Raw genomic sequence first — 57,671 nt, 5'->3', positions numbered from 1 at the left:
GCCGTTCCAGCCGGTGAGCGTCTCGCGCACACGCGCCACCAGCAGCTCGGGCGTGACCAGGTCCTTGCCGGGCGGGAGCAGCCAGTCCAGGCGCCAGACGCCGTCCGGGAGGGGGCGGGCGGTGACCTCCCCGGCCGACGGTCCGGACGTCCGCCACGGCGGCATCCGATGGAGCAACGACTGGCCCTCCCACGGAAGTTCCGCCCGCAGCGCGGCCACGGCGTGTCGCTCGACCGCCGTGCGGCCGGGGAAGCGGATGTCCTGGAGTTTGCGGACCGTGGAGCGGGGGCCGTCGCAGCCGACCAGGTAACTGCCCCGCCACCACGTGCCCTTCGGCCCGCGCGTGTGCGCGGTGACGCCGGAGGGTTCCTGTTCGACCGTGTCCAGTCTGCTGTCCACCGACAGTTTCACCAGGCGCTCGCGCGCGAGGGCGGCGCGCAGCGCGCGCGTGAGGACGTGCTGCGCGATGTGCAGGGGGGCCGGTTCCGTGTCGTCGAACGTGACCTCGCGCATCACCTGCTTGCGCCGCAGCGACCGCCAGCCCGTCCAGCGCAGCCCGTCGAGCGGGGCGCCGGTCAGCCGCTCCATCAACGCGGCCGTGTCCTCGCGCAGGACGACCGTGCGCGCGAGCCTCGGCTCGTCCTTGCCCGGGCCCTCGTCCAGCACGACCGACGGCACCTCCTGACGCGCCAGCGCCAGGGCGAGCGTGAGCCCCACGGGCCCCGCTCCGACGATGATCACCGGGTCCACTGAAGGCCGCCCCCTGCCCGCGACGGTGCCCTCAGGGACGTAAGTGAATTCGAGGTGGGAGCAGGGTGCGCGATCACAGAACGTATGCAACCCATTGCCGCTGCTTGCGTCAAGTGACGGAGGCAGCGGCGCGCACGCCACTGCCTCCGTACAGGTCAAGCGATGTGAGGGGGTGTCAGACCCCTGTGCCGCCGGCCATGACGCTGCCGCCCGCGCCCGTGCCGAACGTGCCGTCGATGGCGGCCGAGTCGGGATCCAGCACCGCGCCCGTGCTGCGCTTGCTGCGCCGCAGGCGCTTCTCCAGCCAGCTCGCGAAGCTGGTCAGGATGAAGTTCAGGACGATGTACATGGCCGCGACCACGATGAAGCTCGGGATCGGGTTGGCGTAGTTGGCCGCCAGCGTGCTGCGTGAGTTGAGCAGCTCGGTGAAGCCGATCATCACACCGCCCAGCGCCGTGTCCTTCACGATGACGACGAGCTGACTGACGATCGCCGGCAGCATCGCCGTCACGGCCTGCGGGAGCAGGATGCTGCTCATCGTCTGGCCCTTGCGCAGCCCGATGGCGTAGGCGGCCTCCGTCTGGCCCTTGGGAAGGGCCAGGATGCCCGCACGGACGATCTCGGCGAGCACGGCCGCGTTGTAGAGCACCAGGCCCGTCACGACGGCGTACAGCGGCCGGTCCTCGCTCGTGATGTCCGTCGAGTTGGCGAAGAACTGGTTGGCGAACAGGATCAGCAGCAGTACCGGGATGGCCCGGAAGAACTCGACGATCGTCCCGGACACCGCGCGCACCGTGAGGTGGTCGGAGAGGCGGGCGATGCCGAGGACGGCGCCCAGCGGGAGGGCGATCAGCATGGCGAGCGCGGCGGCCTTCAGTGTGTCTCCGAGGCCGGGCAAGAGGTACGTCGTCCAGGCGTCCGACTCGGTGAAAGGACTCCACTGGGCGGACGTCAGCAGCTCCTTGGCGTCCAACTTCTGCCACACCCACCACACGAGCAGGGCGAGCAGGGCGGCGAAGACCACCGAGAGGACGATGTTGCGCACCCGCGCGCGGGGGCCGGGTGTGTCGTACAGGACCGAGCTCATCGCTTCACCGCCAGTCGCTTGCTGAGCCAGCCGAGGAAGAGGCCGGTCGGCAGGGTCAGTACCACGAAGCCGAACGCGAAGACCGCGCCGATGAGCAGCGTCTGCGCCTCGTTCTCGATCATCGTCTTCATCAGGTAGGCCGCCTCGGCGACGCCGATCGCCGCCGCCACGGTGGTGTTCTTGGTTAGTGCGATCAGGACATTGGCCAGTGGGCCGATGACCGCGCGGAACGCCTGCGGCAGGATGACCAGTGACAGGGTCTGCGTGAAGCTCAGGCCGATGGCGCGGGCAGCCTCCGCTTGGCCCATCGGGACCGTGTTGATGCCTGAGCGCAGGGCCTCGCAGACGAACGCCGCTGTGTAGGCGACGAGACCGAGGACGGCGAGCCGGAATCCCTGGATCTTGAAGTTCTCGGCGCCCAGGGTCACACCGAAGACGTCGGCGAGACCCGCCGAGCAGAACAGGATGATGACCGTCAGGGGGATGTTCCGGACGAGGTTCACGTACGCGGTGCCGAACCCGCGCATCAACGGAACCGGGCTGACCCGCATCGCGGCCAGCAGGGTGCCCCAGACCAGGGAGCCCACAGCGGAGAGCGCGGTGAGCTTCACCGTCATCCAGAACGCCCCTAGGACGTCGTAACCTTCAAGAAAGTCGAACACGATCTCCCGCGCTTCCGGGTGGATGGCCTATGTGCAGGGCGCGGCGCGCCGCCGCCGTGATCGCGACGGACGACGGCACGCCTCGGGAACCTTTCGGGGACTGGCCCGCGGCTACTTGACGATGTTGCCGATCTTCGGGGCCGGCTCGTTCTTGTAGCCCGCCGGGCCGAAGTTGGCGTCGACAGCCTTCTGCCAGGAGCCGTCGGAGACCATCTTCTCCAGCGCCTTGTTGATCTTGTCGACGGTCGCGGTGTCGCCCTTCTTGACGCCGATGCCGTAGTTCTCGTTGCTGAGCTTGAGGCCCGCGAGCTTGAACTTGCCCTTGTACTGGGCCTGGGAGGCGTAACCGGCGAGGATCGAGTCGTCGGTGGTCAGCGCGTCCACGGCGCCGCCCTGGAGGCCGGACAGGCACTCCGAGTAGGAGCTGTACTCTCGGAGGTTCGCCTTCGGCGCGATCGACTCCTGGACGTTCTGCGCCGAGGTCGAGCCGGCCACGGAACACAGCTTCTTGCCGTTGAGGTCCGTGCCCTTGGAGATGTTCGAGTCGGCCTTGACCAGTAGGTCCTGGTGGGCCAGCAGGTACGGCCCCGCGAAGTCGACCTTCGCCTTGCGCTTGTCGTTGATCGAGTACGTCGCCGCGATGAACTTGACGTCCCCGCGCTCAAGGGCGCTCTCGCGGTCGGCGCTCTTCGTCTCGACGAACTGGATCTGGTTCGGCTGGTACCCCAGCTCCTTCGCCACGTACGTGGCGACGTCCACGTCGAAGCCCGCGAAGGAGCCGTCGGGCTTCTTCAGGCCGAGGCCGGGCTGGTCGTACTTGATGCCGATCTTGATCTTGTTGCCGCCCCCGCCGGCGGAGGAGCTGGAATCGTCGTCCTTCTTGTCGCTGCCGCAGGCGGTCGCGGCGAGGGAGAGGGCGAGAACGGCGGCCGAGGCGGCGGTGACCTTGCGAAGCTTCATGGTGCGTCCTTTTGGAGTACGAAGGGGTGCTGGTCCGGCGGTGCGGGTGCGGCCGTCAGTGGTGCAGGATCTTGGACAGGAAGTCCTTCGCGCGGTCGCTGCGCGGGTTGCTGAAGAACTGGTCGGGCGCAGCCTGCTCGACGATGCGGCCGTCCGCCATGAACACCACGCGGTTGGCGGCCGAGCGGGCGAAGCCCATCTCGTGGGTGACGACGATCATCGTCATGCCGTCCCGCGCGAGCTGCTGCATGACCTCCAGGACCTCGTTGATCATCTCGGGGTCCAGCGCGGAGGTCGGCTCGTCGAAGAGCATCACCTTCGGGTCCATCGCGAGCGCCCGTGCGATGGCCACACGCTGCTGCTGGCCGCCCGAGAGCTGCGCGGGGTACTTGTCCGCCTGGGTACCCACTCCGACGCGGTCCAGGAGCGCCCTGGCCTTCTCCTCGGCCGCCTTCTTGTCGGCCTTGCGGACCTTGACCTGTCCCAGCGTCACGTTCTCGAGCACGGTCTTGTGCGCGAACAGGTTGAACGACTGGAAGACCATGCCGACGTCGGCACGCAGCCGGGCCAGCTCCTTGCCCTCCTGGGGCAGCGCCTTCCCGTCGATCGTGATCGTGCCCTCGTCGATCGTCTCCAGACGGTTGATCGTGCGGCACAGGGTGGACTTACCGGACCCTGAGGGTCCGATGACGACGACGACCTCACCGCGCGCGATGGTCAGATCGATGTCCTGGAGCACGTGCAACGCACCGAAGTGCTTGTTCACGCTCTTCAGGACGACCAGCTCGTCGGTCGAGGCCGCGTCCTGCTTGGCCACCGATACTTCGGTCATCGCTCTCTGACTCCGTCCTCCTCGGGTTTCGAGGACAGTAGTAACCAGTCACGACCAGCGTCATTACATCTGAGGTGAATCTGAGCATCACGATCCGATAGCAATCGGACACGTGTAGTGGCCCGGTAGTGGGAGCGCGTATCGGCCGGATAACGGAAGGGGTGCGCAACCGGAACCTGCTTGACGGCGTCGTCGTCCATCAGCGTGACTTCGGTGGTGCACGCGCGCGTGGTGGCGCGTTTTCGCACCCGGGGCTCCGGTTCGTTCCCAGGGGCCCGGCGCAACGACCGAATGAACTGGGGGAGGCCGGAATGAGACTGCTGCTCGTCGAGGACGACAATCACGTCGCCGCGGCCCTGTCCGCGGTCCTCAGGAGGCACGGTTTCGACGTCACGCACGCGCGCAGCGGCGAGGAGGCCCTCCAGGCGCTCGTCCCCGAGGGGCCAGGGTTCGGCGTCGTCCTGCTCGACCTGGGACTGCCCGACCAGGACGGCTACGAGGTGTGCGGCAAGATCCGCAAGCGCACCGCCACCCCGGTCATCATGGTCACCGCCCGCTCCGACGTGCGCTCCCGCATCCACGGCCTCAACCTGGGCGCCGACGACTACGTCGTGAAGCCGTACGACACCGGCGAGCTGCTCGCGCGCATCCACGCCGTCAGCCGGCGCACCGTCCACGACGAGGGCGCCCCGGCCGCCGACACCGCCCTGGTGCTCGGCCCCGTCCACATCGAGCTGCCGACCCGCCGCGTCACCGTGGACGGGACGGTCGTCCAGCTCACCCGAAAGGAGTTCGATCTGCTAGCCCTTCTGGCCCAGCGGCCGGGTGTGGTGTTCCGCCGCGAGCAGATCATCAGCGAGGTGTGGCGCACGAGCTGGGAGGGCACCGGGCGCACTCTGGAGGTCCACGTCGCCTCGCTGCGGGCCAAGCTGCGCATGCCGGCGCTGATCGAGACCGTACGCGGCGTGGGCTACCGGCTCGTCGCGCCGGCCGTCTAGCGGGCGCGCGTGCGTACTCGGCTGCTGCCGCTGCTCATCGTCCTCATGGCGGCCGTCCTGCTCGCCTTCGGCGTCCCGCTGGCCGTCAGCCTCGCGGGCGCGCAGCAGCAGAAGGTGGTCGTCGACCGGATCGACGACACCGCGCGGTTCGCGGCGCTCGCGCAGTTCGTGACGGTGACGGAGGACGTGTCGACCACCGAGAGCGAGCGGGAGAAGACGCTGGAGCGGGAGCTCCAGAGCTACTACGGCGTCTACGGCATTTATGCCGGTGTCTTCGTCCGCGGAGGTGCGGCCATGGCCGTCGCCTCGCCCGGCTGGAATCTGGGGGCGAGGGACTCCGAGGTACGCAAGGCGTTCGACGAGGCATTGCTCAGTCGGCGTAGTCACGACCCCGAGCAGGTGTGGCCCTGGGACCGTGGCCGGCTGGTCGTGGCGTCGCCGGTCATCCGGGACGGCGACGTGGTCGCGGTCGTCGTCACCGACTCGCCCACCGGGGCGCTGCGGTCACGCATCCTGCGCGGCTGGCTGATCATCGGCGCGGGTGAGGTCGCCGCGCTGCTGCTCGCGATCGGGGCGGCCCTGCGGCTGACGGGGTGGGTGCTCAAGCCGGTCGCGATCCTCGACACGACCACCCACGCGATCGCCAGCGGTCGGCTCAAGTCCCGCGTGGCGGCCTCTGGAGGCCCTCCAGAGCTCCGCAGACTGGCCCGGTCGTTCAACGAGATGGCCGACACCGTCGAGGACGTCCTGGAGCAGCAGAGGGCTTTTGTCGCCGACGCCTCGCACCAGCTCCGCAACCCGCTCGCCGCGCTGCTTCTGCGGATCGAACTGCTGTCGTACGAACTTCCCGAGGGCAACCAGGAGATCGCCTCCGTCCAGAGCGAGGGCAAGCGCCTCGCGCAGGTCCTCGACGACCTCCTCGACCTCGCCCTCGCCGAGCACTCCGAGGCCGACCTGAGGATCACGGACGTCGGCACGCTCGCCGCCGAACGCGTCGCCGCGTGGGCGCCCACCGCCGAGGCCAAAGGGGTGATCCTGCGCGGGGACTGTCCGGCCACCACCGCGTGGGCCGACCCCGTCGCCCTGTCCAGCGCGCTGGACGCCGTCATCGACAACGCCGTCAAGTTCACCCCTGAGGGTGAGAAGGTCGAGGTGACGGTCGCCGTCGACGGGACCGCCGCGACCGTCGTCGTCACCGACAACGGGCCCGGCCTCACGGACGACGAACTCGCGCGCGTGGGTGACCGTTTCTGGCGCAGCGGGCGGCATCAGAACATCAAGGGCTCGGGGCTCGGGCTGTCGATCTCCCGCGCGTTGCTCGCGGCGGGCGGGGCGACGATCTCGTACGGATCGCACGAGCCGCACGGGCTGACGGTGACGGTGCGGGTGCCCCGGACGTCGGCGTCCTGACCTACGGCTTCACCGAGCGGTAGTAGCGGCGGGCGCCGTCGTGCAGGTCGAGGGGGTCGGTGTAGATGGCCGTCCTCAGGTCCACGAGCTGCGCGGAGTGGACGTTGTGGCCGATCGTGTCGCGACTCTTGATGACGGTCTTCGTGAACCACTCGACCAGGCGGTCATCGGTGTCCGTGCGCGTGATCAGGAGGTTGGCGACGGCGACCGTCGGCACGGGCTGGCTGTGCTGGAGCTTCGGGTACGCGTCCCCGGGCATGTTGGTGGACCGGTAGTAGACGGCCGGGCCACCCTTTTTGTGCATTTCGGAGACGAGGGACGGCGGTATGGGTACGAAACGAAACTTCGAGGGTTCGTTCTCTAGCGTCTTGAGACCGTTCGTCGGCACTCCACCGGACCAGAAGAACGCGTCGATCCTGCCGTCCTTGAGGTCCTGCGGCCCGGTGTCGATGCCTTCGGGCATGGCCGTGAAGTCCTTCGAGGTGACGCCGGCCGCCGCCAGGACCGCGTCCGCCATGAGCCGTACGCCGGAGTTGGGGAGTCCCGTGCCGACGCGCTTGCCCTTCAGGTCGGCGACCGTCCTGACGTCCGAACCGGACGGCACGATCAGCTGGAGGTAGTCGTCGTACAGGCGCGCCACCGCGCGCAGTTCGCCCGAGCCGCCCTCGTACCTGCCGTCGTACTGCGCGACGGCGTCGGCGGCGGCGATCGCGAACTGTGCGCCGTCGTCGGCCACGAGTTGGACGTTCTCCTGCGAACCGTTGCTCTGGAGCAGGTCCACCTTCAGGCCCGGCATGTCCTTGGACAGCTCGCCCTTCAGGAGATCGGCGTACTGGTAGTAGACGCCGACCTGGTTGCCGGTGGTGAACCTGACCGACCCGGACGGCGGGCCGTCCCCCAGCGGCAGCAGCCACCACAGCAGCAGCCCGAGTACGACGACGCCGGCCGCCGCGCCTTCGAGCGCGTGACGCTTGCCGATACGGGCGAACAGCTTGGGCATGGCGCGATCCTGCCAGGCGGGACGGGCGCTGACCAGGGTGGGGACCGTGGGAGGGGGGCGCTGTCAGTGGGTGCCGTTACAGTCGGTGCATGAGTTCGTCGCCCGCTGAACTGGTCCGTGAGTTCCACCGAGCCTTCGGGCTCGACGCCCGCAGTACGCCCGTCGAGGTCTCTCCCGCGCTGGCCGCGCACCGCGGGGAACTGCTCGCCGAGGAGGCCGCGGAAGTCGCCGAGGTGTCCGTCGGCGGGCCGCTCGACAAGCTGGCGCACGAACTGGCGGACGTCGTGTACGTCGCCTACGGGACGGCGCTCGTGCACGGCATCGACCTGGACGCCGTGCTCGCCGAGATCCACCGGTCCAACATGACCAAGGTCGGGCCCGGCGGGGAGATCGCCCGGAGGGCGGACGGGAAGGTGCTCAAGGGGGAGCACTACGAAGCGCCGGACGTGGCGGGGGTGTTGCGGCGCCAGGGGTGGGAGCCGCGGTAGGGCGGCCCCCGCCCCCGGGAGTCACGCCGGTGAGCCCGCCAGCTTCCACTCCCGGTGCAGCGCCCCGAGCGGGATGTCCCGCTTGAACAGCGGGGTGCCGAAGACGGACAGCTGGAGCCGCAGGGTGCCGGTCAGGTCGATGCCGCCGTACAGCGCCCAGGCGCCCTTCGCCTCGAAGTCGCCGTCCGTGCCGGTGATGGAGCCCTGGGCCTCGCCGCGGACGAACGGCGCGAGGTCGGCGACGACGCCCACGGCCCCGTAGAGGCCGACGCTCGCCTCCGCGCCCAGGGCGGCCTTGACGGAGCCCGCGGCCGTCACGGACGTACGCACCGGAGTACTCGTCACCGTCGACGAGTTGACCGGCGTCCAGCCCTGGGCCGGGCCGAAGGTCCCGCCCGCCTTGAAGTCGCCCTCGACGCTCTGCTCGACGTCGACCGTGACCTTGCCGTCGCTGGTGATCTGGACGTAGCAGGTCAAGTCAAGGTTGACGACGACGGGGACCGGGCCGACCTGGAGCACCGGATCGGCGTGCAGCTTGGCGAAGGGGATGCGCTGCGCGGTCGCGGCGGCTGCGCGGCCCCTCAGGGCCCAGCCCGAGGACCAGTCGCCGGAGACGCCGAGGTACGCCGAGAGCGGGGAGGCGGCGGCGCCCTCGCCGCCGTACGTGAAGTCGACCTGCGGGGCGACCTGGACGAAGCCCGAGACGGACGCGGAGGCCGACGCGGAGTCGTCGCCGATCGTCGGCAGCGCGGCGCTCACGTCGAGCCGCAGGCTGCCGAGCGGGACGGTCGCGCCCTTCGGGCCGATGTGCACGTCCTTGGTCTTCGACCAGGAGATGTCGACGTCGGGGAGCAGCTTGTCGATCTGGAACGCGGACGGGGCGACGGGCACGCTGCCCTTCGCGGTCTCGTCGGCCAGCAGGGCGTTCAGCTGGGCCGGTTCGGTCTCGACCTCCGTGCCCTTCGCCGTCTCGCCGATCACCTTCGTGACCTTGGCGAGCAGGCCGTTCGGCGCGCCGGGCGCGGGGGCGCTGGCGATGACGTCACCGACGGCGGTGGTCCGGGACGGGGCGGACTCGGCGGGGGCCGACTGCGAAGGCTCCGGGGAGGCGGTCGACGGGGTCGACGCGGAGGGGGATGCCGGGTCGGCCGGGGGTTGCGGAGACTCCGTGTTTTCGGCCGGTTTCGAAGTGCTCGGGGAATTTGTGGGCGATGGGGAACTTTCGGTCGCCTTGCCCCCGTTGGAGGAAATGACGGCTCGTCCGGTCCTGCTGTCGTACGACGCGACGCTCAGCGTGCTGGCCTTCGCCTTCCCGTCGGACCCGCCGCCGGGGCGGGCGGTGGCCGTGGGGGCGTCGTCGGGTGCGGCGGCTACGGCGAGCGGGGCGTCGTCCGGGGCGGCCGTCGACAGGTCCGCGACGATCTGCTCGTCGGCAGCGGCGGAGCGGTCGTTCTGCGGGGCGGAGGAGCAGCCCGCCGCGAGGAGCAGGGCGCTCGCGGCTAAAGCGGGCATGAAGGCGCGGTAGGGCCTCGTGCGTCGGCGCAACGTCAGTCCTGGAGGTGAAAGGGGTGGGAGAGACCGACCGGCGGGGCGCGGGTGCCTACTCGCCGGTAACGGGCCACGAGCATGCCACGACAACCACACGGAGGTTCCACGGTTTGATCACATCAGGGTGTGACCTGTGTCATGCCGGAGGCGTTCTCGGGGGCTTCCTGGCGGTGTGGGGGAAGTTGTCGGGGTGGGCGTCAACTCGGCTTCGGGGGAGGGGAGTTCGGAGCCGGGGCGAGTGTGGGAGGCGAGGCGGCGTACCGGAGCGCGGTGTCCCTCACGCGGTTGGCCTCGGGCGCGCGGCCGGTTCTCTCCGAGCGGCCAGTCGGCCCCTTCAAACAGTCGGCCGACTCCTTCGCGTGGCCGGCCGGCCCCTTCAAGCAGTCGGCCCCCGGCGCGGCGCCCGCAGCGCGCCACACCGAGGGCCGTCCGGCCGGGGCAGGACCTCAGGTCTGCTCCTGCTTCTCCGCCTTCTCCGTCAGGGGCACCTGTTCCGCCGCCTTGGCGTTCGCCCGGCGCAGGGCCCAGCGGGTGGCCAGGGGTTCGGTGTAACGGGCGGTCAGCGGGCCGAGGATGACCAGCAGGAGGACGTAGGCGGTGGCCAGCGGGCCGAGGTCGGGCTCGATGCCGGCCGTCACCGCGAGGCCCGCGATGACGATGGAGAACTCACCGCGCGCCACCAGCGTGCCGCCGGTGCGCCAGCGGCCCCGGACGGAGATGCCCGCGCGCCGGGCGGCCCAGTAGCCGGTGGCGACCTTCGTGCAGGCCGTGACGACGGCCAGCGCGAGCGCGGGCAGCAGCACGGGCGGGATGCTCGCCGGGTCCGTGTGCAGCCCGAAGAAGACGAAGAACACGGCGGCGAACAGATCCCGCAGCGGGCTCAGCAGCGTGTGGGCGCCCTCGGCGACCTCACCGGAGAGCGCGATGCCCACCAGGAACGCGCCGACCGCCGCCGACACCTGGAGCTCCTGCGCCACACCGGCCACCAGGATCGTCAGCCCCAGCACCACGAGCAGCAGCTTCTCCGGGTCGTCGCTGGAGACGAACCGCGAGATCAGCCGCCCGTACCGCAGCGCGACGAACAGCACGAGCCCCGCGACACCGAGCGCGATCGCCAGCGTCAGCGAGCCCGACAGCAGCCCGGCGCCCGCGACCAGCGCGGTGACGATCGGCAGGTAGACCGCCATCGCCAGATCCTCCAGCACGAGGATGCTGAGGATCACCGGCGTCTCGCGGTTGCCGACCCGCCCCAGATCGCCGAGCACCTTCGCGATCACCCCGGACGACGAGATCCAGGTGACGCCCGCGAGGACCACGGCCGCGACCGGCCCCCAGCCCAGCAGCAGTGCGGCAGCCGCGCCCGGGAGCGCGTTGAGGCAGAAGTCCACCAGCCCGGCGGGATAGTGCGACTTGAGGTTGGAGACGAGATCGCTGGCCGTGTACTCCAGGCCGAGCATCAGCAGCAGGAGGATGACCCCGATCTCGGCGCCGGTCGCGACGAACTCCTCGCTCGCGCCGAGCGGCAGCAGCCCGCCCTCACCGAAGGCGAGACCGGCCAGCAGGTACAGCGGGATCGGCGAGAACTGGAACCGGGCGGCGACCCGCCCGAGCAGTCCGAGGCCGAGGATGATCGAGCCGAACTCGATGAGCAGAACCGCGGAGTGCACTCGTCACTCCTGACCGAGTATCGCGGCTGCCGCGTCGACGCCCTCCCGGGTGCCGATCACGATCACCGTGTCACCGCCGGCCAGCCGGAAGTCCGGCGCGGGCGACGGGATCGCCTCCGCGCGCCGCAGCACGGCCACGATGGACGCCCCCGTCTCGGTGCGCATCCGGGTGTCGCCCAGCAGCCGCCCGTTCCACCGGGAGGTGGCCCCGACCTCGATCCGCTCCGCGACGAGCCCCAGGTCGGTGGTGTAGAGCAGGCTCGGGCTGTGGTGCGACGGCATCAGCGCGTCGATCAGCGAACCGGCCTCGGCGGTGGTCAGCCGCAGCGACTGGGCGCAGGAGTCGGGGTCGTCGGACCGGTACACGTTCACCGTGCGCGTGCCGTCGCGGTGCGCCACGACCGAGAGGTGGCGGTGGTCGCGCGTCACGAGGTCGTACTGGACCCCGATGCCCGGCAACGGCGTCGACCGGAGGCGTGGAACAGACACGTTTCTCTTCCCCTTGATGCTGATGTCGTGCCGAGACGCCCGAGGCGTACGGACGTTCTGCCGATGGGTTCCGGCGTTCTGCCGAATGGTTCCGGACACAGGCCCGGAGCCGACCATGCTGCCATCCGGCCGTACCGTGGCGATATGGGTGCCATGACGGATGGACGGGGCCGGCGGCGGGCGGAGAGGCTGGTCGCGGGTGTGCCGTGGGCGCGGGGCCCGCGAGGGTCGAGGAGAGGGAGAGGAGGGGCCGGGAGCGTGTCGCTGTTCTGGCGGATGTTCTGTCTCAACGCGGTCGGGCTCGTCGTGGCCGCCGCCCTGCTCCTCGGGCCGGTCACCGTCTCCACGCCGGTCCTGCCCGCCGAGGCGCTCGTCGTGGCCGCCGGGCTCGGGGTGCTGCTCGTCGCCAACGCCGTCGTACTGCGCATCGGCCTCGCGCCGCTGGGGCGGCTCGGCCGGGCCATGGCCTCCGCCGACCTGCTCCAGCCGGGCGGGCGCGCGGTCGTCTCGGGGCCCGTGGAGACCGCCGAGCTGATCATGACGTACAACGCGATGCTCGACCGGCTCGAAGCCGAGCGGGCCGCCAGCGCCGGGCGGGCGCTGTCCGCGCAGGAGAGCGAGCGGCACCGGATCGCGCGCGAGCTGCACGACGAGGTCGGGCAGACCCTCACCGCCGTCCTCCTCCAGCTCAAGCGGGTCGCCGACCGGGGGCCCGACGAACTGCGCGAGGAGATCGGGCAGGCGCAGGAGGCGACCCGGGCGGGGCTCGACGAGATCCGCCGTATCGCGCGCCGGCTGCGGCCCGGTGTGCTCGACGAACTCGGGCTGGTCAGCGCGTTGCGCGCGCTCGCCGCCGAGTTCACCACCCACGGCCTGACCGTCCGCCGCGACCTCGCCGCCGGCCTGCCCCCGCTCCCCGAGGAGTCCGAACTCGTGATCTACCGCGTCGCCCAGGAAGCCCTCACCAACACCGCGCGCCACGCCGCCGCCGACCGCGCGGACCTGAGCCTGCGGGCCGTACCGGGCGGCGCCGAACTCGTCGTCCGCGACAACGGCAAGGGGTTTCGCGGCGCGACCGAGGGGGCGGGGATACCGGGGATGCGGGAGCGTGCCCTGCTCGTGGGCGCGCGCCTGACCCTCGGGGACGCTCCGGGGGGTGGTGCGGAGGTTCGGTTGCGGATTCCGGTCGTGCTTCCGGTGGGGGGCCGGGTGGAGGACGGGGGTGCGGTTGGGGGTGGCGCCGGGGGCACGGGATTTGGGGCTGCGGCGGCGGGGTTTTCATCTGCGGGTGCGGGTGCGGGTGCGGGTGCGGGTGCGGGTGCGGGTGCGCGGGCCGAGGCCGGGGTAGGTGCTGGGGCCGGGGCGGTCGAGGTGGGGTTCGTGACGGGGCGTTCGGGGTACGAGGGTGGGTTCGCGTCCGGCGGTGCGGCGGCCGGGGGCGGCCTGGAGGCTGGGGCGGGAACCGGGCGGCGGGGGAGCGGCTCGCCGCGAGGCGGGACCGGGCCGGGGGAGGACTCCGGGGCGCCGGACGAGGGTTTCGCGAACGTGCGTCAGGGGGACGGCGGCGCTGGGAGAGGGGGCGCGCGCTGTCCCGGGGTGCTGGACGAGGCTCAGGCGACCGCCGATGGGCTGCGCGGGTCCGGAGCCGGGGCCGGTCTGTCCGAAGCAAGGGCCCGCGCGTCCGGAGCCGGGTCCGGTGTGTCCGGAGCCGGATCCGGTGCGTACGGTCCTGAAGCTGGCGGTTCCTCGTCCGGAACCGGTCCGGACGTCGGGCCCCGGCCTCCCGTAGGTCCGCCTGCGCCGGACCAGGATGTTCCCGACGATGCTTCCGAACCCGGTTCCCGGTCTCCCGTCGATCTGCCCGCGCCCGGTGCCTCCCGTACCGGCCTCCCGCCCGCGTCCGGGGGAGAGAAATGACCGTGCCGTCCGTCGGGGGTTCCCGGTCCCCGATCCGTGTGCTGCTGGCCGATGATCACACCCTGGTGCGCCGGGGCGTGCGGCTGATCCTCGACAGCGAGGCGGATCTGACCGTCGTCGCCGAGGCGGGCGACGGCGCCGAGGCGGTCGAGCGCGCCCGGAGTGAGGACGTCGATCTCGCCGTGCTGGATGTGGCGATGCCGCGCATGACCGGGCTACAGGCGGCGCGTGAGCTGTCGCGGCGCCTGCCCGACCTGCGGATCCTCATCCTGACGATGTACGACAACGAGCAGTACTTCTTCGAGGCGCTGAAGGCCGGCGCGGGCGGGTACGTGCTGAAGTCGGCTGCCGACCGGGACCTCGTCGAGGCGTGCCGCGCGGCGATGCGGGACGAGCCGTTCATCTACCCGGGGGCGGAACGGGCACTGGTGCGGTCGTACCTGGACCGGCTGCACCGGGGGGACGGCCTCCCGGAGCGGCCGATCACGGAGCGCGAGGAGGAGATCCTCAAGCTCGTCGCCGAGGGGCACACCTCGAAGGAGATCGGGAACCTCCTGTTCATCAGCGCCAAGACGGTCGAGCGTCACCGGGCCAACCTGCTCCAGAAGCTCGGGATGCGGGATCGCCTGGAGCTGACGCGGTACGCGATCCGGGCGGGGCTGATCGATCCCTGAGGCCCGCCCGGGACTCGGGGTGCCCGTTCAACCTCTGCGGCTCACCCGGCACTTGAGGCTCGCTCAGTCCCGGTCGCCCGGCGCTTGAGGCCCGCCCGGCCCGAGGGGCTCACCCAACCCCCGGGATTCACCCAGCACTTGAGGCTCGGCCGGGCCCCGCGCCCCGGCGGAACTCACCCCGCCAGGTCGAACTCCGGGATCAGCCCGCCGACCAGCTCGATGCTGCGCATCACGCTCTCGTGCGACAGCCCGCCGACCTGCTGGAAGCACATCAGCCGGTCGATCCCGAGGTCGGCGTACGCCCGGATCTTCTTGCGGACGGTCTCGGGGGAGCCGACGATCAGGGAGCCCTGCTCGCTGAGCGCCTCGAACAGCTCCTCCTCGGGGACGGTCTCGCCCTGGAGGATGCGGCCGATCGCGAGCTGCGCGGCGTTCGGCCCGGCCGCGGCGCCCGCCTCCGCGCGCAGGAACGCGCCCGCGCGCCCGCCGCCGTCGGGGGCGGCCATCAGCTCCTTCTCGCGGTTCATGTTCTCCAGGAACGCGTCGGCCGCCTCGAAGAAGGTCAGCGCGCGGGCGGTGTACCAGGCCGCCGCTGCCGCGCCGTCCCGCATCGCCTGCTCGTCGGTCTCCGCGCAGTGCACGAATGTGAAGAACGCGATCTGGTCGTTGACGAACGCCCCAGCGGGCGTACGGCACTCGGCCGCCGCCGCGCGGTACAGCTCGACCAGTCGGCCGACCCGCTCCAACGGCTCCCACAGCGTCGTACCGAGCACTCCGACACCCCGGCGCCCGGCCTCCTCGAACGACCCGGGGGTGGATGCCGCCTGCCACAGGGGCGGGTGCGGGTCCTGGAGGGGGGAGGGGACGACGGGGACGCCGCCGGTGACCGTGAGGTCGCCGCCCCAGATGCGCGGGACGGTCTCGAAGACCTCCGCGACCTGCTCGCGCACGGTCGCCGGGTCCACCCCGAACAGCCGCCACTCCGGGGCCGTCGACCGCGTCAGCCCCAACTCGACGCGGCCACCGCTGAGATGGTCCAGTACGGCGGCCCGCTCGGCGACCCGGATCGGGTGGTTGATCTGCGGCGGGGCCAGTACGGCGGCGTGTCCCAGCCGTATCCGCGCGGTGCGCTGCGAGAGCGCGGCGAGGAACAGCTCCGGCGCGGACGACAGGCTGAACTCCTGCGCGCCGTGGTGCTCGACCTGCCACCAGCAGCCGTATCCCAGCGCGTCGGCCAGCTCCGCCTGCTCCAGGGCCTGGGTCATCCGCAGGTGCTGATGATCGGGGGTCCAGGGCTTCGGATCCTGGATTTCGCTGAAGATGTCGAGCTTCATCGGAGTGGTCCCTTCAACGGTGCTCCGACCGGATTTGGTCCGATCGTCGCCATCGTACGGAAGCCCACTGACAATCGGACGCGCGGCCTCCGCCGGGCCGACCGGGCGTCAGATCCGGGTAAGTGTGCGCGGCTTCCCCCCTGTTCGTCAGGCATGATCGGTGCATGGCGACGGAGGAGAGCGGCGGGGGAAGCGTGAACACGATCTCGACGGCGCGGGAAGCCGCGAACGACGAACTGGTGCTGGCGTTCGGGCGGTTGCAGGGCGCGGCCAACCGGCTGGAGTACATCCTGGGGCGCGCGCTGGAGGTCGAGTGCGGCATCACGCACCTGACCTTCGAGGTGCTGCTGATCCTCGGGCGCGCGGGGGAGCCCGGACTGTCCATGCGGGCGGTGGCCCAGGAGCAGGTGCTGACGACCGGGGGCGCGACGCGGCTGGTGGACCGTATGGAGGCCGCCGGGCTCGTCGAGCGGGTCGAGGACCCCGGCGACCGGCGCGGGCGCCTGGTGCGGCTCACGGCGCTCGGAGAGGAGACCGTGGTGGCGGCCTCGCGGGTGCACGTGGCGAACATCGAGCGGTACTTCCTGGCGCCCCTGCCGGAGGCGGACCGGGAGCGGTTCGCGGAGAACCTGCGGATCCTGAGCCGCGCCGCGCGGGACATGCTGCCGCGACTGCCGTGAGCGGGTGACGCGCTCCCGGCGCGACCGGCGTGCGGTCCGACACGACGGAAATATCTGATGAGGCAGATACTGTTCTCTCAGGTGAACCGCTCGCGCCCGGCGAGCGCCCCACTCTGTCGAGGTCATCGATGCAGCTCGTCCACGTGTACGACGCCTACTGCGGCTGGTCCCACGGCTTCTCCGCCACTCTCCGCGAGACCGCCGCGCGCCACCCGGAACTGCCCGTCGAGGTGGTCTCCGGCGGACTGTTCACAGGCCGCCGGCGCGTCCCCATCCGCGAGTTCGGGTACGTCCAGGGCGCCAACGCGCAGATCACCGAACTGACCGGCGCGGTCTTCGCCGAGCCCTACCGGCGGCTCATCGCCGACGGCTCCTTCGTCATGGACTCCGAAGCCGCTGCCCGCGGCCTCGCGGCCCTGCGCGCGAGCGCGCCGGATCGCGCCGTAGAACTCGCGACGGCCCTCCAGGACGCGTTCTACCTCGACGGCCTCAGCCTCTCCGACCCGGCCACGTACCGGAAGCTTGCGCAGGCGCACGGGCTGGACCCGGACGCCGTCGTGACCGCTTTCGAAGGCCCCCGCGCGCGTACGGAGGCCGAGGCGGATTTCCGGCGCAGCGCGGAACTGGGAGTGAGCGGGTTCCCGACGCTGCTCGCGGTCGACGGGGAGCGGGTCGTGGTGGTGGCGCGGGGGCACGCTACGGCGGACGAGGTGGACGCGCGGTTGGCGATGCTGGGCTGAGGGGGCGTTCCGTCGGGGCGGAGGGGGCTCGGGAGGTCGGGCCGAAACGGGCGTCCTGCTGCGGCTGTACGGCCGAGAGGAAAGCCGACTCCGGGTGCCGGGCGGTGTTGGTGGGGCGGCGCGAACCAGGCGAGCGCGCCCCCGCGCCCGCACGCGTTGCTGCCCGATGCGCCCGTGAGGGAGATGCCGGATGCGCGCCCCCGCGTGCGCGCGCCGCGGACCCCGTTCGGTGCGCCCGCGGCAAGCTCCAGCCGCCCTATCGCGTGCGCGCTGTGTCCGTTCGGTGACGATCAGTCGCCCTGGCCCCCCGGGCCCTCCCGTCAGGGAAACGCGGGCGAGGAGTGTCCGAGGCACCGCCTACCCTTGAGCCATGACCAGCAGCAGTGACCGGAGCCAGCCAGTGGACGCGAAAACCTACGAAGTGCGCACTTATGGGTGCCAGATGAACGTCCACGACTCCGAACGCCTGGCCGGTCTGCTGGAGGGCGCGGGCTACGTGCGCGCGCCCGAGGGGTCCGACGGCGACGCCGACGTCGTCGTCTTCAACACCTGCGCGGTCCGGGAGAACGCCGACAACCGGCTCTACGGCAACCTCGGCCGCCTCGCGCCGCGCAAGGCGAGCCGTCCCGGCATGCAGATCGCGGTCGGCGGCTGCCTCGCGCAGAAGGACCGCGACACGATCGTCAAGAAGGCGCCCTGGGTGGACGTCGTCTTCGGCACGCACAACATCGGCAAGCTGCCGGTCCTGCTGGAACGCGCGCGCGTGCAGCAGGAGGCGCAGGTCGAGATCGCCGAGTCCCTGGAGGCGTTCCCCTCGACGCTGCCCACCCGCCGCGAGAGCGCGTACGCGGCCTGGGTGTCGATCTCCGTCGGCTGCAACAACACCTGCACCTTCTGCATCGTCCCGGCCCTGCGCGGCAAGGAGAAGGACCGCCGCCCCGGCGACATCCTGGCCGAGATCGAGGCCCTGGTCGGCGAGGGCGTCACGGAGATCACCCTGCTCGGCCAGAACGTCAACGCGTACGGCAGCGACATCGGCGACCGCGAGGCCTTCAGCAAGCTCCTGCGGGCCTGCGGGAAGATCGAGGGCCTGGAGCGCGTCCGCTTCACCTCGCCGCACCCCAGGGACTTCACGGACGACGTCATCGCCGCCATGGCCGAGACGCCCAACGTGATGCCCCAGCTCCACATGCCGATGCAGTCCGGCTCGGACACCGTCCTCAAGGCGATGCGCCGCTCCTACCGCCAGGAGCGCTACCTGGGGATCATCGAGAAGGTCCGCGCGGCCATCCCGCACGCGGCGATCTCCACGGACATCATCGTCGGCTTCCCCGGGGAGACCGAGGAGGACTTCGAGCAGACCCTCCACGCCGTGCGTGAGGCCCGTTTCGCGCAGGCGTTCACGTTCCAGTACTCCAAGCGCCCCGGGACGCCCGCGGCGACCATGGAGAACCAGATCCCCAAGGAGGTCGTCCAGGCGCGCTACGAGCGCCTCGTCGCCCTCCAGGAGGAGATCTCCTGGGACGAGAACAAGAAGCAGGTCGGCCGCACGCTGGAGCTGATGGTCGCCGAGGGCGAGGGCCGCAAGGACGACGCGACCCGGCGCCTGTCCGGCCGCGCCCCCGACAACCGCCTCGTCCACTTCACCAAGCCCGACCAGGACGTGCGCCCCGGCGACATCGTCACCGTCGAGATCACCTACGCCGCCCCGCACCACCTCCTCGCCGAGGGCCCCGTCCTCGACGTGCGGCGCACGCGCGCGGGCGACGCCTGGGAGAAGCGCAGCGCCGAGAAGGCCGCCGCCCCGGCCGGTGTCATGCTCGGCCTGCCCAAGGTCGGCGTCCCCGCCCCGCTGCCGGTCGCCACGGGCGGGTGCAGCGTTGAGTGACCTCATAGGCGGGCTGCCGGACGACACCGTCCGGCAGTGGGGACTCATCGCCGAGACCACCAGCGGGACCGGCGACGGCAAGCGGTGGGTGGCCTCCGTGCTCGGCGAGGTCGAAGGGACCCGTGAGCAGGCCCTGTGGCAACTGGAGACCCGTGCACGCGCGTTCAGCCCCACCCACCCGCGCATGCCCCGGCGCACTCGGCTCTACCGGCAGGACGACGCGTTCCTGCTGCTCACCGACGGCCAGGTCGAGACGTTCCTGACGCGGTTCTCGCTGGCCGAGCTGATCGAGGACAGCGCGGCGGGGTGAAGAGCACGGCGGAGTGACGTCGGGACGGTACCGGTCCGTCGGTCGTGCACGTTGCGACGATACGGTCCCGTTCTGATGTCACCCATGCGCCCCCTTCCGCGTCCGACCGACCCGTATGTGACGTGTGACCGCTTCCCGGGGATACGCTGCCGATCATGCTTGTCGCCGCCGCAGTCTGCCCCTGTCCGCCCCTCCTGGTGCCCGAGATCGCCGCGGGCGCCGCGCCCGAGCTGGACGCGGCCAGAGCCGCCTGCGCGGACGCGCTGGGGGTGCTCGCCGCCGCCCGCCCGGACCGGCTGGTGGTGGTCGGCCCGGCGGCGGAGCACGGGTGCGGCCCGTACCCCGAGGGGACGCCGGGCTCGTTCCGGGGCTTCGGGGCCGACGTCGTCGTACGGCTGGGGCGGGGTGACGGGGACGGGAGCGGGCGGCTGCTGCCGCCGTCCCTCGCCGTGGGGGCCTGGCTGCTCGGGCGGGCCGGCTGGGGGGATGCCCCGATCGAGGGACTCGGGGTCGGGGAGCCGTTCGGGGCCGAGCGGTGCGTCCAGGTGGGCCAGGAGGCCGCCGGGCGGGCCGAGCGGGTCGCGCTGCTGGCGATGGGCGATGCCAGCGCGTGCCGCACGCTGAAGGCGCCGGGTTACCTCGACGAGCGGGCGGCGCCCTTCGACGCGGAGGTGGGGCGGGCGCTCGGCAAGGCGGACGTCGCCGCGCTGGAGGCCATGGACGTGGAACTGGCCCGCCAGCTCATGGCGTCGGGGCGGGCGCCCTGGCAGGTGCTGGCCGGGGCGGGCAAGGGCGCCGGGCTGAGCGGCGAGCTGCTGTACGAGGACGCGCCCTACGGCGTGGGGTACGTGGTCGCGACCTGGTCGTAGCCCCGGGAACGGCGCCGACGGACGGCCCTTTCGCGGCCGTCCGCCGATGGCTGTCCCGGAGGTGGGTCAGGACGCCGGAGGGGGCGAGCTCGGCGGGGTGCCGGTCGTGCCGTCGTCCTTGTGCGCGAGCTTGTCGACCGCGCCCTTCGCCTTGTCCGTGCCCGTGTGGATCTTGTCGCTGTACTTGCCCTTGGTACGCTCGTCGACCGCCTTGGCGGCCTTGTCGATGCCGTCCTGGATCTTGCCCCCGTGCTGCTGGGCGAGGTCGGAGACCTTGTCCTTGGCCGGTCCGAGCTTGGCCTTCAAATTGTCCATGAGACCCATCGGGTCACCTTCCCTCGCGGTACGTCACCTGCAACCGACAGAACTTCGCAAAACGCCCATATCCATTTCACACGGTACTCGCGCCCCCCGGATCGCGTCACCTCACCGGTGCGAGCGCGGCCCGCGAGGTTTGCGAGACTGGTGCCGTGAGCAGCGCACCCCTCGCCCCCCGAGTCATCGCCGTCGTCGGACCGACCGCGGCCGGAAAATCCGATCTCGGGGTCTTCCTGGCCCGTCGGCTGGGCGGTGAGGTCATCAACTCCGACTCCATGCAGCTCTACCGGGGGATGGACATCGGTACCGCCAAGCTAACGATCGAGGAGCGCGGCGGAGTTCCCCACCACCTCCTGGACATCTGGGACGTCACCGAGACCGCCTCCGTCGCCGAGTACCAGCGCCTCGCCCGCGCGCGCATCGACGCCCTGCTCGCCGAGGGACGCTGGCCGATCCTGGTCGGCGGCTCCGGCCTGTACGTCCGCGGCGCGGTCGACAACCTGGAGTTCCCCGGCACCGACCCCGAGGTCCGCGCCCGCCTGGAGGAGGAGCTGGCCCTGCGCGGCTCCGGCGCCCTGCACGCGCGCCTGGCCGCCGCCGACCCCGACGCCGCGCGCGCGATCCTGCCGGGCAACGGACGCCGCATCGTGCGCGCGCTCGAAGTGATCGAGATCACCGGCAAGCCCTTCACCGCGAACCTCCCCGGCCACGACTCGGTGTACGACACCGTCCAGATCGGCGTCGACGTCGCGCGCCCCGAACTCGACGAGCGCATCGCCCTGCGGGTCGACCGCATGTGGGAGGCGGGACTCGTCGACGAGGTGCGCGCACTGGAGGCGCAGGGGTTGCGCGACGGGCTCACGGCCTCGCGCGCGCTCGGCTACCAGCAGATCCTCGCGGCGCTCGCCGGGGAGTGCACCGAGGACGAGGCGCGGGCCGAGACCGTCCGCGCCACCAAGCGCTTCGCGCGCCGTCAGGATTCGTGGTTCAGGCGCGATCCCCGGGTGCACTGGTTGAGTGGGGCCGCGGCGGACCGGGAGGAACTTCCGCGCCTCGCATCGGCGTTGGTCGAACGACCGGTCACAGCCTGATCACGTCATGGCATCGGGACGCCCAGGCCGTCATCCGGGCCTGTCGCGTCGTGCCATCATCGAGCTTCGATCGACCAAGTGGAGTCCGAGTTGGGAGGGCGCGTGGCGATGGAGGCCGGCCCTCGTGACACCGCACAAGGCACCGAGAACCGCACTCCTCGGCGGGACGAACGGAAGCCGGACGACGGCCTCGCGCGCGCGGACGGGTTCCCCGCCGAGACTGACGGCCCTCCGCGCCTGATCGACGGCATCCCCCGCCCCGGAGGGCCCGAGAACGACTCCTCCGGCCCGCGCGAAGCACAGCCGGACGACGGCTTCCAGGAGCCCGCGGACGGCGGCCTCACCTCCGACGGCCCCGACGAGGCGGACGAGACGCCCGACGGCGTCACGGACGACGGACCCGAGCCCGAGGAGATGTTCGCGAGCGGCCCCGAGGTCGAGGTCGAACTGCGGCCCCAGCGCCGGCTGCGGATCTGGCAGCTCGCCCCGATCGTCGCCCTGGCCACCGTCGGCTCCCTGATGTTCGCCTTCCCGCTCGCCTTCGACTTCGGCGACAGCGGCGCCGTCGTCGCCATGCTCGGCCTGCTGATCTGCTCCTGCGCCGCAGGCTGGGGCATGATGGCCGCCCGCCGCGTCGGTTACCCGTGGCCGGGCCTGCCCCTGCGGGGCTCCGGCCGCCGCCCCGACTGGCGTGTCGTCCTCGCGTACGTCGTGATGGTCGCCGCGGCCGTCGCCCTCGCCGTCTGGCGCGTCGCCCGGCTGCGCTGAGCCCCGCGCGCGGGAGCACCGTCACACGGTGTGAGCGGGACTGTCGTACCCACGCCGTACGATCGGGGCATGAGCACGCGGATCGCCTTCCTCAAGGGGCACGGGACCGAGAACGACTTCGTGATCGTCCCGGACCCGGAGAACGCCCTGGACCTCCCGCCCGCCGCCGTGGCCGCCCTGTGCGACCGCCGCGCGGGCATCGGCGGCGACGGGCTGCTGCACGTCGTGCGGTCGGCGGCGCACCCCGAGGCGCGCGCGATGGCCGCCGAGGCGGAGTGGTTCATGGACTACCGCAACGGCGACGGCTCGGTGGCCGAGATGTGCGGCAACGGCGTGCGCGTGTTCGCGCGCTACCTCCAGTACGCCGGGCATGTCGAGGAGGGCGACCTCGCGATCGCCACGCGCGGGGGCGTCAAGAGGGTCCACCTCGACAAGGAGGGCGACGTCACGGTCGGCATGGGCCGCGCCCGCCTCCCCGAGGGCGATGTCGAGGTGAGCGTCGGCGGGCGCAGCTGGCCCGCGCGCAACGTCAACATGGGCAACCCCCACGCCGTAGCCTTCGTCGACGACCTCGCGCACGCGGGCGACCTGTTCACCGCCCCGCCCGTCAGCCCCGCCTCCGCCTACCCGCAGGGCGTGAACGTCGAGTTCGTCGTCGACCGGGGCCCCCGGCACGTCGCCCTCAGGGTGCACGAGCGCGGCTCCGGCGAGACCCGCTCGTGTGGCACGGGCGCGTGCGCCGTCGCCGTCGCCACCGCGCGCAGGGACGGCGCCGACCCGGCCGTCACCGGCACCCCCGCGACGTACACCGTGGACGTGCCCGGCGGGCGCCTCGTCATCACCGAACGGCCCGACGGAGAGATCGAGATGACCGGTCCCGCCGTGATTCTCGCCGAAGGGACGATCGATTCCGGGTGGCTGGAAAGTGCCTCACGGCAGCCGGCGTAGGGCTTCACATCGCAGGCAGGGGCGGCCCGTCACCGTACGGGTGCGCCCCTGCCGCGCGTCCGGAGGGCGGGAATGCGCGACCTGCTTCAGCCATGGTGGCTCGAAACAGTCAACTACCGGAGTGTCGCTCGAATGGGTGATCCGTTTCACGCTCGGCGAGAGGCGGTCAGCCGCACATGGTGGGCTCGGTAGCATCAAGCACCGGCCCGGACGGGAGACCGAAACCAGTCCCCGAGCCGTGTCCGCCCTGGGGCACTCGTCCGCCGGTCCACGCAGCCGGAGGTGCCCATGAGTGCGGAGGCGACGAATCCCGCGACCCCAGGCCCGGTGGTGCCCGCCGTCCCGCGACGGCGCAGCCGCCCCCGAATCGACCTGCGCAGGCTGGGTCGTGCCGCCTTCCTGGGCCCGGCCGGCAGAGGCCGGCTGCCCGACGCGATCGGCCACGTCGTCGAGGCCCACCGCGCCCACCACCCCGAGGCCGACCTCGAACCGCTGCGCCGCGCGTATGTGCTGGCCGAGTCCTCGCACCGCGGCCAGATGCGCAAGAGCGGCGAGCCGTACATCACCCACCCCCTCGCGGTGACGCTGATCCTCGCCGAACTCGGCGCGGAGACCACGACCCTGACGGCGTCTCTGCTCCACGACACCGTCGAGGACACCGATGTGACGCTCGACCAGGTGCGGGAACAGTTCGGCGAGGAGGTTCGTTATCTCGTCGACGGCGTCACGAAACTGGAGAAGGTCGACTACGGGGCCGCCGCCGAGCCGGAGACCTTCCGCAAGATGCTGGTCGCCACCGGCAGCGACGTCCGCGTGATGTCGATCAAACTCGCCGACCGGCTGCACAACATGCGCACCCTCGGGGTGATGCGCCCCGAGAAACAGGCGCGCATCGCGAAGGTCACCCGGGACGTCCTGATCCCGCTCGCCGAACGCCTCGGCGTGCAGGCCCTCAAGAGCGAACTGGAGGACCTGGTCTTCGCGATCCTCCACCCCGAGGAGTACGACCGCACGCGCGAGCTGATCGTCGACAACGCCTCCCGCGCGGACGACCCGCTCGCCGAGATGGCCGAGAGCATGCGCGGCGTCCTGCGCGAGGCCGGCATCCAGGCCGAGATCCACATAAGGCCCCGCCACTTCGTCTCCGTCCACCGGTTCTCCCGCAAGCGCGGCCGGATGCGCGGCGCGGACTTCGGGCGGCTCCTGGTGCTCGTCAACGAGGACGCCGACTGCTACGCCGTCCTGGGCGAGCTGCACACCTGCATGACGCCCGTCGTCTCGGAGTTCAAGGACTTCATCGCCGTACCGAAGTTCAACCTCTACCAGTCGCTGCACACGGCCGTCGCGCGCGAGGACGGCCAGGTCGCCGAGGTGCTCATCCGCACCCACCGGATGCACAAGGTCGCCGAGGCCGGTGTCGTCGCCCTCGGCAACCCCTACGCGAGCCCGGCGGAGGAGCAGGCCGCGAGCGACGAGCGCGTCGACCCGACCCGCCCCGGCTGGCTCTCGCGGCTCCTCGACTGGCAGGAGGCCGCGCCCGACCCGGACACGTTCTGGTCGACCCTGCGCGAGGACCTCGCCCAGGACCGCGAGATCACCGTCTTCCGCCCCGACGGCGGCACCCTCGGCCTGCCCGACGGGGCCACGTGCGTCGACGCCGCCTACGCCCAGTACGGCGAGGACGCCCACGCCTGCATCGGCGCCCGCGTGAACGGCCGCCTGGCGACCCTCAGCACCGCTCTGCGGGACGGAGACACCGTCCAGCTCCTCATGGGCCAGGACCCCGCCTCCGAGCCCTCCAGGGAGTGGCTGGAGCACGCCCACACCCCCGCGGCGCGCATCGCCATCCAGCGGTGGCTGTCCACGCACCCCACGGAGCCGCGCGGAGCCGCCCGGCAGAACACGGCCGACGAGGAGACCGAGCCCGCTTTCCGGGGGCAGGGCGGACGGCGCGGCTCCGACGGACCGCTGCCGCATCCGTCGTCCGCCCCGCGCGCGGGCAACACGATCTCCGTCGCCGGGCGCCCCGGCGCGAGCGTGCGGCTCGCCGGGTGCTGTACGCCCGTGCCCGCCGACGAGGTCACCGGGTTCGCCGTACGCGGGGGCGTGGTCACCGTCCACCGCGTCGAGTGCGCCGCCGTCGCGCGCATGCGCGGTGCCGGGCGGCCCGAGGCCGACGTCCACTGGGGCGACTCCACCGAGTGCCGCGTCACCCTCGTAGCCGAATCGTTCGGCCGCCCCCACCTCCTGGCCGACCTCACCGAGGCGATCGCCCTGGAGGGCGCCGAGATCGTCTCGGCCACCGTCGAACCACCGTCCCAGCAGCGTGTCCGCCACACCTACACCCTCGAACTCCCCGACGCCGCCCACCTGCCCACCCTCATGCGCGCGATGAGAAACGTTCCTGGGGTGTACGACGTGAGCCGGGCACAGCACCATGCGGGGGCGCACTGAGGGGCACGCGCGCGAAGGCGTCCGTACGCGAGGGCTTACGCGCGAGCGCGGAGAGTGCCGGCATGCGCGCGGGACGCCGATGAGCAGAACCGTCATGACCGACCTCCGCGCGCGGCACACCGGCCCCCCGGCAACTCGGCCCCACCCGGGCAACCCGTTCGGGTGGGCCGGACGCGAGTCGGCGGCGCTGGGGGCGGGTGCGCTGGTAGCCGTGGGGCATGCTGCGCAGCCCTCGAACCGAAGCCCCCGAGGCCACCGGTCCCGCGATCGCCGGACCCCGCCCCGGGAACGCCCGTCCGCGCCCCCGACGTCTCGCGCGGGCGGCCCTCGTCGCCTCCGCGCTCTCCCTGTGCCTCGTCGCCGCGAGCGCGCCTCCCGAGCAACTCGGCGTCGGGGACCGCCTGTTCCCGAACCTCGGCAACCCCGGATACGACGTCGCCGCGTACGACCTGGACTTCACCTACCCGGGGAGCAACGACAAGCCGCTGCGCGCGGTGACCACGATCGACGCGTGGACGACCGAGCGGCTGGAACGGATCAACCTGGACTTCGCGCACGGGGACGTCGAGTCGGTCCAGGTCGACGGCGAACCGGCGCACTACGCGCGCGCGGGCGAGGACCTCGTCGTCACCCCGCGCCGCGCCGTCCCGGAGGGCAGCTGGATGCGGATCACCGTCCGCCACACCAGCGACCCGATGCCCCCGAAGGACGGCGAGGGCGGCTGGGTCCGCACCGCTGACGGCCTCGCCATGGCGAACCAGGCCGACGCCGGCCACCTGGTGTTCCCCTGCAACGACCACCCCTCGGACAAGGCGATGTTCACCATCAGGGTGACCGCCCCCGACGGGTACACGGCCGTGGCCAACGGTCTGCCCGCCGGCGTCGACCGCGCGCGCGGGACGACGACATGGACGTACCGCACTCAGCACCCCATGGCGACCGAGCTGACCCAGGTCTCCATCGGCCGCTCGACCGTCCTGCGCCGCGAAGGCCCGCACGGCCTGCCCGTACGGGACGTCGTCCCCACCGCGGACCGTGACGTCCTGGAGCCGTGGCTGGCCAGGACGCCGGACCAGATCTCCTGGATGGAGTCCAAGGTCGGGCCGTACCCGTTCGAGACGTACGGGCTGCTCATGGCGAGCGCCAGCACCGGGTTCGAGCTGGAGACGCAGACCCTGTCGCTGTTCGAGAAGGACCTGTTCACCGAACCCGGCTACCCCGCCTGGTACGTCGAGTCGATCATGGTCCACGAACTGGCCCACCAGTGGTTCGGCGACAGCGTCTCCCCGCGCACCTGGTCCGACCTGTGGCTCAACGAGGGGCACGCCACCTGGTACGAGGCCCTCTACGCGCAGGAGAAGGCGGGACGCACGCTGGAGGCCCGCATGAAGGCCGCGTACGGCGCGTCCGACCGCTGGCGCGCGGCCGGCGGCCCGCCCGCCCTCCCCAAGGGCCCCGAGCCCGGCCAGAAGATCAGCATCTTCCGCCCCGTCGTCTACGACGGCGCCGCCCTCGTCCTGTTCGCGCTGCGCGAGACCATCGGCCGCCCCGCCTTCGAGCGCCTGGAGCGCGCGTGGGTGACCGAGAACCACGACGGTGTCGCGAGCACCGCCGACTTCACCCGCCTCGCGGAACGCGTCTCGGGCCACGACCTCGGCGCGTTCTTCGACGCCTGGCTCTACGGCACGAAGACACCCCCGATGCCGGGCCACCCGGACTGGACGTCCCAAGCGCCGACGAACACGAAGGCGGGGGAGACGCCGGCGGTACGGCACGGGCGGCACTGAGAGGGCCTACGCGCGTGCGCGAGACGTCCGCTCCGGAGCCGCCGCAGACCGGGGCCCTACGCGCGCGTGCCGGACGCTGTCCGGCCCGGACGGCCTGCCGGTGCGCGCGTACGCGTGCCTCGCGGCCCGGGCCAGGAGCGCCTCAGCGCTCTCTCCCCGGATAAGCCCGTGACGGGGCGGGGCGGGGCGTGCGACCATTTTCGGGCCGGCGTGGTACGGGGCCGATGGGCGGGAATCTTCCGCCGGGCTCGTGCGTTGAGCAGGGTGACAGGCGCCCTAGCGGCATCTTCGACGACGTAAGGATCAAATGACCTCCTCTTCTTCCGCTTCCCAGGACACCAAGCGCCTCGCGCAGGACTACCCCGACGGTCTTCGGGCCGATGCCCTGATGGAAGAGGACGTCGCCTGGAGCCACACGATCGACGAGGAGCGGGACGGCGACCAGTTCGACCGCTCCGAGCGCGCGGCCCTGCGCCGCGTGGTGGGCCTCTCCACCGAGCTGGAGGACGTCACCGAGGTCGAGTACCGCCAGCTGCGGCTGGAGCGGGTCGTCCTCGTCGGCGTCTGGACCACCGGCACCGCGCGGGACGCGGACAACTCCCTCGCCGAGCTCGCGGCCCTCGCGGAGACGGCCGGCGCGCTCGTCCTCGACGGCGTCGTCCAGCGCCGCGACAAGCCCGACGCGGCCACCTTCATCGGCTCCGGCAAGGCCCAGGAACTGCGCGACATCGTCCTGGAGAGCGGCGCCGACACGGTGATCTGCGACGGCGAGCTGAGCCCCGGCCAGCTCATCGCCCTCGAAGACGTCGTCAAGGTCAAGGTCATCGACCGTACGGCCCTGATCCTCGACATCTTCGCCCAGCACGCCAAGTCCCGGGAGGGCAAGGCGCAGGTCGCGCTCGCGCAGATGCAGTACATGCTGCCGAGGCTCCGCGGCTGGGGTCAGTCCCTGTCCCGCCAGATGGGCGGCGGCAAGGGCGGCGGCCTCGCCACCCGTGGTCCCGGTGAGACCAAGATCGAGACGGACCGGCGCCGGATCCGCGAGAAGATGGCGAAGATGCGCCGGGAGATCGCGGAGATGAAGACCGGCCGCGAGATCAAGCGCCAGGAGCGCAAGCGCCACAAGGTGCCGTCCGTCGCCATCGCGGGCTACACCAACGCCGGCAAGTCCTCCCTGCTCAACCGCCTCACCGGCGCGGGCGTCCTGGTCGAGAACGCCCTGTTCGCGACCCTGGACCCGACCGTCCGCCGCGCGGAAACCCCGAGCGGCCGGCTCTACACCCTGGCGGACACCGTCGGCTTCGTCCGGCACCTGCCCCACCACCTGGTCGAGGCGTTCCGCTCCACCATGGAGGAGGTCGGCGAGTCCGACCTGATCCTGCACGTGGTGGACGGCTCGCACCCCGCTCCGGAGGAGCAGCTCGCGGCCGTGCGCGAGGTCGTCAGGGACGTCGGCGCCACCGGCGTGCCCGAGATCGTCGTCATCAACAAGGCGGACGCCGCCGACCCGCTCACGCTCCAGCGGCTGCTGCGGATCGAGAAGCGCTCCATCGCGGTCTCCGCGCGCACCGGCGAGGGCATCGCCGAACTGCTCGCGCTGATCGACGAGGAGCTGCCGAGGCCGTCCGTCGAGATCGAGGCGCTCGTGCCGTACACGCACGGCAAGCTCGTCGCCCGCGCCCACACGGAGGGCGAGGTCCTCTCCGAGGAGCACCTCGCCGAGGGCACGCTGCTGAAGGCGCGGGTCCACGAGGAACTCGCCGCGGACCTCGCGCCGTACGTACCCGCCCAGGCGGTCTGACGCGCGTACGCCTGACGACGAAGCGCCGCCCCCTCAGCGCGAGGGGGCGGCGCTTCGGCGCGTCACCGGCCCGCGGACTTCTTGCTCACCGACTCGTACACGCCCTTGGCGACCTCACCGAGGCGAGGGCCCGCGAGCCAGCCCGAGGTGGCCGGGCCGATGGACGTGTTGGACACCAGCGCGAGCCTGCCGTCGGCGCCCTTCTCGACCCAGCCGCCGCCGGAGGAGCCGCCCGTCATCGTGCAGCCGATCCGGTACATCGTCGGGTCGGCCGAGGACAGCGAGAGCCGGCCCGGCCTGTCCGCGCACTGGTACAGCTTCTGCCCGTCGAACGGCTCGGCCGCCGGGTAGCCCGTCGCCGTGATGCCCGGCACGTCCGCCACCGCGGGCGCCGCGAAGTCCACCGGCAGCGCCCCGCCGACCGTCTCCTCCAGCGACTTCCCGGAGCTCCCCTTCTCCGGGGTGACGTGGATGACCGCGAAGTCGTACGGAGCCCCGTCACCGCCCGTCGGGCCGCCCTGCGCGATCCACTGCTGCGAGGTCTGCGCCCAGTCGCCCCACCACACGCCGTACGGTGCGACCTGCTCGCGCGTCGCCGACCGGAGTGCCGACGCCGGCATCGCGCTGTCGTTGTACGACGGGACGAACGCGATGTTGCGGTACCAGCCGCCGTTCGTGCCGGCGTGCACGCAGTGGCCCGCCGTCCACACCAGGTTGGACTTGCCGGGGTGCGCCGGGTCCTCGACGACCGTCGCCGAGCAGACCATCGAGCCCTCGGGGGAGTCGAAGAGCAGCTTGCCCGCCTCCGGCACGTTCGCGTGGTACTTCGCGGTCACCGCCTTCGCGTCCACCGGAGCCGGCTCCGGGTCCGTCACGCCCTGGTCGCCCGCGAGGTCGCTGTCGTCGACGCCGCGGTCCGGGTCCTGGGCGTCCCGCATCCGGTCCGGGTCCCACAGGCCCTCGATGATCGGGTTGACGAAGTCCTGCGCCTCGCGCAGCCAGTCGTCCTTGTCCCAGTTCTTCCAGGCGCCGTTCTTCCACTTGTCGAGGTCGATGCCGTGCTTCTTGAGCCGGTCCAGCAGATCGCCCGGGATCTGGACCTTCCCGCCGTCGGACTCGGCCGCGGAGGCCGCCGCCGACGGCGAACCGGCCGCCTGGTCGTCCCCGTCGCACGCGGTGGCGGTGAGCGCGAGCACCGAGGCGAGGGCCGCCGCTGACAGCACCGCCCCGCGACGCGGGCGCGCGCCGTCCCCCCGACGAGTGGTGAACGGCGGCCGTATCGATGGCATGTCTGAACTCCCCCTGCTTTCCGTGAACTTGGTGCAATGCCGTGAAATCGGCCACCCGCAGGGCGAGTTCGGGCCGATCCCACGGTCACGTGGAACGGCAACACACGATATGCGCTCGCTGTGGGGGACTTCCGTGGGAACGGCAACGGTTTCGCTACGGGCTGCCTGAACTGGGGAGTTGGGCGGAGAAACGGTTCGGACCGGGCGCCCCAAGGGTTGCGCGCGCCGGACGGCGTCGCTCCCGTCGCCGGTACCCCTTCCGCCGCGCGGACGATCTTCGGTGAGGCCGTAACCCGTCGGCCAGAGCGGGGTTGGTAGCGGTGGGGCCGGGCGGGGGCGCGGTGGGGGTCCCGTTCCTGGGCGAGGGAAGGCGGGCGGCCGTGGGTGTGATCGGGGCGGGGGAGCGGACCTGTGCGCGGGCGCTGCCGATCGTGCCGGTGCGGGCGCGCGGGCTGACCGTCGAGGGCGCGGACGGGCGACGGTACCTGGACTGCCTCTCGGGGGCCGGGGTCCTCGGGCACAACCACCCCGTCGTCCTCGAAGCGATCCGCAAGGCCCTCGGCTCCGGGGCGCCGCCGCACGCCCCCGGCCTCGCGACGGCCGTCAAGGACGCCTTCGTCACCGAGCTGCTGCGTACCCTTCCGCCCGGACTCGCCGGCCGCGCGCGCGTGCGCCTCTGCGGGCCCGCCGGGACGGACGCCGTGGCGGCGGCCCTCACGCTGGCCCGCACCGCCACCGGCCGCACCGGCGCCCTTGCCTTCAGCGACGCCCACCATGCGACCGCCGCCGGCATCTGTGGTGAGCCGCCCTATCCGTACGGCTACCGCTGTCCCTATGGCATCGGCGGCGAGGGTGGTGCCGAACTCGCCGCCCGCTGGGCCGAATCCGTCCTCGACGGGGCCCAGCCGGGCGTGGCCCGCCCCGGGTGCGTGATCCTCGACGCCGTCCAGGGCGAGGGCGGCGTCGTCCCCGTGCCGGACGACTGGCTGCGCCGGGTACGACAGGCCACCGCCGACCGGGGCGTTCTCCTGATCGCCGACGAGCTCCAGATTGGCGTCGGGCGCACGGGCGCCTTCTGGGCCGTCGAGCACAGCGGGGTCACCCCCGACGTCATGGTCCTCTCCCAGGCCGTCGGCGGCAGCCTGCCCCTCGCGGTCGTCGTCCACCGCGGCGACCTCGCGGGGGTACCCGGCGACCACACGGGCGCTTTCCCCGGCAACCAGCTCGCCATGGCCGCGGGGACGGCCACCCTCGCCCACGTCCGCGAACACCGCCTCGCCGACCACGCGGCCGGGCTCGGCGCCCGGATGCTCCGTCAACTCCGGTCTCTCGCAGGGGAGTTCCCGTACGTCGGTGAGGTGCGCGGGCGGGGGCTCGCGATCGGCGTCGACATGGCGGCTGCGGGGTCCGACGCGACGGTGGCGAGGCATACCGGGTCCGTTGAGGGTGCTCGTGCGCCGTACGGGGATGGCTTCGACGTCGCCGCCATGGGAGGTGGTGGCCGGACCTCGTACGGGGACGCCTTCGGCATCGCCGCTTCGGGTGGGGGCACCCAGGCCCCGTACCTGGACGCCTTCGAGATCGCCGTCGCGTGCGGGGGCGCGGGTGAGGGCGCCCGGGGCCTGTCCCCGGAGGCTTCCGGTATCGCCGCCGCTGTCCAACGCGCCTGTCTGGAGCGGGGGTTGATCGTCGGGCGGCACGGCAGCGTCGTCCGCCTCCTCCCACCCCTCACGATCACCGACGACCAGGCGACCGCGATCCTCGACCGCTTCGCCGACGCGATCGTGGCGGTCACCTGCGGCCCCGTCCCGGAGGTAACCGGTGATCCCGTCACCTGCGGCCCCGCCCCGGCGGTCACCCGCGCCCCCACCGCCCGCGCCCCCACCGCCCGCCTTTCTACGCCGGGCGAGCACTGCGCCCGCCGCCGCACGAACCCACCGCCCCCACGCGCGGCACCCCCGACCTAGCCCCTCACCGCTCACCGGCCACTTCACGGGCCACCCACCCCCCCACAAGGACCTCCCCGTGCACCCCGAACCCACCAGCCGCCAGGCCCCCGCCCCCCACTCCTCCCTGGCCCTCACCCCTGCCGTCACCCGCCCCGCCCCTCAGGCCATCGCCCAAGCCGCCGCCACGGAGAACCTCCTCCGCTGCTGGGTGCGCGAGACCTCCGTACCGCCCCCCGACACCGACCACCTCCGCATCCCCCTCCCGTCCTCCGGCCTTACCCTGCTCGTCCCCGTCCACTATTGGTCCCCGACCGGCCTGCACCGCTTCGGCCCTCCGACGCTCGCCGAGGCCCCCACCCCGGCCCCGCCCCTGGACGCGATCACGCTCGCGGCCCTGCTGACGGGCGAGGCGCACGCGGGCGCTGCCCCAACGGCACCGGCCCGCCCGGCACCCCCCGACACACACCCGGGCCCCACCACCCCGGCCCCGCCCCGCGCAGCCGACGCGGCCCCGCCCCGCGCAGCCGACGCGACACCGGCCCGCGACCGAGCCGTCCACAGCCCCGACCCCGCCTCCTCTCCCGGCGCCCTCACCGCGCGCCGCCCCGCTCCCGGCACCTCCGCCCCGCCCCACCCCGCAGACCCCTCCGACCTCGTCCCCCGGGTAGCCGACTCCCTCCATCGCGCGACCCTCTTCCTCACCGACCGTCAAGCCCCCCACCCCGACACCCCCGACCTGTTCCTCGCCGCCGAACAGTCCCTCCTCCTGGGACACCCCCTCCACCCCACCCCGAAGAGCCGGGAGGGCCTGACCGACGCCGAGACCCTTCGCTACTCACCCGAGTCACGCGGCTCGTTCCCCCTTCACTGGCTCGCTGTCGCCCCGTCCGTACTCGCCACCGACTCCGCCTGGACCGAGAGCGGACGAGGGGTCCGCGCGGAGCACCTGACCGCCCGACTGGCCGGCCCCGGGCTCCCGTTGCCCGAGGGGTACGCCGCCCTGCCCGTGCACCCCTGGCAGTTCCGCGAGACCCGGCACCGCCCTGAGATCGCGGCCCTGCTGGACGCCGGGCAGTTGAGGGACCTCGGTCCGTACGGCCCCGACTGGCAGCCGACCTCCTCGGTCCGCACCGTCCACCGCTCCGGCGCCCCCGCGATGCTCAAGCTCTCGCTGGCGGTGCGCATCACCAACTCCCGCCGGGAGAACCTCCGCAAGGAACTCCACCGGGGCGTCGAGGTGCACCGCCTGCTGCGCACCGGCCTCGCCCGCCAGTGGCACGGGGCCCACCCGCACTTCGACATCGTCCGCGACCCGGCCTGGCTCGCCGTCGACGACCGCGAGGGCCGGCCGGTGACGGGACTCGACGTGGTCATCCGGCACAACCCCTTCGCCCCGTCGGACGACGTCTCGTGCGTCGCCGGCCTCGTGTCGCCCCGCCCGCATGCCCCCGGGCCGCTGCCCGGCGCCCGCCGCCCTCTGGCCGATCAACACCTGGACCTCCTCTCCTTCCGTTCTCGTCTCACGACCCTCGTGGACCGCCTCGCCTCCCGCAGCGCCCGCCCGCGTGGAGCCGTCGCCGTCGAGTGGTTCCTGCGGTACGTGGAACACGTCGTCCGCCCGGTGCTGTGGCTCGACGGGGAGGCGGGGATCGCCCTGGAGGCCCACCAGCAGAACACCCTCGTACTCCTGGACCCGGACGGCTGGCCCGCGGGCGGCCGGTACCGGGACAACCAGGGCTACTACTTCCGCGAGTCCCGCCGCGCCGACCTCGACGCACGGCTCCCCGGTATCGGCGCCTCCAGCGACACGTTCGTCTCCGACGAGGTCACCGACGAGCGCTTCGCCTACTACCTCGGCATCAACAACGTGCTCGGCCTGATCGGCGCGTTCGGCTCCGAACGCCTCGTGGACGAACGCCTGCTGCTCGCCGCCTTCCGCCGCTTCCTCGAATCGGCCGCCACCGGCCCCCGCCGGATGCGCACCTCCCTCCCTTCCCGGCTGCTCGACTCACCCGTCCTGCGCTGCAAGGCGAACCTCCTGACCCGGCTGCACGGCCTGGACGAACTCGTCGGCCCGGTCGACACCCAGTCCGTCTACGTCACCATCGCCAACCCCCTCGCCTTCTCCGCCTCCTAGACCCCGGCCTCTCTCCTCACCTCACCCGCCTCCCGAAAGGAGCGTTCCTGTGTCGGCCACAAAAGGTCACGACGAACCCAGCACCACCGGAGACCTTCTGGACGGGGTCGCCGACTGGGGCCCCACCCTCTGCCATGTCGGCATCTTCCACCTCATTCCCGTGACGTTCGAACGGGGAATCCCCCTGGTCGCCCGCTGGATGAACGACCCCGCCGTCGCCGCCTTCTGGGACCTTGCGGGCCCCGAGATCCGGACCACCCGGCACATCCGGGTCCAGCTCCAGGGCGGCGGGCGCAGCGTCCCCTGCCTGGGGGTGCTGAACGGTACGCCGATGAGCTACTGGGAGATCTACCGCGCGGACCTCGACCCGCTGGCCCGCTACTACCCAGCCCTGCCGCACGACACCGGCCTGCACCTCCTCATCGGGGACCCGCGGGACCGGGGGAGGGGGCTGGGCGGGGTCCTGCTGCGGACCGTCGCCGACCTCATCCTCGACAAGCGCCCCGACTGCCCCCGGGTCATCGCCGAACCGGACGTCCGCAACGCTGCCTCCCTCCGCATCTTCTACACCTCCGGCTTCGAGTGCATCGGCGAGGTCGACCTCCCTTCCAAGCGGGCCGCGGTCATGATGCGCGACCGTGATTCCCTGTGCCCTCTGCCCGAGGGCCGGCGGCCCCAGTTCACGGACCCCGACCTCCCGGACTTCTGGTGACGATTCGAAATCGCTTCGTTACTCATAGTGACGTTCCGGGTGCCGTCCGAGTTCCCTCGTCGCCCAAACTTTTTTCCCCGCGTTCACTCGCATTGACCGGCCCCTTCCATCACCCGCCCCATCCCCTCCACCCCTTCCACCCCTTCGGACCCCGGCGCTCACCCCACCCCCTCGCGCCCCCTCCCACCCCACACCCCACCCCGATCCCACCCCTCAGCCCCCGATCGGCCGCACGATTGTCAGTCCCGGGCCGTAGGGTGGTCGCGCTATGACGAAGCCCTCTCTCCCCGAACTCCTGCATGCCGCCGTCGCCTCCGTCGGCGGCGCGGAGCGTCCCGGTCAGGTGACCATGGCCGAAGCCGTCGCGGAAGCGATCGACGACGGCTCCCATCTGCTGGTGCAGGCCGGCACCGGCACCGGAAAGTCGCTGGGATACCTCGTCCCCGCGCTCGCGCACGGCGAGCGGGTGGTGGTCGCGACCGCCACCCTCGCCCTCCAGCGCCAGCTCGTGGAACGCGACCTCCCGCGCACGGTCGACGCCCTGCACCCCCTGCTGCGCCGCCGCCCGGAGTTCGCGATGCTCAAGGGCAGATCGAACTACCTGTGCCTGCACCGGCTGCACGAGGGCGTGCCGCAGGACGAGGAGGAGGGCCTCTTCGACCAGTTCGAGGCGGCGGCCCCCTCCAGCAAGCTGGGCCAGGACCTGCTGAGGCTGCGCGACTGGTCGGACGAGACGGAGTCGGGCGACCGCGACGACCTCACCCCGGGCGTCTCCGACCGCGCGTGGGCGCAGGTGTCGGTCTCCTCCCGCGAGTGCCTGGGCGCCTCCAAGTGCGCGTACGGCGCGGAGTGCTTCGCCGAGACGGCCCGCGAGCGCGCCAAGCTCGCCGAGGTCGTCGTCACCAACCACGCGCTGCTCGCGATCGACGCCATCGAAGGCGCCCCGGTCCTCCCGCAGCACGAGGTCCTGATCGTCGACGAGGCGCACGAACTGGTCTCCCGGGTCACCGGCGTCGCCACCGGCGAGCTGACCCCGGGACAGGTCAACCGCGCGGTGCGGCGGGCCGCCAAGCTGGTCGACGAGAAGGTCGCCGACCAGCTCCAGACCGCCGCCGAGGGCTTCGAGCGGCTCATGGAACTGGCCCTGCCCGGCCGCCTCGAAGAGCTGCCGGAGGACCTCAACTACGCGCTGATGGCCCTGCGTGACGCGGGCCGCGCGGTGATCTCCGCGCTCGGCACGACCCGCGACAAGTCCGTCCATGACGAGGACGCGGTCCGCAAGCAGGCGCTGGCGTCGGTGGAGACCGTCCACGACGTGGCGGAGCGCATCGTGCAGGGCTCCGAGTACGACGTCGTCTGGTACGAGCGCCACGACCGCTTCGGGGCGTCCCTGCGCGTCGCGCCGATGTCCGTGTCGGGCCTGCTGCGGGAGAAGCTCTTCGCGGACCGCTCGGTCGTGCTGGCCTCGGCCACGCTGAAGCTGGGCGGCGACTTCAACGGCGTCGGCGCGTCGCTCGGGCTCGCCCCGGAGGGCGTCGAGGGCGAGGACCTGCCGCAGTGGAAGGGCGTCGACGTCGGCTCGCCCTTCGACTACCCCCGGCAGGGCATCCTGTACGTCGCCAAGCACCTCTCGCGCCCCGCGCGCGACGGCGACCGCGCGGACATGCTGGACGAGCTCGCCGACCTCGTCCAGGCGGCCGGCGGCCGTACCCTCGGCCTGTTCTCGTCGATGCGGAGCGCCCAGCTCGCCGCCGAGGAACTGCGCGTGCGCATGCCGGAGTTCCCGATCCTCCTCCAGGGCGAGGAGACGCTCGGCGAGCTGATCAAGAACTTCGCGGCGGACCCGAGGACGTGCCTGTTCGGCACGCTCTCGCTCTGGCAGGGCGTCGACGTGCCCGGGCCCAGCTGCCAGCTCGTCGTCATGGACAAGATCCCGTTCCCGCGCCCCGACGACCCGCTGATGAGCGCCCGGCAGAAGAAGGTCGAGGAGGCCGGCGGCAACGGCTTCATGTCCGTCGCCGCCACCCACGCCGCCCTCCTGATGGCCCAGGGTGCCGGCCGCCTCGTCCGCGCGACGGGCGACCGGGGTGTCGTGGCCGTCCTGGACCAGCGCCTCGCGACCGCGCGCTACGGCAGCTATCTGAAGTCCTCCATGCCCGACTTCTGGTACACGACGGACCGCAACCAGGTCCGCAAGTCCCTCGCGGCGATCGACGCGGCGGCGAAGCAGGCAGGGGCGTGAAACAGGCGGGGGCGTGAGGGCGTGAAAGAGGGGGCGAGCCATGAGACTCGCCCCCAGCACCTCAGGACACCGCGAGAAGACAACACAGGGCCCCGGAACCGGCGCAGGGATCCCGGGGCCCAGTCAACAGGGCGGAGGCGCAGCAGGAAGGCCCGCCCGCACACCGCCTCAGACGCGGCGCAGTACGGCCACCACCTTGCCGAGGATCGTCGCGTCGTCACCGGGGATCGGCTCGTACGCGGCGTTGTGCGGAAGCAGCCACACATGGCCGTCCTCGCGCTTGAAGCGCTTGACCGTCGCCTCCCCGTCGAGCATCGCGGCGACGATGTCGCCGTTCTCGGCGACGGGCTGGCGCCGGACGGTCACCCAGTCGCCGTCACAGATCGCGGCCTCGATCATCGAGTCGCCGACGACCTTCAGCACGAACAGCTCACCGTCGCCCACGAGCTGACGGGGCAGCGGGAAGACGTCCTCGACGGACTCCTCCGCGAGGATCGGGCCACCGGCGGCGATCCGGCCGACCAGCGGGACGTACGACGCGGCGGGCTTGCCCGCGGTGTCCGTCGGCTGCACGGAGACCGACTGGTCGGAGCCGCGCACCTCGTACGCGCGCGGGCGGTGCGGGTCGCGGCGCAGGAAGCCCTTGCGCTCCAGGGCCATCAGCTGGTGCGCCACCGAGGACGTGCTGGACAGGCCGACGGCCTGGCCGATCTCCCGCATGGACGGTGGGTAGCCGCGCCGCTGCACGGAATCCCTGATGACCTCGATCACCCGGCGTTGCCGGTCGGTCAGGCCCGAGCTGTCCGCCCGGATGCCTGGAGGTCGGCCCGGCAGGGAGCGCTTGTGCCCCTCGGGACTGGTGGCTTCGTTCATCGCGTGCACCGGGTCGAGCCGGCCCTGGGAGCGGTCCTGGGCGGTGATGGTGGCACTGTCTGCGGTGGTGGTCACGGCGGCCCCTCTCGATGGTCTCCCTGCTTGACAACGGTAGTTGCTTTCGAAAGGTTGCGCCAAACACACGTTCGAGTGAAAAACCCCGAAGAGTTGGACTTGATCATGTGTCCAGGTGTATGGCTCACGCCGTGTCCGGCGCGCGGAACGGGCTGACGTCGTACCCTTCACCGCCGCCATCGGCGGCCCTTGCGGGCCGTCGTCCCAGTCTGCCAGCCGATGCCCCGTCCGGCGGGGATCAAGCCCCGAGTCCCACCTCTCCTCCCTCCCGCGCTCACGCAATCTCCCCATGTGCCCAGGTGGCGTCCCGCGCGCGTGTGCGCGTGGAGACGTCGTCGGGAGCCCTGTCGGCGCGACACGCGGGAGTGGCCTGGGTTTATTCGTCAATCCCCCACATCTAGTGGTTGGATTGGCGCTGTGGCCCAGAAGTTGTGGTGCCCCGTGTATTCGCACCCCCGGGGATCGCCTATGCTGGGGGCTGCTTCGTGAGGCCCGAGGGGCCCATGGGGCCATCGAGTCTGCTGTGAGGAGGGTTGGGAATCCATGCACTGCCCCTTCTGCAGGCACCCCGACAGCCGTGTGGTCGACAGCCGTACGACCGACGACGGCACGTCGATCCGCAGGCGCCGTCAGTGCCCTGACTGCTCCCGTCGTTTCACGACGGTGGAGACCTGCTCACTGATGGTGATCAAGCGCTCCGGAGTCACCGAACCCTTCAGCCGTACCAAGGTCATCAACGGTGTGCGCAAGGCGTGCCAGGGACGGCCTGTCACCGAGGACGCCCTCGCCCAGCTCGGCCAGCGGGTCGAGGAGGCCGTACGGGCCACCGGGAGCGCCGAGCTGACGACCCACGACGTGGGGCTGGCCATACTCGGCCCGCTACAGGAACTCGACCTCGTCGCCTATCTGCGATTCGCCTCGGTCTACCGGGCGTTCGACTCGCTGGAGGACTTCGAGGCCGCGATCGTGGAACTCAGGGACCAGACGGGACCCCCGGCCGCGGACGACGACGTCCGCGCGGGCGCGGTCCCGGAGGACACCGGCGGGAGCGGGGCCGTTCAGGTGCCCCAACCCGCCGCCACCGCCGACTGATCCGGCGGTCGGCGACCGGGCGGAGACACCGGGGCCGGCCGGACGGCGGCGATGAGGAGACCTGTTGCGGGCGGAAGGATTTTTCGGGTGCCCGCAACTTCAGAAATCACACTGTGTCACGGGAACAACGTGGCATTTCTGGGCGTTTTTGCCTGTACCAGGGAGGCGGCATGACAGAGACGGCGAGCGGTCCGGCGCGAGGTTCCCGAGCCAAGGGCGCCAAGGCCACCAAGGGCCTGCGCATCGAGCGCATCCACACCACCCCCGGCGTGCATCCGTACGACGAGGTGGTCTGGGAGCGCCGTGACGTCGTCATGACCAACTGGCGCGACGGCTCGGTCAACTTCGAGCAGCGTGGCGTCGAGTTCCCCGACTTCTGGTCGGTGAACGCGGTCAACATCGTCACCAGCAAGTACTTCCGCGGAGCGGTCGGCACCCCCCAGCGCGAGGTCAGCCTCAAGCAACTGATCGACCGCATCGTGAAGACGTACACGAAGGCCGGTGAGGACCACAAGTACTTCGCCTCGCCCGCGGACGCGGAGATCTTCGAGCACGAACTGGCGTACGCCCTCCTGCACCAGATCTTCAGCTTCAACAGCCCCGTCTGGTTCAACGTCGGCACCCCGCAGCCCCAGCAGGTGTCCGCCTGCTTCATCCTGGCCGTCGACGACTCCATGGAGTCGATCCTCGACTGGTACAAGGAAGAGGGCATGATCTTCAAGGGCGGCTCCGGCGCCGGCCTGAACCTCTCCCGCATCCGCTCCTCCAAGGAACTCCTCTCCTCCGGCGGCAACGCCTCGGGCCCGGTCTCCTTCATGCGCGGCGCCGATGCCTCGGCCGGCACCATCAAGTCCGGTGGCGCCACCCGCCGCGCGGCCAAGATGGTCGTCCTGGACGTCGACCACCCGGACGTCGAGGACTTCATCGCCACGAAGGTGAAGGAGGAGGAGAAGATCCGCGCCCTGCGCGACGCGGGCTTCGACATGGACCTCGGCGGCGACGACATCACGTCGGTCCAGTACCAGAACGCCAACAACAGCGTCCGTGTGAACGACGAGTTCATGACCGCCGTCGAGAACGGCACCGAGTTCGGCCTGCGCGCCCGCCTGACCGGCGAGGTCATCGAGACGGTCGACGCCAAGGCGCTCTTCCGCAAGCTCGCCGAGGCCGCCTGGGCCTGCGCCGACCCGGGCATCCAGTACGACGGTGTGATCAACAAGTGGCACACCTGCCCCGAGTCCGGCCGGATCACCGCGTCGAACCCGTGCAGCGAGTACATGCACCTGGACAACACGTCCTGCAACCTCGCCTCGCTGAACCTGATGAAGTTCCTCAAGGACGACGGCAAGGGCGAGCAGTCCTTCGAGGCCGAGCGCTTCCAGAAGGTCGTCGAACTCGTCATCACCGCGATGGACATCTCCATCTGCTTCGCCGACTTCCCCACGCAGAAGATCGGCGAGAACACCCGCGCCTTCCGCCAGCTCGGCATCGGCTACGCCAACCTCGGCGCGCTCCTGATGGCGACCGGCCACGCGTACGACTCCGACGGCGGCCGTGCCCTCGCCGGCTCCATCACCTCCCTGATGACCGGTACGGCCTACCGCCGCTCCGCCGAACTCGCCGCGGTCGTCGGCCCGTACGACGGCTACGCGCGCAACGCGGACGCCCACAACCGCGTCATGAAGCAGCACGCGGACGCGAACGGCGCCGCCGTCACCATGGACGACCTCGACACCCCGGTGTGGGCCGCGGCCACCGAGGCCTGGCAGGACGTCCTGCGCCTCGGCAAGCAGAACGGTTTCCGTAACGCCCAGGCATCGGTCCTCGCCCCGACCGGCACCATCGGCCTCGCGATGTCCTGCGACACCACCGGCGTCGAACCCGACCTCGCCCTGGTCAAGTTCAAGAAGCTGGTCGGCGGCGGCTCGATGCAGATCGTCAACGGCACCGTCCCGCAGGCCCTGCGCCGCCTGGGCTACCAGGAGGAGCAGATCGAGGCGATCGTCGCCCACATCGCCGAGCACGGCAACGTGATCGACGCGCCCAGCCTCAAGACCGAGCACTACGAGGTCTTCGACTGCGCCATGGGCGAGCGCGCCATCTCCCCGATGGGCCACGTCCGGATGATGGCCGCGATCCAGCCCTGGATCTCCGGCGCCATCTCCAAGACGGTCAACATGCCGGAGACGGCGACCGTCGAGGAGGTCGAGGAGATCTACTTCGAGGCCTGGAAGCTCGGCGTCAAGGCGCTCGCGATCTACCGCGACAACTGCAAGGTCGGCCAGCCCCTCTCCGCGAAGACCAAGGACTCCAAGGACAAGGAGAAGACCGAGGTCACGGAGAAGGCCGAGGCGGCGATCCGCGAGGCCGTCGAGAAGGTCATCGAGTACCGCCCGGTCCGCAAGCGCCTCCCCAAGGGCCGCCCCGGCATCACCACGTCCTTCACGGTCGGCGGCGCCGAGGGCTACATGACGGCCAACTCCTACCCGGACGACGGCCTGGGAGAGGTCTTCCTGAAGATGTCCAAGCAGGGCTCCACCCTCGCGGGCATGATGGACGCCTTCTCCATCGCGGTCTCCGTCGGCCTCCAGTACGGCGTCCCGCTGGAGACGTACGTCTCGAAGTTCACCAACATGCGCTTCGAGCCGGCCGGTATGACCGACGACCCGGACGTGCGGATGGCCCAGTCGATCGTCGACTACATCTTCCGCCGCCTCGCGCTGGACTTCCTGCCCTTCGAGACCCGCTCCGCGCTCGGCATCCACTCCGCCGAGGAGCGCCAGCGCCACCTGGAGACCGGCTCGTACGAACCGGCCGAGGAAGACGTCGACGTCGAGGGCCTGGCCCAGTCCGCGCCGCTCCAGACGGCCCCGGCGGCCGTCGCCGCCCAGGCCGCCCCGGTCGCCGTGCCCGCCCCCAAGCAGGCCCACACCAGCGCCGAACTGGTCGAGATGCAGCTCGGCATCCAGGCCGACGCCCCGCTCTGCTTCTCCTGCGGCACGAAGATGCAGCGCGCCGGCTCCTGCTACATCTGCGAGGGCTGCGGCTCGACCAGCGGATGCAGCTGACCCGTGAACGCGGGCACTGACCGATAGGTGCCAGAGGTAAGGGGCGCCGGCCATGGCCGGCGCCCCTTACCTCGTCGTACGCGCGTGCCCCGTCAGGACGGGCGGATCGTCCCCATGACGCCGGTGAAGTCGGCCGGGTCGTCCTCGAAGCCGTGGACGCCGTCGTGGAACTCCCAGCCGTCCTTCGGATCGCGGACGAACGCGGCGACGGTGGCGGCCGTGGAGCCGAGGATGTCGCGGAAGTCGCCCTCCGCCAGGACGTTGTAGCCCTCGCGGATACGGAACCTCGGGTTGACGACGCTGACGAACGTCCGGGGGCCGGGGCGCTGCTGGATCACGACGCCGACCACGACACGGCCGTAGCGCGCGTCCAGGCGGTCGAGTTCGAGCGTCATCACCTCGTCCCAGCCGAAGCCCTTGCCGTCCTTGCTGTCGCGGTTGAGGTAGATCGTGCCGTCGGGCGACCGGCTGTCGAAGTGCACGACGAAACCGGGAGCGCCCTGCGGATCGCTCTGGAGGTATGTCCCGGCGACCACGTCCAGATCGGTCGCGGGCTGCCCCGCCGGACTGGGATCCCACTTGACCGAGATCTCCACCTTGCGGATCCCCTTGATGAGGCCGTTCATCAGGCTTCCCCTTCTCCCCTGCGCTTCGTGGCCCGAACTGCCCGGTCATCAGGGCCGGTTGCCCATCCTGCCACGTGCATGTGCGCGAGCGCCCGGCCGAGGGTGACCGGCGCCACGCCCCGGGGCCTTACCATGGCGCGGTGCTGGTCAAGTGGATTCGCTGCACCGTGGTGGACCGCCGAGGTTTCGAACGGGGACAGCGGAAGTGGGCGGGGCTTCTGGGGGAACCGGGATTCCGCGGACAGGGCGGCGGCTGGAGCCGGAGCCGTCCCGCGGTCGCGCATGTCTTCGCCTTCTGGGAGAGCCGCGCCTTCTACGACTCCTTCATGGCCCGCTCCCACGACCGGCTCGCGGCCTCCCAGGTGGGCACCTTCCGCGACGCCCAGGTGCGCCTCTTCGACCACCGCTTCGACGTCAAGACCGGCTTCGAACCCCGCTTCACCGACGCCGACCTGCTGCGCGTCGCCCTCTCCCGGGTCCACGAGGAGCGCGCCGAGCACTTCACGCTGATGCAGGAGAAGGTCTGGAACCCCGCGATGGCCGGCTCGCCCGGCATGGTCCGCGGCCTGTTCGCCGAGGCGCCCGGCAACGAGTTCATGGTCCTGTCCATGTGGCGCTCCGAGGCCGAGCACGGCAAGTACCGCACCGAGCGCATCGAGCGGCTCGCCCTGCGCGCCCAGATCGAGGCCGACATCGCCGCCCTCACCGGGGACATCGTCGAGATGGAGTCCGCCTGGACGGTCTGAGGCCGCCGCGCATGTGCCCGCTCCGCATGTGCCCGTTCCGTGTGACCTACGCCGTATGGGGCCCGTACGGGTGCTCGAAACCGCGTGACTCGATCTAGGGTTTCGGCATGGCACGACCACGGCGCATCGTCCTTGTCCGGCACGGGGAGTCAACGGGCAATGTTGATGACACCGTCTACGAACGCGAACCCGACCACGCGCTGGCCCTCACCGACAAGGGCCGGCGCCAGGCGGAGGCCACCGGGGAGCGGATCCGGGAGATCTTCGGCGACGAACAGGTCAGCGTGTACGTCTCCCCCTACCGGCGCACCCACGAGACCCTGAGCGCCTTCGGCCTCGACCCCGCGCGCATACGCGTGCGCGAGGAGCCCCGGCTGCGTGAACAGGACTGGGGCAACTGGCAGGACCGCGACGACGTACGCCTCCAGAAGGCCTACCGCGACGCCTACGGCCACTTCTTCTACCGCTTCGCCCAGGGCGAGAGCGGCGCCGACGTGTACGACCGGGTCGGCGGCTTCCTGGAGAGCCTGTTCCGCAGCTTCGAGGACCCCGACCACCCGCCGAACGTCCTGATCGTCACCCACGGCCTCGCCATGCGGCTGTTCTGCATGCGCTGGTTCCACTGGACCGTCGCCGATTTCGAATCCCTGTCGAATCCCGGGAACGCGGAGATGAGGATGCTCGTTCTAGGGGATGACGGCAGGTACACCCTCGACCGGCCGTTCGACCGCTGGCGGAAACCGGAGCCCTACGGCGTCACCGGATAGGGTGACCCGCGATGACTCCCGCCCCTTCCGTCCCCTCCGACCCTTCTGTCCCTGCCACCTCGTCCACCCCTTCGACCGGCGGGCGCCTGGCACGCGCCCTGAACAGCCTGCGCGGGCTGTCCGTGGGAGACGCCCTCGGCTCCCAGTTCTTCGTACCGGAGAACTACCCGCTGCTCGCCCGCCGCGAGCTGCCGCCCGGCGACTGGCAGTGGACCGACGACACGGAGATGGCCTGCTCCGTCGTCGCCGTCCTCGCCGCCCACCACCGCGTCGACCAGGACGCCCTGGCCCGCTCCTTCGCCGTCCACCACGACTTCGACCGGGGCTACGGCCCGGCCGTCAACCGGCTCCTGCGGCTCGTCCGCGAGGGCGGCGACTGGCGGGAGCTGTCCGCCGCGCTCTTCGACGGCCAGGGCTCCTGGGGCAACGGCGCGGCCATGCGCATCGCCCCGCTCGGCGCCTGGTACGCCGACGACCCCGAGCAGGCCACCCACCAGGCCGAGATCTCCGCCTACCCCACCCACCAGCACCGCGAGGCCGTCGCCGGCGCCATGGCCGTGGCCGCCGCCGCGGCCCTCGCCGCCTCCGCCGACGGCCCGCCCGCCCCCGGGGCCCTCCTCGACGGGGTCCTCGCCCTCGTCCCGCGCAGCGCCGTCTCCGCGGGTCTCAGGCGGGCCCGCGACATGCTCGACTACGCCGACCCGGGCACCGTCGCCGCCGTCCTCGGCTGCGGCCGGCGCACCACCGCCCACGACACCGTCCCCTTCGCCCTCTGGTCGGCGGCGCGCGCCCTCGGTGACTACGAGTCGGCGTTCTGGACGACCGCCCAGGCCGGCGGGGACGTCGACACGACCTGCGCGATCGTGGGCGGGATCGTCGCGGCGGGGAGCGCGGGGGCGCCGCCGCGGGAGTGGGCGCGGCGTACGGAGGCGTTCCCGGGGTGGCTGCCGACCGAGGCGTGAACGACGGGGCGTGAGGTGAGCGGCGGGGCGTGAACCGTACGCCGGGACGCTTCGGTCACGTCTCGTACGATCATCGGCTCGCATTGCCGTTCACTTCACGTGTGCGACGGGGCGCGACCCGGGACGCGGTCGCGCCGCCGCCGTACCCGTTCGCCGGAGCGGTGAACGCGAGGCGGTGAACCGCCTTCCCGCGAGGCCGTTTGCGGTGCGGCAGCGAACTGTCGCCGCGGTGTCCGCCGCCGGACGGGCCGGGGTGTCGAGCACCGAGCACGGCGGCGTAGGCTAAGACCGCCATGCCGTACGAACCACCCACTCACACCGTCGAGCGCTCCCTTCGCGCGACGACCGGAGCGAAGGTCATTGCCGGTGTCGACGAGGTGGGCCGGGGAGCCTGGGCCGGCCCCGTCACCGTCTGCGCGGCGGTCACCGGACTGCGCCGGCCCCCCGAGGGCCTCACCGACTCCAAACTCCTCACCCTCAAACGCCGCACCGCGCTCGCCGCGCAACTCCAGGGGTGGGTGACGTCGTACGCCCTCGGCCACGCGTCGCCCGAGGAGATCGACGAGAAGGGCATGACCGCGGCCCTGCGACTCGCCGCGGTCCGCGCCCTGGAGGCCCTCCCGGTCCGGCCCGACGCCGTCATCCTCGACGGCAAGCACGACTACCTCGGCACGCCCTGGCGGGTCCGTACCGTCATCAAGGGCGACCGGTCGTGCGTGGCGGTCGCGGCGGCCTCGGTGATCGCCAAGGTCCAGCGCGACAAAATGATGGCCGAACTGGGTGTCGACCATGCAGACTTCGGTTTCGCGGACAACGCCGGGTATCCGTCACCCGTGCACAAGGCCGCGCTGGAGGAGCGGGGGCCCACCCCGTACCACCGGCTCTCGTGGGCCTATCTCGACGGGCTGCCGCAATGGCGGCATCTGAAGAAGGCCCGCAGTTGGGCGGACGGAAGCGCTCCGGAGATCGAGGGCCAGCTCGGCTTCGACTTCTGACGCGACCGATCGCACTGATGTGCCACCCCCTGGCGCGTGTCGCACCAGCGTTTGATAAAAATCAGCTCATGCCTCTCATTCCCGAGGAGCCTCAGATTCACGAGAGTGCCCAGGGTCCCCGCGCCACTCCGGCCGTCGGCCGCAGCGCGCAGACCCCTCGTCCCGTACCCGGCCCCCGTCCCGCGGCCCCGCCGCGTCCCGGTCGTCCGGGGCCCCGGCCCACGGCCCCCGCGCAGCGCACGCTGCGCGACACGGCCCCTGCCGCCCCCGCGGCGGTCCAGATCCAGTCGATCCCGGCCTCGGCGGAGGGCGCCCTGGACGCCGCGGAGGAGGCCGTGGACCTGCTGCTGGAGTCGGGCCGCGCCCCCGGCGACGTGCTGGTGATCACCACCGGCGCCCAACACCCCTGGTCCGCTCACGAGTTGACCTTCGGCGAGGCGTCCTACTGGGCCCAGCACGACGCGCGTGACGACGTCTTCTACACCGACGCCGCCCGCGCGAACCGCGTCGCCCAGCGCCCCGTCGTCGTGGTCGCCGTCAACGGCGGTCCCGACGACTCCGCCGCGACCGTCCTGCCGCTGGCCCGCGCCAAGGCGGGCGCCCTGCTGATCGTCTGCGGCGACCCGCAGCACATCGACACGGTGCTCGGCGCCGGGGTCTGACCCGACCCCGACGGAGCCTGCCTCGCGCGTGCGCGCGAAACCGGGGTCCCCGCGCACGCGCGCTTCGGCGTACCCGTCGTGTTCCGCAACGGCCGCGGCCTGTCGTCCGTACGACAGTGCCGCGGCCGTTTCCCGTGTCGTCCCCGGCGTGGGCTCAGCGGGCCGCCGCGCGCCTCAGGACGTCCGAGACGGCGCCGCCGGTCCTCGGGAGCGGGGGCGGGGCCTCGGAGAGGCCGAAGGGCTCCGGCAGGGACTCCGAGTTGGGGCGCCGGCCGCCCCGGCCCTCGCCCAGGACCTGCCAGCCGTCACGCGTGAGCGTGATGTACGCCCCGCAGCGCAGCCCGTGCAGTGTGCACGCGTCGCGCAGGCCCCACATCCACGCGCCGTCCTCCTCGGTCCAGCGCGCGTCGCCCTCGCGGCAGTACAGCAGCACCGCCGTCCGTACCGGGGTCCGCCGCCGCAGGTCGTGCGGGATGACCCGGCGCAACTGGGCGAGCAGCGCGTTGCGGAACATCCAGCCGTCGGCCGCCGCCGGGCGACGCACGAACGAGGCGCTGGCGCACAGCCGTTCGTCCGGGTCGAGCACGGCCACGATCGCGGTCGACGGTCTCGGCCTGTGCCGCGCGTGCAGTCCGCTCACGACCTCGCGCGGGTTGCGCAGCAGCGGAATCCCCGCCGCGGCCCATTCCGCGGGTTCGAGCAAGCGGTTGGCGGAAGCGGCGGACGCGGACGTCGAGAGCGATGCCGCCGAGGACGGCGCGAATCCGAAGGTCACGATCCTCCCTTCGGCTACGGCCCACACAGCGGGCGGGGCGAATTCGGGGGGCACGCACCACAAACAGAGCTCTGCCTGACCTCAGGCGAACCGTTGCGGGGAGCGGACCTCAATTCTTGCGGTCGAACTTGAATGCGGCAACGAGCAATTGGGATCACCGACTGTTATGTGCCGTTACATGGCTTATATCACTACCTCGGGATTCCCGCGTGACGACGAGGTCAGGACGGGCGACGAGCCGGTGCCTGCCTCCCAGGTCTGCCTCCCCGGGCCCGCGCTCACCCCTGGAGCGCCAGAACCAGCGGCATCACCCCCCGCGCGCCCGCGCGGCGCAGCATTCGCGCCGCGACCGCCAGCGTCCAGCCGGTCTCGCTGAAGTCGTCCACCAGGAGCACCGGCCCCTGCGCGCCGGCGAGCGCGGCGGCCAGCGCGGGCGGCACGGACAGCGCCCCGTCGAGCGCCTTCAGCCGCTGCGCGCTGTTGCTGCGGGCGACCCGGGAGGACCCCTCGGCGTACTCCAGACCGCCCAGCAGCGGCAGCCGGCCGACCTCCGCGATGCGCGCGCCCAGCGAACCGATCAGCGCCGCGCGCGTGCGCGAAGGGACGGTCACCACGCCGACCGGGCGCGCGGGCGCGTCCGCCGCCCCGGAGGCCCAGCCGCCGGGCCCCTTCGCCCAGTCGGCCAGCACCCCCACCACGGCCCTCGCCACGTCGTCCGGCACCGGCCCGTCCGGCGCCTGCGGGGCGAGCAGGGGTCGCAGCCGGTTGCCCCAGCCGATGTCCGACAGCCGCCCGAGCGCCCGCCCCGGCGCCGCCAGCTCACCGGCCGGGATCCGGCCCTTGAGGTCCATGCCGACCGCGGCGAGCCCCGTCGGCCACATCCGCCGAGGCTCCACCTCGACGCCCGCCCGCCCGAGGTCCACGCGCGCGGCGTCCAGCGCGGCCGTCGACGCGTCGGCCGTGAACCGCGCGCCCGCGCAGTTGTCGCACCGCCCGCAGGGCCGGGCCGTCTCGTCGTCCAACTGCCGCTGGAGGAACTCCATCCGGCAGCCCGTCGCCGCGCCGTACTCCCGCATCGCCCGCTGCTCGGCCTCGCGCTGGCGCGCCACCCACGCGTACCGGTCCGCGTCGTACGACCACGGCTGCCCCGTCGCGGTCCAGCCGCCCTTCACGCGCCGGACCGCCCCGTCCACGTCCAGGACCTTGAGCATGCTCTCCAGACGCGAGCGGCGCAGCTCCACCAGCGGCTCCAGAGCGGGCAGCGACACCGGCCCCTCCGCGCGCGCGAGGACGTCGAGGGTGCGGCGCACCAGTTCCTCCGCCGGGAACGCGAGGGAGGCGAAGTACTCCCAGATCGCCTCGTCCTCCCGGCCCGGCAGCAGCAGCACCTCCGCGTGGTCGACGCCACGCCCAGCGCGGCCCACCTGCTGGTAGTAGGCGATCGGCGAGGACGGTGAGCCCAGGTGGACCACGAACCCCAGGTCCGGCTTGTCGAACCCCATCCCCAGGGCGGACGTCGCGATCAGCGCCTTGACCTTGTTGCCGAGCAGATCCTCCTCGGCCTGCTGCCGCTCCGCGTTCTCGGTACGGCCCGTGTACGACGCGACCGCGTGCCCGCGCTGCCTGAGGAACGCGGTGACCTCCTCGGCGGCGGCCACCGTCAGCGTGTAGACGATGCCCGAGCCCGGCAGGTCGTCGAGGTGGTCGGCCAGCCACGCCAGCCGGTGCGCGGCGTCCGGCAGCCGCAGCACGTTCAGGCTCAGGCTCTCCCGGTTCAGCGGCCCCCTCAGCACCAGCGCGTCCGACGCGCCGCCCGTGCCGAGTTGCTCGGCCACGTCGGCCGTCACGCGCGCGTTGGCCGTCGCCGTCGTCGCCAGCACCGGTACGCCTGCGGGGAGGTCGGCCAGCATCGTGCGCAGGCGGCGGTAGTCCGGGCGGAAGTCGTGGCCCCAGTCGGAGATGCAGTGCGCCTCGTCCACCACCAGCAGGCCCGTCGCCGCGGCCAGCGAGGGCAGGACGCGGTCGCGGAAGTCCGGGTGGTTGAGGCGCTCGGGGCTGATCAGCAGGACGTCCACGACGCCCTCGGCGATCTCCGCCTGGACCGACTCCCACTCCTCCGTGTTCGCCGAGTTGATCGTCCGCGCGCGCACTCCGGCGCGGGCCGCCGCGTCGACCTGGTTGCGCATCAGCGCGAGCAGCGGCGACACGATCACCGTCGGGCCCGCGCCCCTGGCCCGCAGCAGGGCCGTCGCCACGAAGTACACCGCCGACTTGCCCCAGCCGGTGCGCTGCACCACCAGCGCGCGCCGGCCCTCGGCGACCAGGGCCTCGACCGCCCGCCACTGGTCCTCCCTCAGCCGGGCCTCGCCGGTGGGGTCACCGACGAGCCGGGCGAGGACGGTGTCGGCTTCGGTGCGGAGATCCGCGGTGCTGGTGTGCTGCATGGGTCCATACAACAGGACGGGACTGACAATGCGGGCGGCGAGCGGGGGAGGGGCGGCTCGGGAGCTTGCCGGGCGGGCTGCCCGGGGGTGCCGGGCTTCGCGGCGGGCCCTGCCCGGCGGGCCTTGGACGGCGGGCCTTGGACGGGGTGCTCGCCGGGCGTCCGTCGGGCTGCGGACGGGATCCCCGGCGGCCAGCGCGGAGTCGTCGGAGTCGTCGGAGTGTTCGGCGAGCTGGAGTTGAGGAGTCCCGGGGCCGGAAATGTCGTGTCCCTGCCCGGAGTTATCCACAGGCCGAGCGGGAAGTCACGATTCGCGAGATCGTCACGGCATGACGAATCACAGCGAAACGCCTGAACCCATCGACAACGACACATACGACGGCCCGGAGCCCTTCGGCTTCGAGACCCACGGATACACCCTCAAGACCCCGGGCGAACTCGCGGACGCCGTGCCCTACCTGCTCGGCTTCCGCCCGGAGGACAGCATGGTCCTGGTCTCCCTGTGCGAACAGGACGGCCGGAGCCGCTTCGGCGTCCGGGGCGGGCTCGGCATCCCCAAGAACCCCGCCGTCTGGAAGGAGGCGGCCGGCCTCTTCGCCGAGGGACTGGTGAAGGGTGCGGAACGCCGGGGGATGCGGCCCCAGCAGATGGTCGCCTACGTCTGCCAGGAGCCGGAGCCCGGCGAGACACCCCGCGAGGTCATGGAGCGGCTGAAGCCCCTCGCCCAGCACCTGCGCACCCAGTGCGGTCTCCTCGACATCCCCGTCATCGAGGCCCTCTGCGTCTCCGGCGGACGCTTCTGGTCCTACTGCTGCCGGGGCGACGGCTGCTGCCCGGAGGACGGCATCCCGATGGCCCTGCCCGGGACGTCCGTCCTCGCCGCCGCCGCGACCTACGCGGGTCTCCAGGTCCGCGGCACCCTGAGGGACTTCCGGGCCAGGCTGCTCCCCTGGGAGACCGACGGTGTCCGGGAGCAGGAGGAGGCGCTGGACGAGATCGCCGAGGAGATCGTCCCCCGCATGCTCGACGGTGAGAACACCGAGGTCGCCGAGGAGACGATCGCCCTGGCCGAACGCCTCGTACGGCGCCTCGCCGACGCCCCCGTGGTCGTCGGTCCGCTCCTGTCCGACCGCCACGACGACACGCTGATCGGGAACGAGGAGGCGGCCCGGCTGATCCTCGGCCTCCAGGACCGCACGACCCGCGACCGCGCCGCCGAGTGGATGGAAGGCGACGTGGCACTCCCCGCACTGCGCCTGTGGCGTGCCCTGTCCCGGCGCTGCGTCCGCTCCTGGAGCGACTACGCCGCCGCGCCCCTCGCCCTGGCCGGCTGGGTCGCCTGGTCCCTCGGGGACGGCCTCGAAGCGCGGGAGGCCCTCGCGATGGCCCTCTGCGCCGACCCCGACTACCTGTTCGCGGCGCTTCTGCACCAGGCGTGCAACGAGGGGGTCGATCCGGAGTCGGTGCGGCGGTGCCTGCGGTCGGAGAGGGGACGGCGGTCCGAGGGGGAGACGGAGAGCGAGGGGACGGAGTACGAGGGGCAGCAGTCCGAGGAGGCGGTCGAGAGCGGGGGCCCGGAGTCCGGGGGAGCCGCGCGGAGCCAGGAGCGGCGGCCCGAGGAAACGGCGCCGACCGAGTCGGTACCGGCCCCTCGTCGCAGGGCCCGCACCAGGAGCGGCGTGCCCGTCCAGCCGGGAGCGGACGGCCGGCGACCCCCTCGTACGCGGTCGTCGGCGAGGGCCAAGGACGGGACGCGCCCGCGTACACCGGCCAAGCGGGTCGTCCGGCAGCGGAGTGCTCCCGAGGAGGAGGTGCTGTCCGGCGGGGACGAGGCGGCTGGGGCGGAGTGACCGTGCGGGGGCGGGGGTGGTCCGGCGGGAGTCGGCGGGACGGGTGGGGGTTCGTGGACAGGATCTGGGGCGGTGCGGTGGGACGGCGGTTCTCCGGCGAGCCGCACCCGCGCGAGCCGCACCCGCGCGAGGCGTTCCGTGGGACCTCCGGCGGGCGTCCCCAGGGTGCCTCTCCCCGGTGGCCCTCGGACGAGTGGCCACAGGCCCTCCGCGGACGCGGCCCCGCGCACCGCCATTCGGAGGGGCCTTGGGGCGCAGAGCGTGACCCGGGGGAGCCCCGCCCCGTTCACCTGAGTGGCGGAACAGCCGCGCGGCCCGCGCCGCCGCACCGCCCCCGTCCCGCCGGGGCCCCTCCCCGGCGCCGCACCCGCCCGTGGCGCCCAGAGAGCACAGAGAGCAGAAGAAGTCACCGCATGCATCAACCGACTCCGCCCTCCGCCCACGGCGGGCCCCCGCCGCCGGGCCGGGACGAGATCCCCGAGCGGCTCCTGGGGCGGACGCTCCGCAGGCCGGCCGACGGGACGCGGCCCGACGCGAACCGGCCCCCGCTGCCCGACCAGGGCCGGCGCCCGGCCCCCCGCCCCACCGGTCTCCCGCCCGTCCACACGGCGATGATCTGCGTCGCCCTGCCGGGACTCGCCATCTCGGCGCCGGAGGGACAGCTCACCGGGCGCGGCCTGGAGGGGTTCTACCGGGCGGGCCGGCGCCTGCTGTCCCGCTGCCAGGTGCGCGTGGCCGGGCGGGAACCGCTCGTGGCGCAGGCCAGGATGACGGCCGCCGACGAGGTCCGTTTCGTCGGCACCCTGCGCGTCTCACCGCAGGGCGGCCCCGACCCGGACGTCGTCGTCGAGCGCAGCCGCAGCGCCGACGGCACCGAGCGGATCACCCTGCACAGCCACGCCCCGCGCCCGCTGCGCCTCCCCGTCGAGGTGTCGCTCGGGACGGACCTGGCGGACCTGGGCGCGATCGCGGCCGGTGCGACCGCGCCCGAACTGCCCGCCGGCGTCCACGACTCGGGGCTGCGCTGGTCCGGCCCGCCGGGCGCGTCCACCGTCACGGCCGACCCCCCGCCCTCCGACGCGCTGGCCTCCGCCGGCCTGCTGCGCTGGGACCTCGACGTCCCGCCGGGCGGCAGCGCGGTGATCGAACTCAGGGTCAGGCTCGACGGGAGCGGACCGATGCGGGCCGTGGGCCGGTCGGCGACGAACCCCCTGGCGCCGGCCCAGGCACGCGGCGACGACCCGCGCGTGGGCCCCCTGCTGCGGGCCGGCGTCGAGGACCTCCAGGCGCTCCTGGTCCGCGACCCGGCGCACCCCACGGACAGCCACCTCGCGGCCGGAGCCCCCTGGCGCTGCGGCCTCGCCCCGGCCGACGCCCTGGCCGCCGCCCGCATGACGCTGCCCCTCGGCACCGGGCTCGCGGCGGGCACCCTGCGCATCCTCGCCCGCACCCAGCGCCCCGACGGCCTCCTCCCCGGCCCGCAGCGGGACGCGGGCGCCCACCTGCCGCCCGCGTGCACCGGCACCGAGGCCACGCTCCTGTTCCCCGCGCTCCTGGCGGAGGCCCGCCGCTGGGGCCTGCCCGAGCCGGAGGTCGCCGACCTGCTGCCGACGGCGGAACGCTGCCTGACCTGGCTGCGGACGACCGTGGGGACGGGCACGTACCTGCGCGACCCCCAGCCCGGCGGCCCCGTCCGCTGCGAGACCCAGGCACACGCCCACCGCGCCGCCCTGCTCGGCGCCGACCTCCTCGACGCCTGCGGCAGAGCGGGCGGCGAGCCCCTGCGGGAGTGGGCGCGCGGACTCCGTGCGGCGTTCCACGAGGAGTTCTGGGCCGACGACCTCGGCGGCGGACGCCCGATCGCCGCGCGGCTGCCGGACGGGCGCCCGGTGGCGCACCTCGGCGCGAGCGCCGTACACCTCCTGGACACCGGGCTGCTGGGCGGCGGCGAACTCGCCACCGGGCTCCTCGACCGGGTGCGGACCGAGCACCTCGCGCGGCTGCTCGGCGGACCCGCGCTGGACTCCGGCTGGGGGCTGCGCGGCCTCGGCGAGAAGGAGCCGGGGTACAACCCCTTCGGCCACCGCGGCGGCGCCGTACGGGTCCACGAGAGCGCGCTCGCCGTGGCGGGCCTGGCCGCCGCCGGGTACGAGAAGGAGGCGGGCTCGCTCCTGAAGGGCGTCCTCGGGGCGGCGGAGGCGTTCGGGTACCGGCTGCCCGAGATGTACGGGGGCGAGCGGCGCACCGACGGGAGCGCTCCCGTGCCGCACCCGGCCGCCTGCCGCCCCGCCGCCACCGCGGCAGCCGCCGGCGTCCTGCTGCTGACCACCCTCGCGGGCATCCGCCCCGACGCCCCGGCCCGGACGGTCACCCTGCGCCCCGTGCACAGCGCACCCCTCGGCGAGATCGGCCTCAGCGGACTGCGCGTGGCGGGCGAGCCGTTCTCCGTACGCGTCAGCCGCCTCGGCCTCGCCATGGTCGAGGAGGCCGGCGACGGGCTCCAGCTGGGGGTGTGAACGACGGGAAACAGGGCGTGTGGACGACCGGACGGCGGCGCTGTCCGGCTGGAGCGGACCCGTGCCTGTGTAGGGAGCGCGTGATCGTGAGCAGGAGTCCCTGCGGAAACATCGGAATCCGCACGGGATGAGCACAGGCGTGTCGGCTGATCATGAGCAGAAACCACCGCAGAGATGTCGATGGCGGTGACTGCGAGTAGTGGCGGTTCCGTCGTGTCCGCGGGGCGCCGGCGCCGACTCCGTGACCCGTGCCCGATTCTGCGACCTTCGGTCTGGTCGTCAGTTCGGATGGGCCGCGTGCCAGGCGGTCCAGATGTCGGCGCGGAGGCGTCCGCGGCCGGGAACGGTGTGGCCGTTGTCGCGGGCCCAGGAGCGGACTTCGGCTACGGTCGGCTTCCCCGCATGAGGTTTCTCGACGGGCGAGGGGGCGTCCTGTGGCGTAGAGCCGTGGGTAGCATCGGGGCCGGTGGCGATGCGGGTGGTGAACCCTCGGCGGGCCAGGACGCGGCGTCGATGGTGGTGCATGCTTTCCAGACGGGAGACTTCCACGTCGACGTAGTCGTGGACCTCGACGTCGGTCTTGCCGGTGGCCGACTTGTTGGATCTTGCCTTTGAATCGGAACGGGCTGGTCAGGGAGAGGCCGTTGAGGCGGGCCGCGTCGAAGCCTTCGCCGGCGACCTTGTCGATGGCCAGGAGCGCGGTCGGGCCGGCGTTTTCCGAGTCGAGGGCGGTGCGGACCTCGGCGCGCTCGGCCGCGTCGGCGGCGAGTTCTCCGTACAGAGCCTGGAAGGAGACGCCGTTGTCGCCGGTCTCCTCGGTAGTGAAGGCGGTGGGGTGGACGATCAGGTGCTTGGTGAAGGTGGTCTGGTCGGCGATCTCGTGGCGGATGGGGCCGCACTGCATGGTGATGAGCGCGTCCATCTGGTCCGCGCGGTAGGGGGTGGCGGACAGGCTGCCCAGCGGCGCACGGCGGCTCTGTTCACCGCTGCCACGGCGGCGGGGGCGCCGATGGCGTGGCACTCGTCCACGATGACCAGGCCGTAGCCGTCCAGGAGTTGGTCGGGGGCGTCGCGGTGGGCGAGGGACTGGAGCATCACCAGGTCGACCACGCCGCCGCGGCGGTCCTTGCCGCCGCCCAGTGATCCGACTTCCTTCGTGCCCAGGTTGAGGAAGGTGGCCAGGCGTTCGCGCCACTGGGCGAGGAGTTCGGCCTTGTTCACGATAATCGCCGTCGGCTGTGCGGTCTGGGCGATCAAAGCGCAGGCCATCACGGTCTTTCCGGTGCCTGGCGGGGCCACGAGTACGCCGGTCGTGTGCGCGGCCATCGTGTCGACGGCTTTGGCCTGCACCGGAGTGAGTTCACCGGTGAAGCGTGCGGTGATCGCCTCGTGCGTGGGCAGGTTGTCGTCGATGCGCAGGTCTCCGCCTGCGGAGGCGATGAGCTTGGTCGCTTCGTCGGCCAGTCCTCGGGGGATGCGCAGCCAGTCGGAGTCGCTCGCGTCGAAGCACATCACGAACCGGGGCGTCCCGAACGTGGAGGAGCGCATCTTCTGCTTCTTGTAGAAGTCCGGGTTGTGCAGGCTCGCCAGGTGCTTGAGAGCGGGGCGGCCAGCCCCTGGGTGGCGATGGCCAGCATGGCCCCCAGCCGGGTGCGTACTACCTCGGGAGCCTTGCCGAGCGCGGTGCGCCGCGGCTTCGGCGGCATCGCCTCGAGCGTGGCCGCCGGGCCGACCGTGACCGGAGCCAGCGTGTCCACCAGGGCCTCCACCTCGCCTCGGCTCAGCCGCTGGATCTGGGAGAGGTGGGCGAACTGGTCGGGGTGGGGCGTCCAGGTCGCCGGGTCGCAGAAGAGGGTGGTGCCGCGCTCGCGGCAGTCGCCGTTGAGCGGCAGGGCGATCAGGTTGCCGAAACTGCCGTTGCCGGAGGACTTGGTCGGCAGCAGGTCCTGGGAGGGGAAGAACCGGTCGAAGCTGGCAAGGGACATCCGCTCGCGTGCGGTCATGGCGTCGCGCAGCAGTGCGGCGCCCAGCTGCCGGGCGAGGCCGGCGGGGACGGGTTCGGTGAAGAACGTCCATACGTGGGCGCCTTCGCCGGACCGGGAGATCTCCGCGTACGCCGGGACGCCGGCCGCCTGGTAGTAGGCGGCGTCGCCGCGCCAGTCCTTGTCGTCGAAGTCTCAGGCCAGCAGTCGGCGAGTGTCGTCGGCGAGCAGGGGATACAGCCCGACGTGCAGGGCTTGTGAGCCGGGTTCGGGGCGGCTGAGGTGCTCGATGAGGACACGGTCGGTCAGTGGCAGCAGCTCGCGTTCCGCGCCGGCACGGCGCTCCCAGGGCCGTTTGGTCTCTGCCGGGCTCCATCCCGTCTTTCCGGACTTGGTGGCCCACCGGCGGGCGTATACGTCGCTGCGGCCCGCGAACAGCG

The 57,671-nt window shown here is 72.3% G+C and carries 46 protein-coding genes and 2 pseudogenes (2 of these 48 only partly in view); 29 read left to right on the top strand and 19 right to left on the bottom strand.

The window, feature by feature from the left end; translation table 11 throughout:
- From PV682_RS02055 to PV682_RS02035, 5 genes are all read right to left on the bottom strand, one after another.
- Positions 1-750, bottom strand: partial view of an FAD-dependent monooxygenase gene (locus PV682_RS02055; protein ID WP_319723279.1) — the 5' portion only. 840 nt of this gene lie to the left of the window's left edge; 750 of the gene's 1,590 nt are visible here — the first part of the coding sequence; its start codon is at positions 748-750; its stop codon lies beyond the left edge, outside the window.
- A 175-nt stretch (positions 751-925) separates the two neighbouring features.
- A complete protein-coding gene (locus tag PV682_RS02050) occupies positions 926-1,837 on the bottom strand; it encodes an amino acid ABC transporter permease (RefSeq protein ID WP_319723277.1) in 912 nt (303 codons plus the stop codon).
- On the bottom strand, positions 1,834-2,499 hold the full coding sequence (locus PV682_RS02045; RefSeq protein ID WP_319723275.1) for an amino acid ABC transporter permease: 666 nt from the start codon (positions 2,497-2,499) through the stop codon (positions 1,834-1,836). The genes PV682_RS02050 and PV682_RS02045 overlap by 4 nt, the downstream gene beginning before the upstream one ends.
- Before the next feature lie 111 nt (positions 2,500-2,610).
- Complete coding sequence (locus tag PV682_RS02040; RefSeq protein ID WP_319723272.1) at positions 2,611-3,459, bottom strand: glutamate ABC transporter substrate-binding protein; 849 nt, start codon at positions 3,457-3,459, stop codon at positions 2,611-2,613.
- Positions 3,460-3,514: 55 nt separating this feature from the next.
- Entirely contained in the window at positions 3,515-4,291 is a 777-nt protein-coding gene (locus PV682_RS02035; RefSeq protein ID WP_319723270.1) for an amino acid ABC transporter ATP-binding protein, read from the bottom strand.
- A 311-nt stretch (positions 4,292-4,602) separates the two neighbouring features.
- On the opposite strand from PV682_RS02035, the gene PV682_RS02030 reads away from it, so the two are divergent.
- Positions 4,603-5,289, top strand: coding sequence for a response regulator transcription factor (locus PV682_RS02030; RefSeq protein ID WP_112475980.1), 687 nt, complete (start codon positions 4,603-4,605; stop codon positions 5,287-5,289).
- 9 nt (positions 5,290-5,298) lie between these two features.
- Positions 5,299-6,699: a sensor histidine kinase gene (locus tag PV682_RS02025; protein WP_319723267.1), complete on the top strand. Its 1,401-nt coding sequence runs from the start codon at positions 5,299-5,301 to the stop codon at positions 6,697-6,699.
- A gap of 1 nt (position 6,700) precedes the next feature.
- Here PV682_RS02025 and PV682_RS02020 read toward each other — a convergent pair whose 3' ends face one another.
- A complete protein-coding gene (locus tag PV682_RS02020) occupies positions 6,701-7,699 on the bottom strand; it encodes a TAXI family TRAP transporter solute-binding subunit (RefSeq protein ID WP_319723265.1) in 999 nt (332 codons plus the stop codon).
- A gap of 89 nt (positions 7,700-7,788) precedes the next feature.
- Between PV682_RS02020 and PV682_RS02015 the strand changes: the two genes are divergently transcribed.
- Positions 7,789-8,187 (top strand): pyrophosphohydrolase domain-containing protein, encoded by a 399-nt coding sequence (locus PV682_RS02015; protein ID WP_055718776.1) that lies wholly within the window; start codon positions 7,789-7,791, stop codon positions 8,185-8,187.
- A 21-nt stretch (positions 8,188-8,208) separates the two neighbouring features.
- On the opposite strand, the gene PV682_RS02010 is transcribed toward PV682_RS02015, so the two are convergent.
- The 3 genes from PV682_RS02010 to PV682_RS02000 all read right to left on the bottom strand — a co-directional run bounded on the left by PV682_RS02010 (position 8,209) and on the right by PV682_RS02000 (position 11,891).
- Positions 8,209-9,699, bottom strand: a complete 1,491-nt coding sequence (locus tag PV682_RS02010; protein WP_319723262.1) for a hypothetical protein — start codon at positions 9,697-9,699, stop codon at positions 8,209-8,211.
- Between the two features lie 482 nt (positions 9,700-10,181).
- Positions 10,182-11,402, bottom strand: a complete 1,221-nt coding sequence (locus PV682_RS02005; RefSeq protein WP_319723260.1) for a cation:proton antiporter — start codon at positions 11,400-11,402, stop codon at positions 10,182-10,184.
- A 3-nt stretch (positions 11,403-11,405) separates the two neighbouring features.
- Positions 11,406-11,891 (bottom strand): cation:proton antiporter regulatory subunit, encoded by a 486-nt coding sequence (locus PV682_RS02000; protein WP_055725488.1) that lies wholly within the window; start codon positions 11,889-11,891, stop codon positions 11,406-11,408.
- A gap of 258 nt (positions 11,892-12,149) precedes the next feature.
- Here PV682_RS02000 and PV682_RS01995 point away from each other — a divergent pair.
- Both PV682_RS01995 and PV682_RS01990 read left to right on the top strand, forming a co-directional pair.
- Positions 12,150-13,094: pseudogene (locus tag PV682_RS01995) on the top strand (sensor histidine kinase); the annotation flags it as partial.
- 710 nt (positions 13,095-13,804) lie between these two features.
- On the top strand, positions 13,805-14,482 hold the full coding sequence (locus PV682_RS01990; protein ID WP_112476689.1) for a response regulator transcription factor: 678 nt from the start codon (positions 13,805-13,807) through the stop codon (positions 14,480-14,482).
- Positions 14,483-14,655: 173 nt separating this feature from the next.
- Here the strand turns inward: PV682_RS01990 and PV682_RS01985 are convergent, their stop codons facing one another.
- Positions 14,656-15,816: an LLM class flavin-dependent oxidoreductase gene (locus tag PV682_RS01985; RefSeq protein ID WP_319723254.1), complete on the bottom strand. Its 1,161-nt coding sequence runs from the start codon at positions 15,814-15,816 to the stop codon at positions 14,656-14,658.
- Positions 15,817-15,980: 164 nt separating this feature from the next.
- On the opposite strand from PV682_RS01985, the gene PV682_RS01980 reads away from it, so the two are divergent.
- The 5 genes from PV682_RS01980 (at position 15,981) to PV682_RS01960 (ending at position 20,303) form a co-directional block, all read left to right on the top strand.
- Positions 15,981-16,496, top strand: a complete 516-nt coding sequence (locus PV682_RS01980; RefSeq protein ID WP_319723252.1) for a MarR family winged helix-turn-helix transcriptional regulator — start codon at positions 15,981-15,983, stop codon at positions 16,494-16,496.
- Between the two features lie 128 nt (positions 16,497-16,624).
- The gene (locus PV682_RS01975; RefSeq protein WP_319723250.1) at positions 16,625-17,236 is read left to right on the top strand and encodes a DsbA family protein; all 612 of its coding nucleotides are present in this window, start codon (positions 16,625-16,627) and stop codon (positions 17,234-17,236) included.
- Between the two features lie 370 nt (positions 17,237-17,606).
- The gene (miaB, locus tag PV682_RS01970; protein WP_109364906.1) at positions 17,607-19,124 is read left to right on the top strand and encodes a tRNA (N6-isopentenyl adenosine(37)-C2)-methylthiotransferase MiaB; all 1,518 of its coding nucleotides are present in this window, start codon (positions 17,607-17,609) and stop codon (positions 19,122-19,124) included.
- Positions 19,117-19,434, top strand: a complete 318-nt coding sequence (locus tag PV682_RS01965) for a hypothetical protein (RefSeq protein WP_319723246.1) — start codon at positions 19,117-19,119, stop codon at positions 19,432-19,434. Before miaB ends, PV682_RS01965 begins: the two co-directional genes overlap by 8 nt.
- A 155-nt stretch (positions 19,435-19,589) precedes the next feature.
- Positions 19,590-20,303: a class III extradiol dioxygenase subunit B-like domain-containing protein gene (locus tag PV682_RS01960; RefSeq protein ID WP_319723244.1), complete on the top strand. Its 714-nt coding sequence runs from the start codon at positions 19,590-19,592 to the stop codon at positions 20,301-20,303.
- 66 nt (positions 20,304-20,369) lie between these two features.
- On the opposite strand, the gene PV682_RS01955 is transcribed toward PV682_RS01960, so the two are convergent.
- Positions 20,370-20,627 carry an antitoxin gene (locus PV682_RS01955; RefSeq protein WP_010358944.1) on the bottom strand — a complete coding sequence of 86 codons (258 nt, stop codon included), beginning with the start codon at positions 20,625-20,627 and terminating at the stop codon, positions 20,370-20,372.
- A gap of 146 nt (positions 20,628-20,773) precedes the next feature.
- Between PV682_RS01955 and miaA the strand changes: the two genes are divergently transcribed.
- The 6 genes from miaA (at position 20,774) to hflX (ending at position 29,470) form a co-directional block, all read left to right on the top strand.
- Entirely contained in the window at positions 20,774-21,712 is a 939-nt protein-coding gene (miaA, locus tag PV682_RS01950) for a tRNA (adenosine(37)-N6)-dimethylallyltransferase MiaA (RefSeq protein ID WP_319723238.1), read from the top strand.
- 108 nt (positions 21,713-21,820) lie between these two features.
- Positions 21,821-22,480 (top strand): hypothetical protein, encoded by a 660-nt coding sequence (locus PV682_RS01945; protein WP_407705582.1) that lies wholly within the window; start codon positions 21,821-21,823, stop codon positions 22,478-22,480.
- 69 nt (positions 22,481-22,549) lie between these two features.
- A complete protein-coding gene (dapF, locus tag PV682_RS01940) occupies positions 22,550-23,428 on the top strand; it encodes a diaminopimelate epimerase (RefSeq protein WP_319723236.1) in 879 nt (292 codons plus the stop codon).
- Positions 23,429-23,716: 288 nt separating this feature from the next.
- Positions 23,717-25,882 (top strand): RelA/SpoT family protein, encoded by a 2,166-nt coding sequence (locus tag PV682_RS01935; protein ID WP_319723234.1) that lies wholly within the window; start codon positions 23,717-23,719, stop codon positions 25,880-25,882.
- Between the two features lie 218 nt (positions 25,883-26,100).
- Positions 26,101-27,669: a M1 family metallopeptidase gene (locus PV682_RS01930; RefSeq protein ID WP_319723233.1), complete on the top strand. Its 1,569-nt coding sequence runs from the start codon at positions 26,101-26,103 to the stop codon at positions 27,667-27,669.
- Positions 27,670-27,976: 307 nt separating this feature from the next.
- Positions 27,977-29,470, top strand: coding sequence for a GTPase HflX (gene hflX / locus PV682_RS01925; protein ID WP_319723231.1), 1,494 nt, complete (start codon positions 27,977-27,979; stop codon positions 29,468-29,470).
- A gap of 62 nt (positions 29,471-29,532) precedes the next feature.
- Here hflX and PV682_RS01920 read toward each other — a convergent pair whose 3' ends face one another.
- Positions 29,533-30,759: a trypsin-like serine peptidase gene (locus PV682_RS01920; RefSeq protein WP_319723229.1), complete on the bottom strand. Its 1,227-nt coding sequence runs from the start codon at positions 30,757-30,759 to the stop codon at positions 29,533-29,535.
- A gap of 380 nt (positions 30,760-31,139) precedes the next feature.
- Here PV682_RS01920 and PV682_RS01915 point away from each other — a divergent pair, with 380 nt between their 5' ends.
- From PV682_RS01915 to PV682_RS01900, 4 genes are all read left to right on the top strand, one after another.
- Positions 31,140-32,726, top strand: a complete 1,587-nt coding sequence (locus tag PV682_RS01915; protein ID WP_319723228.1) for an aminotransferase class III-fold pyridoxal phosphate-dependent enzyme — start codon at positions 31,140-31,142, stop codon at positions 32,724-32,726.
- Between the two features lie 106 nt (positions 32,727-32,832).
- Positions 32,833-34,845: an IucA/IucC family protein gene (locus PV682_RS01910; protein WP_319723354.1), complete on the top strand. Its 2,013-nt coding sequence runs from the start codon at positions 32,833-32,835 to the stop codon at positions 34,843-34,845.
- 49 nt (positions 34,846-34,894) lie between these two features.
- The gene (locus PV682_RS01905; RefSeq protein ID WP_319723226.1) at positions 34,895-35,557 is read left to right on the top strand and encodes a GNAT family N-acetyltransferase; all 663 of its coding nucleotides are present in this window, start codon (positions 34,895-34,897) and stop codon (positions 35,555-35,557) included.
- Between the two features lie 268 nt (positions 35,558-35,825).
- Positions 35,826-37,799, top strand: a complete 1,974-nt coding sequence (locus tag PV682_RS01900; protein ID WP_319723224.1) for an ATP-dependent DNA helicase — start codon at positions 35,826-35,828, stop codon at positions 37,797-37,799.
- A gap of 168 nt (positions 37,800-37,967) precedes the next feature.
- Here the strand turns inward: PV682_RS01900 and lexA are convergent, their stop codons facing one another.
- On the bottom strand, positions 37,968-38,747 hold the full coding sequence (gene lexA, locus PV682_RS01895) for a transcriptional repressor LexA (protein ID WP_055724116.1): 780 nt from the start codon (positions 38,745-38,747) through the stop codon (positions 37,968-37,970).
- Positions 38,748-39,290: 543 nt separating this feature from the next.
- On the opposite strand from lexA, the gene nrdR reads away from it, so the two are divergent.
- Both nrdR and PV682_RS01885 read left to right on the top strand, forming a co-directional pair.
- On the top strand, positions 39,291-39,839 hold the full coding sequence (nrdR, locus tag PV682_RS01890) for a transcriptional regulator NrdR (protein ID WP_319723222.1): 549 nt from the start codon (positions 39,291-39,293) through the stop codon (positions 39,837-39,839).
- Positions 39,840-40,009: 170 nt separating this feature from the next.
- On the top strand, positions 40,010-42,907 hold the full coding sequence (locus PV682_RS01885) for a vitamin B12-dependent ribonucleotide reductase (RefSeq protein ID WP_319723220.1): 2,898 nt from the start codon (positions 40,010-40,012) through the stop codon (positions 42,905-42,907).
- Positions 42,908-42,999: 92 nt separating this feature from the next.
- Here the strand turns inward: PV682_RS01885 and PV682_RS01880 are convergent, their stop codons facing one another.
- Entirely contained in the window at positions 43,000-43,533 is a 534-nt protein-coding gene (locus tag PV682_RS01880; protein ID WP_319723218.1) for a TerD family protein, read from the bottom strand.
- A gap of 140 nt (positions 43,534-43,673) precedes the next feature.
- Between PV682_RS01880 and PV682_RS01875 the strand changes: the two genes are divergently transcribed.
- The 5 genes from PV682_RS01875 to PV682_RS01855 all read left to right on the top strand — a co-directional run bounded on the left by PV682_RS01875 (position 43,674) and on the right by PV682_RS01855 (position 47,665).
- Positions 43,674-44,279, top strand: a complete 606-nt coding sequence (locus tag PV682_RS01875; RefSeq protein WP_055724112.1) for a YdbC family protein — start codon at positions 43,674-43,676, stop codon at positions 44,277-44,279.
- Positions 44,280-44,386: 107 nt separating this feature from the next.
- On the top strand, positions 44,387-45,046 hold the full coding sequence (locus tag PV682_RS01870) for a histidine phosphatase family protein (RefSeq protein ID WP_055724111.1): 660 nt from the start codon (positions 44,387-44,389) through the stop codon (positions 45,044-45,046).
- Between the two features lie 11 nt (positions 45,047-45,057).
- The gene (locus tag PV682_RS01865) at positions 45,058-46,008 is read left to right on the top strand and encodes an ADP-ribosylglycohydrolase family protein (protein WP_319723216.1); all 951 of its coding nucleotides are present in this window, start codon (positions 45,058-45,060) and stop codon (positions 46,006-46,008) included.
- 293 nt (positions 46,009-46,301) lie between these two features.
- Positions 46,302-47,003 (top strand): ribonuclease HII, encoded by a 702-nt coding sequence (locus PV682_RS01860; RefSeq protein ID WP_055724109.1) that lies wholly within the window; start codon positions 46,302-46,304, stop codon positions 47,001-47,003.
- Positions 47,004-47,071: 68 nt separating this feature from the next.
- Positions 47,072-47,665, top strand: coding sequence for a hypothetical protein (locus PV682_RS01855; protein ID WP_319723215.1), 594 nt, complete (start codon positions 47,072-47,074; stop codon positions 47,663-47,665).
- Between the two features lie 154 nt (positions 47,666-47,819).
- Here the strand turns inward: PV682_RS01855 and PV682_RS01850 are convergent, their stop codons facing one another.
- Both PV682_RS01850 and PV682_RS01845 read right to left on the bottom strand, forming a co-directional pair.
- Positions 47,820-48,440, bottom strand: a complete 621-nt coding sequence (locus PV682_RS01850) for a hypothetical protein (RefSeq protein ID WP_055724965.1) — start codon at positions 48,438-48,440, stop codon at positions 47,820-47,822.
- Positions 48,441-48,718: 278 nt separating this feature from the next.
- Complete coding sequence (locus tag PV682_RS01845; protein ID WP_319723214.1) at positions 48,719-50,884, bottom strand: RecQ family ATP-dependent DNA helicase; 2,166 nt, start codon at positions 50,882-50,884, stop codon at positions 48,719-48,721.
- A gap of 328 nt (positions 50,885-51,212) precedes the next feature.
- Here PV682_RS01845 and PV682_RS01840 point away from each other — a divergent pair, with 328 nt between their 5' ends.
- Together PV682_RS01840 and PV682_RS01835 are read left to right on the top strand one after the other, a co-directional pair.
- Positions 51,213-52,733 (top strand): DUF4192 domain-containing protein, encoded by a 1,521-nt coding sequence (locus tag PV682_RS01840; RefSeq protein ID WP_319723213.1) that lies wholly within the window; start codon positions 51,213-51,215, stop codon positions 52,731-52,733.
- A gap of 611 nt (positions 52,734-53,344) precedes the next feature.
- Positions 53,345-55,249, top strand: coding sequence for a glycogen debranching N-terminal domain-containing protein (locus PV682_RS01835; protein ID WP_319723352.1), 1,905 nt, complete (start codon positions 53,345-53,347; stop codon positions 55,247-55,249).
- Between the two features lie 279 nt (positions 55,250-55,528).
- Here PV682_RS01835 and PV682_RS01830 read toward each other — a convergent pair whose 3' ends face one another.
- The 3 genes and pseudogenes from PV682_RS01830 to PV682_RS44250 all read right to left on the bottom strand — a co-directional run.
- Complete coding sequence (locus PV682_RS01830) at positions 55,529-55,774, bottom strand: Lsr2 family DNA-binding protein (protein WP_319723212.1); 246 nt, start codon at positions 55,772-55,774, stop codon at positions 55,529-55,531.
- A gap of 318 nt (positions 55,775-56,092) precedes the next feature.
- Entirely contained in the window at positions 56,093-56,797 is a 705-nt protein-coding gene (locus tag PV682_RS01825) for a DEAD/DEAH box helicase family protein (RefSeq protein ID WP_319723211.1), read from the bottom strand.
- Positions 56,761-57,671, bottom strand: a pseudogene (locus tag PV682_RS44250) (TOTE conflict system archaeo-eukaryotic primase domain-containing protein); it runs 274 nt beyond the window's last position. Before PV682_RS44250 ends, PV682_RS01825 begins: the two are co-directional and overlap by 37 nt.

Origin of the sequence: Streptomyces niveiscabiei (assembly GCF_033794345.1) — a bacterium.
GTDB classification, from domain to species: domain Bacteria; phylum Actinomycetota; class Actinomycetes; order Streptomycetales; family Streptomycetaceae; genus Streptomyces; species Streptomyces niveiscabiei.
This window is presented reverse-complemented; position numbering and strand designations above follow the sequence as displayed.

What these genes read in the sequence shown, in the direction of transcription:
- PV682_RS02050 (WP_319723277.1), bottom strand. Translation starts at nt 1,837, where the DNA reads ATGAGCTCGGTCCTGTACGACACACCCGGCCCCCGCGCGCGGGTGCGC.
- PV682_RS02040 (WP_319723272.1), bottom strand. Translation starts at nt 3,459, where the DNA reads ATGAAGCTTCGCAAGGTCACCGCCGCCTCGGCCGCCGTTCTCGCCCTC.
- PV682_RS02035 (WP_319723270.1), bottom strand. Translation starts at nt 4,291, where the DNA reads ATGACCGAAGTATCGGTGGCCAAGCAGGACGCGGCCTCGACCGACGAG.
- PV682_RS02030 (WP_112475980.1), top strand. Translation starts at nt 4,603, where the DNA reads ATGAGACTGCTGCTCGTCGAGGACGACAATCACGTCGCCGCGGCCCTG.
- PV682_RS02020 (WP_319723265.1), bottom strand. Translation starts at nt 7,699, where the DNA reads ATGCCCAAGCTGTTCGCCCGTATCGGCAAGCGTCACGCGCTCGAAGGC.
- PV682_RS02015 (WP_055718776.1), top strand. Translation starts at nt 7,789, where the DNA reads ATGAGTTCGTCGCCCGCTGAACTGGTCCGTGAGTTCCACCGAGCCTTC.
- PV682_RS02010 (WP_319723262.1), bottom strand. Translation starts at nt 9,699, where the DNA reads ATGCCCGCTTTAGCCGCGAGCGCCCTGCTCCTCGCGGCGGGCTGCTCC.
- PV682_RS01990 (WP_112476689.1), top strand. Translation starts at nt 13,805, where the DNA reads ATGACCGTGCCGTCCGTCGGGGGTTCCCGGTCCCCGATCCGTGTGCTG.
- PV682_RS01985 (WP_319723254.1), bottom strand. Translation starts at nt 15,816, where the DNA reads ATGAAGCTCGACATCTTCAGCGAAATCCAGGATCCGAAGCCCTGGACC.
- PV682_RS01980 (WP_319723252.1), top strand. Translation starts at nt 15,981, where the DNA reads ATGGCGACGGAGGAGAGCGGCGGGGGAAGCGTGAACACGATCTCGACG.
- PV682_RS01975 (WP_319723250.1), top strand. Translation starts at nt 16,625, where the DNA reads ATGCAGCTCGTCCACGTGTACGACGCCTACTGCGGCTGGTCCCACGGC.
- miaB (WP_109364906.1), top strand. Translation starts at nt 17,607, where the DNA reads ATGACCAGCAGCAGTGACCGGAGCCAGCCAGTGGACGCGAAAACCTAC.
- PV682_RS01960 (WP_319723244.1), top strand. Translation starts at nt 19,590, where the DNA reads ATGCTTGTCGCCGCCGCAGTCTGCCCCTGTCCGCCCCTCCTGGTGCCC.
- PV682_RS01955 (WP_010358944.1), bottom strand. Translation starts at nt 20,627, where the DNA reads ATGGGTCTCATGGACAATTTGAAGGCCAAGCTCGGACCGGCCAAGGAC.
- PV682_RS01945 (WP_407705582.1), top strand. Translation starts at nt 21,821, where the DNA reads ATGGAGGCCGGCCCTCGTGACACCGCACAAGGCACCGAGAACCGCACT.
- dapF (WP_319723236.1), top strand. Translation starts at nt 22,550, where the DNA reads ATGAGCACGCGGATCGCCTTCCTCAAGGGGCACGGGACCGAGAACGAC.
- PV682_RS01935 (WP_319723234.1), top strand. Translation starts at nt 23,717, where the DNA reads ATGAGTGCGGAGGCGACGAATCCCGCGACCCCAGGCCCGGTGGTGCCC.
- PV682_RS01930 (WP_319723233.1), top strand. Translation starts at nt 26,101, where the DNA reads ATGCTGCGCAGCCCTCGAACCGAAGCCCCCGAGGCCACCGGTCCCGCG.
- hflX (WP_319723231.1), top strand. Translation starts at nt 27,977, where the DNA reads ATGACCTCCTCTTCTTCCGCTTCCCAGGACACCAAGCGCCTCGCGCAG.
- PV682_RS01920 (WP_319723229.1), bottom strand. Translation starts at nt 30,759, where the DNA reads ATGCCATCGATACGGCCGCCGTTCACCACTCGTCGGGGGGACGGCGCG.
- PV682_RS01900 (WP_319723224.1), top strand. Translation starts at nt 35,826, where the DNA reads ATGACGAAGCCCTCTCTCCCCGAACTCCTGCATGCCGCCGTCGCCTCC.
- nrdR (WP_319723222.1), top strand. Translation starts at nt 39,291, where the DNA reads ATGCACTGCCCCTTCTGCAGGCACCCCGACAGCCGTGTGGTCGACAGC.
- PV682_RS01885 (WP_319723220.1), top strand. Translation starts at nt 40,010, where the DNA reads ATGACAGAGACGGCGAGCGGTCCGGCGCGAGGTTCCCGAGCCAAGGGC.
- PV682_RS01880 (WP_319723218.1), bottom strand. Translation starts at nt 43,533, where the DNA reads ATGAACGGCCTCATCAAGGGGATCCGCAAGGTGGAGATCTCGGTCAAG.
- PV682_RS01870 (WP_055724111.1), top strand. Translation starts at nt 44,387, where the DNA reads ATGGCACGACCACGGCGCATCGTCCTTGTCCGGCACGGGGAGTCAACG.
- PV682_RS01865 (WP_319723216.1), top strand. Translation starts at nt 45,058, where the DNA reads ATGACTCCCGCCCCTTCCGTCCCCTCCGACCCTTCTGTCCCTGCCACC.
- PV682_RS01860 (WP_055724109.1), top strand. Translation starts at nt 46,302, where the DNA reads ATGCCGTACGAACCACCCACTCACACCGTCGAGCGCTCCCTTCGCGCG.
- PV682_RS01855 (WP_319723215.1), top strand. Translation starts at nt 47,072, where the DNA reads ATGCCTCTCATTCCCGAGGAGCCTCAGATTCACGAGAGTGCCCAGGGT.
- PV682_RS01845 (WP_319723214.1), bottom strand. Translation starts at nt 50,884, where the DNA reads ATGCAGCACACCAGCACCGCGGATCTCCGCACCGAAGCCGACACCGTC.
- PV682_RS01840 (WP_319723213.1), top strand. Translation starts at nt 51,213, where the DNA reads ATGACGAATCACAGCGAAACGCCTGAACCCATCGACAACGACACATAC.
- PV682_RS01835 (WP_319723352.1), top strand. Translation starts at nt 53,345, where the DNA reads ATGATCTGCGTCGCCCTGCCGGGACTCGCCATCTCGGCGCCGGAGGGA.
- PV682_RS01830 (WP_319723212.1), bottom strand. Translation starts at nt 55,774, where the DNA reads ATGCACCACCATCGACGCCGCGTCCTGGCCCGCCGAGGGTTCACCACC.
- PV682_RS01825 (WP_319723211.1), bottom strand. Translation starts at nt 56,797, where the DNA reads ATGCGCTCCTCCACGTTCGGGACGCCCCGGTTCGTGATGTGCTTCGAC.